Raw genomic sequence first — 57,671 nt, forward strand, 5'->3', positions numbered from 1 at the left:
TGATAGAGAGTAAGGATCAACGCCTACTAGTAGAGCTGAAGAAGACACTCACTCGTGATGTTGATAGTGTGACCATGCACTATGTATTAATGGTTGATGATAAGGGGAATGTTACGTCTAGTCTGCGGCGAAATCGCTTAGTTAGGCGTGATCGTGGGTTCAAATGGTATGGGCCAGTGCACGAATATTTGGAAGTAGGCGGACATATTATTCATAGTGATGTGTGTGTCACACATAAGAAGGATAAAGCATATACCGATCGCAATTTGCGAATTTACGAGAAGAGACTTGCCGAGGGAGAGCAATTTACGCCTCGCGATCTATACTATTTTGCGAATGAATTGCGAGATCATTCCCGGTTCGAAGAAGCAGCACACGGATATATGAAGTTCCTCGAAACAGAGCAAGGGTGGGTAGAGGATAATATTCAGGCGTGCAGAAAAATGGCGGAGTGTTATGGCAAGTTGGGTCAACGTACCGAACAGTTTATGGCGCTGTTCCGCAGTTTCGTCTATGATAAGCCGCGAGCGGAAATATGCTGTGCGATTGGGGCCATGTGGGTGGACTCGGGGCATTTTCAACAAGCGAAGTACTGGTTCGAGCAAGCTACACTGCTTCCAGCAGATGAAGCGCAAATGTCTATGGTAGAGCCATCCTCATGGACGTGGGTACCGCATTTGCAGCTATGTGTATGTCATGATCGTCTTGGTGACATCGAGAGGGCTTGCTATCATAACGAGTTTGCACTCAGCTACCTTCCCTCTCATCCAAGTATGCTTCATAATCAGAAATATTTCCGCGAGAAGCTTGGCGAGGAACGATACGAACAGTTGAGAATCAAATTGTAGAGGCATTTCATTAATTACAGTCATATTTCCCAAGTATGTGATTGCGAAGTGAGGGGATTGTGTTGAAGGTCAGTATTGTGATACTCACGTTGAATCAATTTGCTCATACGATTCGATGTCTAGAAAGCATTCGTAAGTATACGACGGAGCCTTACGAGTTAATTGTCGTTGACAATGGTTCGACGGACTTAACGCTTCCCTATCTGAGACTGCAGTCGGATGTAATCTTGATTGAAAACGCGGTGAATGCAGGATTCTCAAAAGGATGCAATCAAGGAGCAGCTCTTGCGACAGGGGATCATATTCTTTATTTGAATAATGACACCATTGTCACGCCAAATTGGTTGACCAATATGCTGCGCGTGCTTCACTCCAGTGAAGATGTAGGCATGGTCGGACCGTTTACGAATTATTCGAGTGCTCATCAACAAATCCCGGTAACGTATACCGATTTATGGGACTTGAACAATTTTGCGAGGGAACATGAACATAAATTTGCTGGAACGGTGACAGAAGTTCGCCGACTTGTTGGATTTTGCATGCTGATGAAGCGAAGTGTTGTCGAAGAGGTAGGGGGCTTCGATGAACGCTACGGATTAGGAAATTATGAGGATGATGATCTATGTTTGCGGACAGCGAATGCGGGTTATCGTATGCTTATTGCGAATGATTCCTTCATCCATCATGTGGGCCATGTGACGACGAATCAGCTCGAGCAGTCAAGCTTGATGATGCTGCTGCATACGAATCGGGAGCAAGCACGCCGGAAGTGGGGGGCTGATATATTTGACCTGTTGTACAAAGCAGAGTCAACCATTACCTTCTGCATTCGCTGGAGAGCACGAACAGAGCCATTGCAAGCTTGCATCGCTTCGATTCATGAAGTGGCAAATGAAATTATCATATGTAATTGTACCGGAGAACAGCGGGAAGACGTTGAACTGGAGACGTCTGTTCCCATTCGGTGGATCGATGCAACGGAAGATATGGATGCAGGTGAAGCATACATCATACAACAAGGATCAGAACAGGCCACACAGGATTATATTTTCCTGATCGATGCGTCAGAATATCTTCCTGCACCTGAACGCAGGCAGCTTCGGGCACTCAAACGCTCCCTAAATCCTGAAGTGAATGCGGTGTGGATGGTGGGAGAGGCTAAGCGGGATGGCCTGCATGAGACTAGGGCAGAACGATTGAGATTGATTCGCCGCAATGTCCAGGTGCCGAATCTGAATGGGATCAGTTTAACGGATTATGATGCGAAACAAGGCGATACAACGCAGCATATCAAGAGTGAGATCCGAGTTGCTAGCTTCGTCTGAAAGCTTGAATGTCAAAAGCCTGAACCTTCACTGCCAGTGATACACTGACGGAGGGTTCAGGCTTTTTTTATATAAATTATGAAATTGGTGATGGTTGTTCGTGCAAATCAGGATGAGAGACGAGCAACTGTTGAAGTGCAAGATTGGCAGGCTCATATTCAGGATAGAAGTTCAGGGCTGAACGATAAGCTGACCATGCATCTTGTGGCTGATTTAATTGCTCATAACATTGTCCCTTATAATAATAGGCGTGGAAGGTAGCGCTGCCGTGAAGGGTTAAATGGTTCAGCTGTTTGTCGCCTAATGCAATACAATGGTCGAACGTTTCGAGTGCCTGTTCGTGTTTGCCCAGTTGATGCAGGATGACACCCTTGTATAAATGAAGATCTACATAATCGGGGTAAAGCACTAATACCTTGTCAATGGCTGGCCAAGCTCCCTCTATACTTCCTGTCTCCAGTAAAATCGAATATTTCAGCTTATATACAAGCGATGGCGGCGTAAGTCCTTCGGATAGGAATCTAACAATTGACCAATTCACGTATTTAAAAGCAAAATCATACTGCTTCATACGCGAATATTCACTCGCTAAGTGATACTCCAGCCATGGATTTGGCTCTTTGGCTTCGATTGCTTTGAGCAATAACGTTATATTGCGCTCGCTTTTGTTCTTGGCATAAGTTACATCATTCAAATAACCGTAATGGTACACTTTGACTGGCAATGTATCGATCTGCGATTCATCTTGATCTGGCAGCACTTCATGAACATTCAATGTCTCGTGAATACTGAACTGGAACTTAAATCCCTTGTGATTTCGAAAGAGGCGAGCATGCGCAATATGAAATGATTCATTCGCTTGAACAGTTGTTCCAATGTAATTAACTAAATGAATCGAGTAGATATCCTTGTCTAAGGTAGGAAGCAGATTCTTCATTGTCTGACGATCATCCACATCCATTTCCTCATCAGCATCCATCCACATAATCCATTCACCTGATGCCTGCTCTAATCCATAATTGCGTGCCAATGAAAAATGATCCTGCCACTCATGTCTAAGCACGGTTGCGCCGAACTCCTGGCATATTTCGATTGTACGATCCGTTGATCCTGTATCCACAACAATAATTTCATCTGCGATAGGCTTGATGCTCTGCAGGCAGCGAGCGATGACATCCTCTTCATTCCGCGCAATCAAGCAGATGGATAAAGTAGGAGATTGCAATCCATTCACTCCTTTTCAGCTTCGTATAAGATAAGTAACTGTATGCAGTGCCTGAAATTGATATTCGGGTGAGAACAGATTAAAAAGCATTGTTCAGAATTTAGCATATGAGATAAACCCTCAGACATAGGATGAGTAACGTAAGTTGCAATGAGGTGCTTGCAAAGGAAAAAGAGAGAGGTGAACAGTTTTGTCACAGGCTAATATTCCAAATATTACTCCGACTATTACGATTACCCTTGGCCAAACCGTAACGTTGCTTTTGGCTTCTATCGCTCTGGAAGAACTGGCTCTTGCTCACATCGTGAATGCAGAGGCAGAGAAAATTCAACTCGTTGTTGGTACACTTGCACCTGGCATCACCCCAGCGGCAACGGTTGCGGAATTGCTGGCGATTGACGACAGTGTAAGAAAAACATTGCAAGATGTAATTAAGAAAGAAATGCTTCTTCAATTTAAGTTAGACAATATACTTAGCAGCTTCCCTGGATTGTAAACTACCTGCAGGTATAGTCATCTAAACTGTCAAGCACCTCGTTGCGCTTACATCTCCTGTGGAGTGGAATAATCTGCAGGAGAATGTACTTTCTTTTTACAAGTTGATCATGTTCAATGGACAAACAAAGCTCGAAACTCAGCATGATGTATTTGTCTATGGCATAAAAATATGAGGAATCGAACTGTAAATGTCTGTGAGTAGCACCTCAATAAGGAGGATATGTATCATGTCCATGCCAAATGTTCCGGATATAAAACCGGAAATTATTCTGAAACGAAAAGAAGTTGTGAACCTGCTGCTAACCTCAATCGCCCTTGAGGAAATTGGATTGTCTCATATTATCAATGCGGAAGGCGAAAAAATTCAGGCCATACTTAGAGATCGGGATGTATGCTTGTCCGAAGCGCTTCAAATTAATGAAAGTGTTGATCGCATGCTGAGAAACGTTGTGAAAAATCAGATTCTGTTGCACTTTAAGCTGGAAGATGTGATTCGACTTGAGAAGCAGCATGACTGTTTTGAGGATTGTGAAGAATAGCATTTCGCCCATATCCGGAGAGAGAGGAGGGAGAACATGAGCATTCAAAAAAATGATGATCATATTCCATCAATTGACGAGGCAGTTGCGCATCTACTGCAATCGCTCTCTCTGGAAGAAGGTGCCCTTGGACAGCTGCTCCTTACCGAGGCTGAGAAAGCAAAGGCGTTCGTTGGCAAGGATAAGAACTTCCCAACTCATCCGACACCTAAGGAAATTGTGGATTACAACTCCTCTGTTGTACAAATTCTGGATTCGATGCTAATGGCGGAGTGGCTGCTGCTGAAGAAGCTGAATATGGTCGTACATATGGAATTCCAAGCACAAACAAGAGATCCTGCTGTCAAGACCAGCGCCCCGATCACAAAGCAGAATGATATAGGCGAAGAGCTGGATTCTGATTCAAACGAATTCGATTATTAATAGATGGATCGAGGTGGATGATGATTAAGACCTTTCAACCTTTGTCTCAAATGCTGCTATCGGTGTTCCATCTCATCCACGCGTTGGATATGAGATGGGATCAGAAAAGTAAAGAATTGCATGTTATACAAATATTGTCAATGGTAGATACGCTGCGTGAGCTTCACCTGTGTACGTATCGAAGGGTGCAGGTATATAAGCAGACGGTAATCGATACACATTCTGAACAATTGGAAGATGATCAGATCAAGGAAGTGCTCGACTCCGTGCATCGCACACAATTTCTGCTCGGTAGATGGATGCTAACGAATCGCTTACTTGTCGAGCAGCTGCAAGAGCACTTACGGTATCTGGAAGACTACTATAAATCTTTCAATCAAGCTTATAAACAAGCAAAGCCGGAACAGATAACGAAGGAAGTGAAGGAAGTCGTTCAACCGATTCAAACTGTGAATCAGGTGTCGAAGGAAATCGTTCAACCGATTCAAACTGTGAATCAGGTGTCGAAAGAAATCGTTCAACCGATTCAAACTGTGAATCAGGTGTCGAAAGAAATCGTTCAACCGATTCAAACTGTGAATCAGGTGTCGAAGGAAATCGTTCAACCGATTCAAACTGTGAATCAGGTGCCGAAGGAAGTCGTTCAACCGATTCAAACTGTGAATCAGTTGTCGAAGGAAATCGTTCAACCGATTCAAACTGTGAATCAGTTGTCGAAGGAAATCGTTCAACCGATTCAAACTGTGAATCAGGTGTCGAGTGCGTTAGATGCCGTCAAGGTTGGCGGTGCTGTGAAAAAGAGACGTCCAACAAGTCCTCCGTTTATGTCCAAAGATGTGCGTAAGCCTCGGCCTCAGACGAAACCAGTAAAAGTAAAGCTGCCAGTGGCGCCGCTCATTGTTACCCATCATCAGGTGGACGGGGACATGATGTCGAATCAAAACAAGATTGTATCAAAAATAGGAAGCAGAATTTACTATAGAAAATAAACGCAACTTACCTCATCACAATGATGTGGAAAGGAGATTGCTTGATGGCAAAATTGAATCTCATTCGAATTGCGGGCTCCAGTTATTGTGCATCTGGACGCTGGGCCGTTGGCGTATACATGGATCCAAAGACCAAGTGTGCGGTACTCATTGATAGCGGTGCGAGTACAAGCGTGGCAAGAGAAGTTGATCATGCTGTCAAAGAGTATGGAGGCAAAATAACGGCGATTATTGCAACGCATGGGCATGTAGTGCAGTGTAGGGGAATCCATTATTTCAAGGATCAATATCCGAACATCAAGATATACAGCACGCATCAAACAGGGATGTACATGCAGCATATGCTCGACGAATCAGATGCTTCTCGTGGAGGCGACAGCATTAAGAGTGAAGATCATGAGCGCAATCATTTGATCACTGACTATATTCCATATGAGGAGGGATCTTTCCAAGTAGGTGCCATCCAGCTGCAAATTGTTACACTGCCAGGACATTGTGCAGGCATGATTGGAGTGATTACACCGGATGATGTTGTATACTGCAGTGATTCATTGTTCGGGTATCATACTTTATCGAAGCAGAAGCTTCTTTACTATACAAATATTGCAGATGCCAAGACATCCATTCGCAAGTTGTTATCGTTAAGTTCCGAAGCGTATGTGCTGTATCATGGCGGATGCATCCGGAAATCGAAAATAATGGATTTGGCGAACCAGCATTTGTCGCGAATAAATGAGTTATCGAATGTTATCTATCAGATCATTCAAGACAGGCCGATAACCTTGGAATCCATTATAGAAAAGGTTATGAGACGATATGGGATTGAGCAGACTATGCAGCAATATGAGATTACAAGTGAGATTACGCGTGCACATGTGACTGAGCTTCGTCGTACGGGTCAGATCTTGCCGAATTTGTTTGAAGGATACCTGTATTTCAAGGGGAGTACTCAGGAGACCATTCCAGACACCGATGATCAAGAGGAACATATAATAGAGAGTAATGCTAACTATGTTTCGAGCTAGTCTAAATGGCTCTAAAGGAGGAGCATGTCATTGGATACTCACGAGCATTTAGAGGATGACCATGCATCAGACATTTCCTCAATACTACTGAAAGATGCTGCAGCGTTCATGGAGAATGGCGAGTGGAAGCGAGCTGTTATTATTTATGAACTATTGTTGGACAAAGGGGACGTCGATGCAAAAACAGCCATTTCCGTGTGCGGGCTCCTAGCAAACGGCTACAAGGAATTGGGCATGGATGCCAAAGTGATTAGAACGATTCTGAGGACGCTGCAATATGAGTCTCCGAGCGCTGATAGTTGCTGCCGCATTGGATATCAATATTTCATACAAGAGAAATGGTCAGAAGCAGCTAGCTGGTATGGATTAGCATTACAGATGCCGTTCTCATCCGCTCAAGCGGATGCAATTGCGAATCATACATGGCTGCCTCACCTGCAATTATGTGTATGCTATGACAAGCTGGGTGATCTCAAGCGAGCCTACCACCATCATCAACAGGCTGCGTTATATGCACCTGATCACCCAAGTGTCATTACTAATGAAGTGTATTTTGGCCCCTATTTTGAGATGCTGGACAAGAGCGGATCTCAGAATTGTGGGCTATCTCTGCTTATTCCGTCAGTTCCGGAGCGCTTCACCTTTTTATCTTCATTATTAGCTGACCTTCATCAACAAGCGTTTGGTAAACCTGTGGAAATACTAGTCCTCATTGACAATAAAAAAAGAACAATTGGCGAAAAACGAAACCAATTGCTCAAACAGGCTCAAGGACGGTTTGTTGCCTTTATTGATGACGATGATCAAATCAGTCCTCATTATGTGGATGCTTTGCTGGAGGCGATCGAGAAAGAACCTCGTGCCGATTGTATTGTGTTCGACGTACAGGTGAAGCTGAACGGCATTCCCGATAAACTGTGCAAATACGGTGTTGAATATCAGCATGGGCAAGACGCGCAGTATTATTATCGAAAACCGAATCATCTCATGTGTTATGCGAAACGAATTGCACTTGTACATCAGTTCCAAGATATTAGCTACGGGGAAGATGATGAATGGGGCGGCAGATGCGCTGCTGACATTCAGCTTCAACATCGGATTCCGCAAGTACTTTACACGTATGATTGGATGCCTAAGCCTTGGGACTGGTACCACAAACAGTAGGAAACTTGGCTGTGAGTCTATTGATTAGGGTGTGCATACATTTGTTGAAGTTGATGCGAAATGAGAGGATGCATTTCTGAGTAAGCGGCATCTCCTTTAGGGAACAACACGCCCAATCCGCTGGAATGCTCAAATTGGAAAGAAGGGTGCTGAGCGATTAATTCGTCCCATAGCTGCCACACGCCAAATCCATAAAGTCGGACGGAGATATCATGGAACAATACGATTCCGTTATCAGCTAGCTTAGGCAGCCAAGTATGGTAGTCATGGTGTACAGCCTCATACTCATGGAATCCGTCAATATGAAGAAGATGAATGGAGCCATCCTCGAAGTGCTGAAGCGCATCATCGAATGTGGATTGTAATAACGTGGCAACATTCGGATATAAGGATGCTGCAATCTGTCCCACTTCTTGATACACGTCCTCATTATAGGCACCAGAATGGGAGTCACCTACCCATGTGTCCACTGCATAGCACTTCGCAGACAAGTCATTGTCCCTTACAGCTTCGCAGAAGCTGAAGAAGGAAGCTCCCCAATGCGTACCAAGCTCAACGATTAATTGCGGCTTCACAAATGATACCAGATCATATGCGAATTCACGATGACCTGTCCAAGCGGAATAGGTTAGCACATGTGGTGCAACATGATCATACTCGAAGCTTTTACGATGGAATTTCCATTCAGTCATAAGGATACCTTCTTTCTATAGTTGAATATCTTCGAAATGCATGGAGGCTATGGATGGATATGAAGCATCAAGTTACCTTCGAAACGAAATGTTACGAAAAGGATTGGAAAGCGCTGCTCATGACGGATCGATTGCAAAGAGCAGTGACACTGAACGAGTACTCCTTCTCTGATGTGATTCTCTATATAAATAATGTAAATGATGTCGAAGAAGTTTCCTTCTATGCACAGAAATTAGTGGATTCAGGAGTAATCAGCGAATATGCAGTTGTTGAGCATTGGGCCGACGAGGCACTGCAGTATTTCCAGATTGAGAAGGAATCTTTTGCGGGAGGCTACTATTATTCTATTTCGGAGCTGGTAAGTATATACCGATGCCATACGCCTTATTTGCTTCATTTCTCCGGGGACTCCATACTAGAATCCTCCTTCTCATGGATTGATGAGGCTATCAGCCGTATGGAGTCCGATCGGAGCATCAAGGTAGCTAATCCGGTCTGGAATGGTAGATATGATGAAGCTAGGTTCGAAGCCGAGAGCGAAGACGAGTTCTTCTATATCGGATATGGATTCTCAGATCAATGTTATCTAGTAAATGCACAAGATTTCAAGTTTGCGTCTTATCATGAGATACATCCTGCGTCGCAGCGTTATCCGGTATATGGTGGAGAACTATTTGAGAAACGAATTGATGCATGGATGCGCAATAAAGGATTCAAGAGATTGACTTATAAATATGGAAGTTATGTTCATCCACGATATTAAGGACGGAACTATCGTTGAAATAGGCATTTGGTTACAGATGTGACAAGAACCCCTTATCCTGTAAACACATATATGTATATGGTATCCAGAGTTTACATTATAGGATAGGGAGGGATATTTGTTGTCGCAAGCCAACATACCTAATATTACACCCATTATTACGGTAACTAGGGATGACGCAATCAATTTATTACTGTCCTCTATTGCTTTAGAAGAGCTCGGGTTAAGTCATATCCTTAATGCAGAAGGTGAAAAAATACAGTTTGCGCTTGGTACGCTGCCAGGAGTTACATCTCCTCCAGCGACTTTGAGTGATGTATTATTAGTAAATCAAAGTGTGCGTGATACAATTCGTGATGTGACGAAAAAAGAAATGCTGCTTCAAACAAAGTTGGAAACGGTTCTAGCAGCGCCAGTTGTTGCCGCAACCGGGGCAACAGGTGCAACCGGAGCAACAGGAGCAACAGGAGCAACAGGTGCGACAGGTGAAGCTGGGACAACAGGTGCAACGGGAGTAACCGGGGCAACGGGCGCAACCGGGGCAACAGGGGTGGGCACAACCGGGGCAACGGGCTCGACCGGTGTAACAGGTGCGACAGGAGAAACTGGCGCCACAGGTTCGGGAGCCACAGGAGCTACAGGAGCCACGGGTGCGACAGGTGCACAGGGTATTACTGGTCCAACTGGCCCGGGAGTAGGAGCCACAGGAGCTACGGGAGCCACGGGAGCGACAGGCGAAACGGGAGCAACAGGAGCCACGGGAGCAACGGGTGCAACAGGAGCAACCGGAGCAGGAGCCACGGGAGCAACGGGTGCAACCGGCGTAACCGGAGCGACCGGCGCCATCGGAGCGACAGGAGCGACAGGTGCAACCGGAGCAGGAGCCACGGGAGCCACAGGTGCGACGGGCGAAACGGGAGCAACCGGTGCCATCGGAGCGACAGGAGCAACCGGAGCAGGAGCCACGGGAGCCACAGGTGCGACGGGCGAAACGGGAGCAACCGGCGCCATCGGAGCGACAGGAGCGACAGGAGCAGGAGCCACGGGAGCCACAGGTGCGACGGGCGAAACGGGAGCAACCGGCGCCATCGGAGCGACAGGAGCAACAGGAGCAACCGGAGCAGGAGCCACGGGAGCCACAGGTGCGACGGGCGAAACGGGAGCAACCGGCGCCATCGGAGCGACAGGTGCAACCGGAGCAGGAGCCACGGGAGCGACGGGCGAAACGGGAGCGACGGGCGCCATCGGAGCGACAGGAGCAACAGGTGCAACCGGGGCAGGAGCCACGGGAGCCACAGGTGCGACGGGCGAAACGGGAGCAACCGGTGCCATCGGAGCGACAGGAGCAACAGGAGCAACCGGAGCAGGAGCCACGGGAGCCACAGGTGCGACGGGCGAAACGGGAGCAACCGGCGCCATCGGAGCGACAGGAGCGACAGGTGCAACTGGAGTAGGAGTAACAGGAGCAACAGGTACGACAGGTGCACAAGGTATTACCGGACCGACTGGACCGACTGGACCAACTGGGCCGACGGGAGCAATCGGAGCAACCGGAGTTGGAGTTACTGGAGTAACGGGTGCGACAGGGGCACAAGGTATAACCGGATCAACTGGGCCGACGGGAGCAACAGGTGTTACGGGAGCGACTGGAGAAACAGGAGCGACAGGAGCAACCGGAGTAGCCGGGGTAACCGGAGCCACAGGAGCAGGAGTTACCGGAGCAACTGGTCCAGCGGCACCATCTATTATTCCATTTGCGTCGTTCTTACCAATATTGCTAACGACTGGTTTCTGTGGAGTAGCGGGTATTGGTGGTCTCATTGGATTCGGCAACAGCGCACAAACTCCTTCGGTACTTGGAGCTACTATCGACCTTACGGGAGGACCTGGGATACCTTTAAATCTTGCATTTACAGTTCCATGTGGAGGAACCATTAAATGTATAGCTGCATACTTTAGTGTTACTTCAGGGCTCTGCTTAGACTGCTTGGGTGGGGTTAATCAAACGTTAACGATTCATGCTCAACTCTGGCAATCCACTGTGCCAGATAATATCTTTACACCAATAGCAGGAACGTTAGTAGATCTGCAGCCATCATTGACGGGAGTTATTACGTTAGGTGAACACGTAAATGGGTTGCTGTCGGGCTTGAATATCGTAGTTCCACCTCAAACTCGCTTGCTTTTGGTATTCTCCGTTACGACTACTGGATTGACAGAGCCAATTTCGATTGCAGGTTATGCAAGTGGAGGAGTCACTATCATTTCGAATTAACTGAGAGTCGAATATCCTTCCTGCTCTTTAGTTTGATACGAAAAAAAGGCAGCCGCTTGGGCCAACGATGCATCATCGTAAGACTCAAGGGCTGCCGCTCTATTTATAGCTGCATCTTATATTATAGGTTTGTATCGATATCTGCCCACATTTCCTCATCAACGTCAAGCTTAATCTGATGACGGAATACACGTTGTCCGTATTCCTTGCTCATGTACTGTTCAATAGCTTCCAGCAGATTGGACTCAATCAAGTATTGGGAGCGATCATGCACCCATACTTCAGCTGTGAATCCATGCTCTTCATCCCAGCACAGCTCAACATTTACATCTTCGGGTCGAACCTGCTTGCGCATCGCCATGTGAAGGCATACAGCATTAATGAGTTCGTCCATAGAGAGACGAAATTGCATTAATTCCACCGCCCAGGACCTGGTGTAGATGGGTTGCGTTTATTTCTGAACCTCTTCACAACCATCATAACAAGGCTGATGAGAAGGAATATTGCCATTACGTTGATCATAAGCCCAAGGATGTCTCCCAGGAATCCAAGATTGCCGAACATGCTGCCGAACAACATTCCAGCTAATCCACCAATCATTAAGCCTTTCATTAGGCCGCCGCCACTGAAAAATCCACGTTGCTGTGTCGGTGCTGTGCTTGATGTATTGCTCTTATTGGTGTTGTCTGTACGATTCACCTGATTCGTAGACTTGTTTGGAGCTGGCTTGTACTTCTGAACTCCAGAGCGGAATGAACCTCCGCGCTTGGCATCAGCCACGTCTATCACCGTCGGTGTTGTTACCGCGAAGATAAGGAAGAATGCCATAACGACCATGATCCATTTATTACGCATGAATTGCCTCCCTATTGATGTAATATTTGTTGACAAGTAATAATACGTGTTCGAGTAAAAAGAGGTTTCAAATAAATATTGAAATTGATACAATAAACGAAATTAAGTTCATTGCAACGAGGACTGTTTTTATAGTAGGAGGAACACGATGCGATATCCAAAAGCGTATATTGAATATTTGGCACATTTCCATGGGCCAAGAGACTGGTTCGAATGTCATGAAATTATGGAAGAGTATTGGAAGGAGGAGCCCTCTGCGGAACGGAAACGTCAGTGGCTTGCACTTGTACAAATTGCTGTAGGCCTCTATCACGAGCGCCGAGGTAATGTGGCAGGGACATTGAAAATGTTATCAAGTGCACTTGGACATGCGGAAGCGATCGACTGGGGGGCGCTTGGAATTAATGGTGAGACCCTGAAGCATGAATTGAAGGAACGGGTAGCATTACTCACAGATGAGAACAAGATGACAAACGCAGCTTCCACATACTCGGAGTGGAACTTTCCAATAGAAGATCAATATCTGCTTGAATTATGTATCCAATCTTGTGCGGATAAGGGATGGACTTGGTGTATGAATGGCAGTCAATCAATTGCAGCGGTTAGAGACAAGCACCTGCTGCGCGATCGGACAGACGTCATCGAAGCGAGGCAGCAAGCATTCAAGGCTAGAACCACCAATAGAAAGTCGACACGATCAGGAAAATAAGGATCCCGTCTGTAGATACCAAGATACGGACGGGAACCAGATGTTTATGAATCAGAATCCTCTTGTTCTAACATTTGAACAACCCAGCGGCACCATTCAATTTGGGCGGCAGCAAGAGAAATTGCACGATGAAGCAGGATATAGTCGCCGAAATGCTTGGATCGAATATGGCGATCTTCCTCAGAGATTCGATCAAGCAATTTCTCAAAATAAGCCGTTTTGGTCTCCAGTTGTTTCATTCGGGTTAGGAATAATGGAATCGTGATTTCTTTCTCGGTCATCCAAATGCACTTTGTTTTTAAGCTGAGCTCATCACGTGTCATTTGCTCCGCAGGAGGTTCGCCCAGCCAATCCAATACAACAGACTTCCCTTGTTCAGTAATGGAATAGACCTTCTTGTCGGGTTTGTCCCGCTGTTCAATTCGCACAAATTGAACCAAGCCCTCTCGTTCGAGCTTTGCCAATAACGGATAGATCTGGCTGTGCTTCGCTGGCCAAAACGGCTGGATACGGAGCATAAGATCATAACCAGAACAGGAATCGCTAGCTAGAAGGCCTAGCAATCCGTATGACAATGTATTCAGCAACCCTAACACCTCCTCTTTCTTTCAATGTACCCCTTCTGTCGTTTCTACTTCATTCAACTTGTAACCATAGCAAGAATGCAAATGATACAATCCCCATTATATGTAAGAATATACATAATATCAAGTGTGATTTGAAAGATCTCAGCAGTTATTATTTCCCTCATATCGGATGTGGATAGATCCCGTAAGTGGCATGGTTGCTTCGCATAGAGCATGAGGGTATGATGAGAGAGCAAGCATGATTAGGGAAACGGGGTTATTGTCAATGCGAACATCACAACAAAATCAAAATCGAGACCGGGCTATACCGGTTATTATATTATCTGGCTTTTTAGGAACGGGTAAGACGACATTGTTGAAGCAGTGGCTGCAGTGGAGCACAGAAGAGAATTTAACACCTGCTGTCATTATGAATGAAGTTGGTGAAGTGAATTTGGACGGTCAGCAGCTTCCGCCTGAAGTGGCGATGAAGGAAATGCTCGGTGGCTGCATATGCTGTTCGTTCCGCGGCGACTTCAGCACCAAGCTGTATGAGCTTGTACAGGAAGAACAGCCGGATGTCATCTATGTGGAATGTACGGGAATAGCAGAGCCGATGGAACTGGTCGAGTCAATTACCGAAGTTTCTCTATATTCAGATATTGTGTTGACTAACATCGTGACGGTTGTCGATGCCAAACATCTGGGAGACCTGCTAGATGATGAGACCGCCATCCAGAAAGCGAACCGCAAGATGATGCGATTGCTGGAAGAACAGGTACGAGCGGCAAACACAATCCTATTAAATAAATCTGATTTGGCGACAGCTGAACAGCTCGATAAAGTACAGCAGCATGTGAAGCAATGGAATGCACACGCTAGCCTTGTCATTACTGATCATGCCGTCGTCGAACGAGAGCTGTGGATTCAGAGCTGTGTACATGCAGGAGGATCGTTATTGCTTGTTGAAGATGATGTGCAATCCAGCGAAAATACGAATAATACACATGCGCAGCATGGTCATGATCATCTCCATGTGGAGCATGCGAAGAAGGATTCACACCATCATTCTCATTCACATGCTCATGATTTCGTCACAGCGTGGACGCATCCATTGTCTGAGCCGATGGACAGTGAACGATTTGAAAATTGGCTGTCCACGCTGCCTTCAAATGTGTATCGTGCTAAAGGGATTGTAAGCTTTACTGATACGACGAAGCGTTATATGTTCCAATTTGCATATCGTCAATCTGAATTTATTCCGATAGCGCCTCAAGGCGAGGTGAAGGATGTGCTTGTCGTTATCGGTGAGCATTTGGATACGGGATTGCTTCAGCGAACTTTTGAAGAGGCCGTGTACAAGGCTTAGGTGTTTGTTGTTGAGTAGATGATTACATCTTAACATGGAGATCGTACAAGGATGAGCCAAATCGACTTTCATCATAATTTTAATCAATTTTTTGACGGACTTGAAATAAAGCGAATGGATTCGAACCGCAACGAACAATTACTGCTCCCTTCACATATAGGTGAGGGGACGATTCGAAGATTTATTCCGCGCACCGATATTGAAGTTATTGTCTCGAATTATACGATGAACCGTGAGCGAACCATATCGCTGCAAACGGAGGCAGCGATGGTTGAACTGCAGTATTGCTTGCAGGGGACTAGGGGAGTGAGCATAGCTGGTGAGCGAAATGAAATCATCCCAGGAATATGCTCCCTGCAATTGATTAAACAAGCAGATGCGAGGTTTGAGTTTACTGGCAATACGACGTACCATATGGTCAGCATTGGTATCCCAATTCACACCTTTCATCATTTTATGGAGGAAGGTGATGGGACGAGAAGGGTGGATTTCTCGCAGCTACTTGGCAGCCAAGATTATGGGTGTGAATATGAACGAATTACGCCTGCTTCTACCTTACGTTTGCATCAACTGCTTGAAGCATCCTTGATGTCCAGTACTCGAAATATTGAATTGGAATGCCGTGCTATGGAGTTATTAGAAGAAGCCTTCCAACTGTTCTTCTCGAATCCCAGAACATCTCATACGAAGAAGATGAGTAGAACGGATATGCAGAAGGTTAAGCAGGCAAGAGAAATTATGGTGCAGCAAATGTCAGATCCGCCCTCATTGCTGGAGTTGTCTCGCATGGTGGGCTTGAATGATTTCAAGCTGAAAAAGAGCTTTAAAGAAATGTACGGAGCAACTGTATTCGGCTATTTACGAGAGAAGCGGCTGGAGAGAGCACTGTTTCTGCTGCAGCAGGGCAAGCTGAATGTGACGGAGGCCGCTTATGAAGTGGGTTACTCGAATGCCAGTTATTTCTCGGAAGCTTTCCGCCGCAAATATGGTGTGAATCCTGGAAGCTTAGTCCGTCAATCAGAACGAATATAACATCTTTACTACAAACATGTCTCTGTATACAGTAATGCAGAATGACCTCATTTCCTAATAATTTGATAATCTTGTAGACCGCTCTTGTGAGTGGTCTTTTTTTGATGGACGACACCGCAAACACGAACACGCAGTATGGTACCGTTCAGAGATCGAACAAGGCTCTGTGTCTCTTACAAGGGGAGGACGTAGAGCCTTGCTGCATTCGAAATGATATTTAGGATTTGGACGCTGCTCGATACTTGTCTAAGAATTCCTTTACCTTCTCAGGATCTGCCTTCAGTTCATTCCCGGTCTTTACGATTGGGCTGACCGTCGAGGCTGCCTTGAAGATATGGTTATTGTAGAATTTCAAGAAGTCTTCTTGGTTGATAGAGTATAGAACTGCTTTTCGCAGGTCTGCACTCTTGGCTACTTCTCGATTCGCTGTGTTGAAGAGCAGGTAAGATACTGCATTGCTCTCAATGCTTTGTAAGGACAGCTTGCTGTCATTTTTCACAAGGTCAAATTTTGTTTCAGGCACTCCATAGTTGACATAGATTTCACCGCTTCGAAGTGCGGCCAATTGGCTGTCAGCATCCTTTATGAAGCGCAGAATGACTTTATTGATTTTCGGTTCATGCTTTGTGCCTCTCAAGTAACCCGGATTTTTGTATAGAATCGCTTCATAATCATTTTTATAGGACAAGATATATGGTCCGCTCGTAACCAGTACGTTATTGTATTTGTTACCTTCCGTAACTGTATTCTGATCTCCATATGGAATGTCCTTGTTAACATCGAACTTCGCTACATCGTATGTATTGATGCGCTCTACCTGCTGCTTCGATACGATTCCTGCCGACTGATGGGCCAAATAATTTAATACTTGAGGGAAAGGTTCAGTTGTTGTCAATTTGATAACTTGATATTTGCCGGTCTTGCTGTCCGCGTCATTTTTATTCGTGACAAGTGAGGAAATCTTGTTTTCAAGTCCTTGCTCTAGCACAGTCTTAATTGTGTCACTGCCTCCTGAGAGCTTCGCCGTTTCCAGCTCCTTCAGATCTGAGACAATCTCAACGGACTTAATATGCTCATGCAGGCTGTACGTGCGATGATCGGGAACAGAGTTCTTATCCTTTGCCCGATTCAGGGAAAATACAACATCGTCAGCTCCAACGCGCTCGCCGGTATCAACAGCAAGCTTGTTCTCAATTTTGGTAAAATGGATATCATCTCTCAAAATAAAGTAATAATCCGAGTTGCCTTCAGCAATTGCGTGATTGTAGGACAAGGAACCGTCTGAAGTGATGCGGTCATCATCGGTCAGATTAATGAGACGTACATACATATTCGTATTGATCATGTTGATCGATCCATCATTGCCTTTAATCGGATCAAGGGAGGTCAGCGTTGAAGATCCTTGCGCCAAAATGAGAGGAGTTGCTTGACGCTTGGAAGTATCCTTAAAGTCTACATCCTCCCAGGCAAAGGAACGAGACTTGGACAATCTCACGGAATCTCCATTCAGCAGGTCTTTATTGTAAGCTTGGCTCTTTAACGAAATATATAAGGGCACAATATAAGCTTGATCAAACACGAGCCGCTGCTCCAATTGCTTGTAGGTCTCGATAAACTCGGCAGGGGTCTGTGAGGCCGCTTTGTCGATCAGTGCATCGATTTCCGGATCAGCGAGGATACTGTAGTCTCCGCCTGATTTGAACAGGGAACGTACGGCATAATCGGGATTTCCCGTTACGGTGGTCCAGCCTGACAGTGCGATATCATAGTTGCCAGCTTCCTTCTGAGCCTTGAAGCTGCCGTAATCCGGCTGCAAGTTCAACTTCACGTTGAAGCCATTTTTGGTTAGTTGATCACGAATGATGTTAAGATCGGATTCGCCAGTGCTCATGCCCAGCAGTTCGATGGTCACTGGTGATCCCGTTTCTGTTTGAGGCTTATTTTCATCGCTTTTGGCAGGCTCTTTGCCAACGGTAGCGGATTTCGTACTTAGCGAGCATCCGCTTGCTAACACGAGTACAGACAATAGTAAGATGAAGAACTTGCTTTTGGATAGCATGTAAGTTCCCTCCCATAATCTCTTATTTGTGATTCTGACTTCTTTGTTCGTGAGCGTATTTTGCAGCATGACTTGTGGCCATTTTTTCCTGTGTTAGGCTAAGTGATCGCATTCCCTCAGTGCATTTTCGGATCAAGTGCATCCCGTATTCCATCGCCAAGGAAGTTAAAGGACAACACAAGTGCGATGATAGCAATGCCTGGGTAGATAGCGAGATAAGAATGTGATTCAAGATAAGTGCTGCCAAGCTTCAAAATGTTGCCCCATTCTGGGATATGCGGCTCAACGCCAAGTCCTAAATAACTTAAGCTGCTTGTTGAAATAACCGCGCCACCGATTGTAAGTGTCGACTTTACAATCATCGGGGCAAGTGAATTCGGTACAATATGCTGGAATATAATTGCCAACTTCCGTTGACCAAGGGCCCTGGCTGCTTCCACGTATTCGTATGTAGCTACGACCATGACGCTAGCTCTCATCGTGCGGGCATAGCTTGGAATTGATCCGATGCTTAGTGCAGCAATGAGATTGATCGTGTTGGCGCCGAATGCCGCGATGATAGCGATAGCAAGCAATATCCCCGGAATAGCGTAGAGCACATCGAGCAGCCGCATAATGATATTGTCCGTCCGGCGTCCATAGAAGCCGGAGATGGCGCCGAGCACACCGCCCACAATGACAGGGATTGCTGTAGAAATGATTCCGACAATGAGTGAGATACGAGATCCAAATATAATTCTCGAAAATAGGCATCTGCCAAAGTTGTCGGTGCCGAGCGGGTAGGTGAGGCTCGGTGTTTGCAGAATCGCACTGTAATCATTCTCCACAGCGATGCTGTAATCGAAGGTGAAGAAGCTGCAAATCGAGATCGAGAACAAGAAGAGGATAAAGAATAACCCTGACATGGCTGCTGCATTCCGAGTTATTCGTTCCCATACTTCCCTCCACTTCGCACCAGTCTCATCATACGGATTGTTCAGTAGCAGCATGACTCCAAGCAGCAGAGCGAATATATTCCCGGTAATCGCTGTGAACAGGAGTAGAATCGCAACGATCCGTATCCATGGCTGTATTCGGTTCTGTATAATGCCGCAAGCTATTAGAATGAGGATTATGAGTTGGAAAGTGGCGATCACGAGCAGGATCAGCATCGCCGCTGGGAACGTATCGGCCACATAGGGCTTAAATAGATTTAGAGCAGAGACGCCGATAACAAAGAGCTGTGTCAGCAGCATGTATACAGCTAAGGAATAATGCAGCGAAGCTCTGCTTTTCAACAAATGAAGGGAGGCGGCTGCAATAAATACATTCCCAGTGAGAAGGCTTAGTAATAACAGATAACCCACAGATCGCGTAGAGGTTCTGATGTCGCCGCTTCTGCTGATATCATGCTTAATCTTGATCGTGACACCCAACTGAAGCAAGGTGAAGAAGATATATAGGACAGCAGCGGTGAATACATAATGCCGTACAGCTTGATTTGTTACATCATAACTGTTCACCAGCAGGAGTAGAGACAATAAGGATGATACGATGGTCGCGAAGCTGGCGTACTTGTATTCTCTATTTGTTTTCAGTCGGTTTGTGTTATCGCATCGTTTGTCTAGTAATTTTTTCATGATTCACCTGCTTTAGTATTGTTTCATCTTGGTACGAATCCGTGGGTCAATGAAGGCGTACATAATATCCACCGCTAAATTGACCAGTGATATCGTAATCGCCGTGTAGACAACACCTCCCATAATGGCAGGAATATCTGGAATGAACTGCTTATCGATGATATAACTGCCGATACCGCTAATATTGAACACCTTTTCAGTAACTGCAGCTCCTCCAAGCATTGCTCCAAATTGCAATCCCACGACCGTAAGAATCGGAATGAGGGCATTTCTTACAGCATGCCGGAGCAGTACCTGCCGATTGTGCAGCCCCTTCGCTCTAGCAGTTACTATGTAGTCCTCATGAATCACCTCAAGAGTAGAAGCGCGGGTCATGCGGGCAACGGATGCTGTCAATCCTGTTCCAAGTACAATGACCGGCATAATGACAGACAGCCAATTATTCGGATTATAGGTAGCAGGCAGCCATTTCAGATGAATGGAGAAGTTAAGAATGAAGATCAGTCCCTGCCAAAAGTTGGGTATTGATAAACCGAGCAATGCGATGAAGATGAACGTATAATCGAACAATGTATTTGGTCGTGTTGCAGAAATGATGCCGATCGGCAGTGCAATGAGGAGAGCAAGTGCAAGTGAAATAATTGTTAGCGTTAACGTAATTGGAAATTTGGCTGCGATGGCAGTTGATACTTCTTCGTTGCCTGCAAATGAACTGCCTAAATCAAATGTGGCGATGCCTCTTAACGTGTTCCAGAGTTGAACGAAAAAGGGTTGATCCAAACCGTGCATCTTATTGAACGCCTCGATCTGCTCCACTGTTGCCGTTTCTCCCAAAATATTAACTGCGGGATGGAATGGGGACAGCTTCAATATGGTGAATACGACAATAGAGACCCCGATAATTACAAGCAGGCTCATCATCAATCGTTCAAATATGTATTTGAGATATGCGTTGTAATACAAGAGCACAAGCAGATACATCGGAAATCCGGGAAGTAAGGTCAAGATGATAAACAGCGGGTGTCGAAGCAAGGCTTGAAAGGTGTCAGAGTACGTAGTGTGTCTATGGAGTCGTTGGTCAAGCTGCTTAATTGTATGTTCATGTACGGCTTGGCGGAATTGTTCTTCAGTCAACTTATGAACCTGGCGATTGAACTGGAGATTGTCTATGTTCTCACCGAAGAAGCGATGCTTGCAGCGCAGTTGATCCTCGAAGTCGGCTTGAAGCTTCTCTTTGTAACCAGAAGCGAGGAGTTCCTGCGTGACCAAATCTCGTGTCGCTTGGACGTTATCATCCCTTCGTCTAACCTGATAGATAATGTATGCCGCAAGGTGGACAGGCAAGCCGAGCAGTATGGCAAGACGTGCATTGATTGGGTTCAAGCTCAACTTTGTATAGCTGTGGCTGATTGTCTCTGTCCATTTTGGAAGCCTAGGCGCTTCAGTATATTCCATTTGCATGTAGCATAAGCACCTCCTTCACTTTTAAATTGTATAATTCCGATGGATATAGTATATTTTATTTCAAGGTTTTGTCAAGAACTGTTAGCAAACCTATTCATCACTATGATAGACGGGAGAGCGGGCATGGAGCATATCCTTCAAGTTCAGGATTTATCGGTAGCATTTCAGAATCGGGAGCAAGAGATTCATGCGGTTCGAGGCGTAAGCTTTGTGGTCAACCCAGGCGAGACACTCGGAATTGTGGGCGAATCAGGGAGTGGCAAGAGCATTACTGCACGATCCATCATGCGCCTGCTGCCTTCGTCGATAGCATCAAAGCAGAGTGGTACGATTATTTTATTAGGTGAGGACGTGGCGCTTTATTCAGAGTCCGACATGGAGAATGTTCGTGGACGGCACATCGGGATGATTTTTCAAGATCCGATGACTTCATTGAATCCAACGATGAGCATTGGAAGTCAAATTGCAGAGAGCTTAATCAAGCATCAGGATATGACAGTTGCACAGGCAAAGGCGGAAGCGATCAACATGTTGAAGATGGTTGGGATCCGCAATAGTGACGTGCGTTATTCTCACTATCCTCATGAATGCTCAGGCGGCATGCGTCAAAGAGTGATGATCGCTATCGCCCTTGCCTGCAGGCCGGCACTCCTTATTGCAGATGAACCGACAACTGCACTGGATGTTACAATTCAAGCGCAGATCTTGAGTGTCATGAAGCATATGCAGAGAGAATTTGGTACTTCAATCATTCTCATTACACATGACCTTGGTGTCGTAGCAGGGATGTGTGATCGTGTGCTCGTCATGAAGGAAGGAGAGATTGTGGAGGAAGGCTCGACCGTAGAGCTATTCGCCAATCCACAACATCCATATACGCTAAAATTATTGAATGCGCTTCCCCGATTACATGAGAAGAAGGTGAAGTCTGCCCCATTCGTTCGTCCTCGGTTGGCTGATCAACGTCCATTGCTGGAGGTTCGTTCCTTGAAGCAGCATTTTGATTTGGGCAAAGGGAATATCGTAAAGGCAGTTAACGATATTAGCTTCTACATCCAAGAGGGGGAGACGCTTGGCGTGGTGGGCGAATCCGGCTGCGGCAAATCAACGACAGGAAGAGCGATATTGCGCCTGCATGAGCCGACTGGCGGTGATGTGCTGTATCAGGGCATGTCGGTAAACCGATTGTCAGCACAGGAGATGAAAATCGTTCGCAGGCAAATGCAAATGATCTTTCAGGATCCGTACGCGTCATTGAATCCGAGATGGAAGGTTATTGATCTGATCGGTGAAGCGCTGGATGTTCACCGATTGGTCTCAAGCAAGCAAGAGCGGAAGAAGCGGGTAGAGGATCTGCTCGATATGGTTGGGCTAGAGCCATCTCATGCTATGCGTTATCCGCATGAATTCTCTGGAGGGCAGCGTCAGCGCATCGGAATCGCTAGAGCGCTTGCGGTAGAACCGAAATTCATTGTGTGTGACGAACCACTATCAGCGCTTGATGTATCGATACAAGCCCAAATTGTGCAGCTGATGCAGGAGCTTCAGCAACGTCTTGGCTTAACCTACTTGTTCATTGCACATGACCTGTCTATGGTCAAGCATATTAGTGATCGGGTAGCTGTGATGTATCGCGGCAAAATCGTAGAGTTGGCAGAAAGCGAAGCATTGTATTCGAACCCGCAGCATGCGTATACGAAGTCATTGTTAGCCGCAATTCCTGTACCGGATCCGCAGATCGAAATGCGGAAGCCTCGTGCATTCATGGAAGAACTGGAGGAATGCGATCCGTATCAGCTGGAGCGTTCCCGATTGGTCGAGGTTGCCTCGGGTCACTGGGTGTCCATTCCTTCGTAGGTCAAGCTTATATGGAACTATTGGAAATAATAACAAAAAAGCTCCTGTATCAGAACACAAGTTGGTTCTGGTACAGGAGCTTTGCCCGTGTCTATGTAACGGGATTATCGAGTAGCAGAGGGCGAATGCTGCCCATGCCCTGGTTCGGAATCCTTATCTTCCAAGAAGCGATATCCGTCTGCAACCCATTCCAATGCCCCCGTATCTGGATGGATGACCATGCCATGCACAGGTACGTCAGAAGGAAGAAGCGGGTGCTTGCGCAGCACTTGTACGCTGTTCATTACCCCTTCATGGACATCATTGAAGCCTCGCAGCCAGTGGTGCAGCTTAATGCCGGAGTTCGTCAGTGTATCCAGAACGACATCTTCAACGCCGCGCTTCTTAGCCTTGTCAATAATTTGTTGAGAGTTTAAGCCAGTCATCCCGCAGCCATAGTGTCCGATAACGATAACCTCATCGGCTTCCAGTTCATAAATAGCGACAAGCACACTGCGAACAACACTTCCGAATGGCTGTGAAATGATTGCACCTGCGTTTTTAATAATTTTTACGTCGCCATTTCGCAAATTCATTGCTTTTGGAAGGAGCTCGACAAGTCGAGTATCCATGCATGTGATAATGACCATTTTCTTGTCGGGGAATTTGTCAGTTAAGTACTGTTCATATTCGCGCTTCTCGACGAATTCACGGTTGAAATCTAAGATGTTTAACATGTTGGACATGTTTTTCCCTCCCTTGCATGTTGACGCTTCATTTGTTGTCACGGCGATCCTTGCATGCGACATGTGTCGAATAAATTTGTTGTGCACTGCTTAGCTTGTAAAAGCCGCCTGTTCCCGATACATCAAGGTTCAATTTCTCATCAAAGAACACCATATGATGCCGGTTCATGTAGATGTCAAGCGGGACACTGCTTTGCAGCTGCACGTCATCTGCGTCAGCCTGCGGGGCGATCCATATGGCGGGCACGCCGTTGACGGCGCAGCCGCAGCCTTCCGTATCGTGTACAAGCTTGATAATTCCGCCATCTGCGGAGCTGAGACGCTGCTTGAGCTGCTCTTCGGCAGCTTCAGTCACTTGAATCCAAATTGACATCGAATCTGCTCCTTTATGGCTTGACATGTTCGAGTAAGTGTACAAATAGCAATGTAACAATGATTCCAAAATACGAATCGTTATTCACAATCGCTTTCGAATGTTGATTATATCGTTTTCACCGCGTATCATCAAGAAGGAAGACTATACATAATTCGAGGTGAAATAGGCATGAATGCGCAAAATGAGGCAATCTTGCAGAAATTTCGGGATATAACAACGAAACTGAAAAGTTATGGTGAAGCATTAAGCATTTTGCATTGGGATCTGCGCACAGGTGCTCCGCGCAAGGGGGCTGAACAGCGTTCTAAAACAATCGGAGCATTGTCCGAGGATATGTTCAAGCTGTCCGTATCGGATGAGATGGGCGAATGTTTGGATGCATTGGAGCAGGCTGATGTATTCGGCGAACTGTCCGATGCAGATCGTAAAATGGTTACAGATGCGCGTAAGGAATACAACCGCAGCCGCAAAATTCCTCCCAAGCTGTATCAAGAATATGTCGTATTAACCTCGCATGCAGAGACGATGTGGGAGGAAGCGAAGGAAAAGGCTGATTTTGAAATGTTCGCTCCGTATTTGCGTGACATCGTAGCGAAGACGCAGCAATTGATCGATTATTGGGGCGTGAAGGACACGCGCTATGACACGCTGCTTGATATGTATGAGCCAGGGATGACGGTGGAGAAGCTGGATGCCATCTTTGGTAAACTGAAAGAAGGCCTTGTTCCGCTTGTACATGCTGTACAGGAGAAAGATGAACAGCCAGCGTATGAGTTCTTGCATCGTGATTACGCAATTGAGCAGCAGAAGGAAATCAGCCTGTATTTGCTGAAGGAAATGGGCTACGACTTCGAGGCTGGACGCTTGGATGAGAGCGTTCACCCATTTATGATCGGGTTGAACTCAGGCGATGTTCGTATTACGACGCATTATAAGAAGGATGATGCGGCGAGTGCGATATTCAGTTCTTTGCACGAAGGTGGCCATGCCTTGTATGAGCAGAACATTACTAAGGAATTCGATGGCACTCCATTGTCAACCGGAACATCGATGGGCATTCACGAATCGCAATCCCGATTCTGGGAGAACATGATCGGCCGCAGCCGTCCGTTCTGGAATCGTTACTACGGGGAATTGCAGCGTCTGTTCCCAGAGCAATTGAACGAAGTGGATGTTGATACCTTCTACCGTGCAATTAACCGGGTAGAACCTTCCTTAATCCGTACGGATGCAGATGAAGTGACGTACAATTTGCATATCATTATCCGTTATGAGATCGAGAAGATGCTGTTCAATGAGAATCTGCCTGTTGAGGAGCTTCCTCGCGTGTGGAATGAGAAATATGAGTCTTATTTGGGCGTGCGTCCGAGCCATGCTGGAGAAGGGGTCTTGCAGGATGTGCACTGGTCAGGCGGCGGATTCGGCTACTTCCCATCGTATTCCCTTGGCAACATGTATGCCGCTCAAATGATGCATACGATGGAAAGCGCGCTTCCTAACTTAGAGACCCTCGTTGAAAATGGCCAGTTGGAGCCAATTAAGCAATGGTTGACGGAACAAGTGTATCAATACGGGAAGCTTTTGACTCCATCCGAGATCATTATGAAGGTAACGGGAGAGGCATTGAACCCGCAATATCTGGTCGATTATTTGACGAAGAAGACGAATGAAGTTTACGGCATGTAACCGAATCAATTTTGAATGTAGAACGCAGTCCCGGGTGGGGCTGCGTTTTTTTATGATTTATACTACTCATTCGGCGGCAGGGAGCACCTCAATCGCAACGATGGAGGATAAGCTTTTTTCAAGCGTTTCCATTTGATTAGGGTCGGGCGAATAACCATTTCAGTAATGGATGCATACAATGCAATAACCGAACAACAGGGCAGGTTCAATTAGGTAAGAGTTTACGCGATTATGGGTCGAGCAGATTGACTCAGAAGAGTACGAACAGGTTCCATGGTATACCCATTCCAGATAAGGAGGACAGATATCGGATGAGACACAAGTGGCGAATAGGTACCTTGGCCATCGTAGTTTTTGCTGTGCTGATGCTTAGTGCATGTGGTTCAAGCAGTGATTTAGTGAAGATCAAGGTAGGAGAAGTGACGCGCTCTGTATTCTATGCCCCTGAGTATGTGGCGCTTGGCAAGGGATTCTTCAAGGAGGAAGGACTGGACGTTGATCTACAGACGACTTCTGGCGGAGATAAGACAATGACAGCGCTGCTCTCAGGGGGAATTGATGTAGCGCTTGTTGGCTCAGAGACGTCCATCTATGTTGCACAGCAGGGGGCTGAGGATCCGGTTATTAATTTTGCGCAGCTCACGCAAACAGATGGCACGTTCCTCGTTGCCCGTGAGAAGAAGGACGGCTTCGATTGGGATCAACTGAAGGGAAGTACATTCCTCGGACAGCGCAAGGGCGGAATGCCTCAGATGGCAGGGGAATTTACGCTGAAGAAGCATGGCATTGATCCACACAAAGACCTGCAGCTCATTCAGAATATTGATTTCGCCAATATTGCGTCAGCATTCGCTTCAGGGACTGGCGAATATGTACAGCTATTCGAGCCGCAGGCTTCTATTTTTGAGAAAGAAGGCAAGGGGGTTGTTGTCGCCTCATTCGGTGTAGAGAGCGGAAAGCTTCCTTATACGGCCTTCATGTCTAAGCAAAGCTATATCTCTAAGAACAAGGATGCTGTACAGAAGTTCACGAATGCGATCTATAAAGCGCAGCAATGGGTAGAGAAGCAGCCCGCTGAAGAGATTACCGATGTTATTCTGCCATTCTTCAAGGATGCTGACCGGGATATTGTCGTAAGTGCGGTTAAGCGGTATAAGGAACAACAATCGTATGCCGCAGATCCAGTCCTGGATGAGCAGGAATGGAACAATCTGCTGGATGTGCTAGATTCGGCAGGGGAGTTGAAATCTCGTGTACATCACGAGCAGATCGTTACGAATGAATTTGCCGAGAAAGCGATAAAGCTGGTGAAATGACGGATGCCTATAACGCTCATTCGAAGGGAGGCGCCTCAATGATACCTGCAGTAGAGCTATCCCGTGTGACTCATGTCTATGTGACAGATCGAGAAGCGAAGCTGGCAGTAAATGAACTAACCGCTTCCATCATGCCGGGCGAGTTCGTTAGTCTGGTTGGGCCGAGCGGCTGTGGCAAGACGACAATACTATCCATTATCGCTGGCCTGATGAAGCCAACCTACGGATATGTAAATGTATTTGGTCAGCGAGTGAGCGGTACCTCATCTCATGTCGGCTATATGCTTCAACAGGACTATCTCTTCCCTTGGAGATCGATTCTTGACAATGCATGCATGGGGCTGGAACTGACAAAACAGTTAACCCCTGAGATGAAGGAGAGAGTTGTTCAGCTGCTTAACGGAATGGGACTCGAAGGGACAGAGAAGCTGTATCCTCATCAACTGTCCGGCGGAATGAGGCAGCGTGTTGCACTGGTCAGGACGCTTGCGACGGAACCGGAGCTTATGCTGCTGGATGAACCCTTCTCTGCCTTGGATTACCAGACGAAGCTGCAATTGGAGGATTTGGTCGTGGAAACTTTGCGTCTACGAAATAAGACGGCCATTCTCGTTACCCACGATCTGTCAGAGGCAATAGCCGTTAGTGATCGGGTGATTGTGTTGAACCGTGATCCAGGCAGCATTCGGCGAACATTCGTCATACCAGAGTCAATCCGCAACTCCCAACCCTTCTATGCACGTGAGCAGGAAGGATTCAATGATCTGTTCCATGACTTGTGGAAGGAACTTGAGGCGTCAGATCGGAGGGAAAGCAATGAGCCGACATTCGGATCTTGATGATTCACCGCCCATACCCCATCCCTCAGATAATACGAAGGAGCTAGTAGCATCGACCTATGCGCAATATCGCGCACGCAGACGTGCACTGTCAACATCAGTTACGGTGACACAGCTAATCATTCTAATCTCCTGTATAGCGCTCTGGGAGCTAGCAGGCCGACTGAAGTGGATCGATGTTCTGTTATTCAGTTATCCGAGCAAGGTAGGCGCGCAAATTGTGCAGGATGTCATGAACGGTTCCATTTGGCCCCATTTAGGGATGACAGTAGGTGAGACGATTGTAGGCTTTGTACTCGGTACTGTTTTCGGTACTCTGCTTGCCGTGCTCATTTGGTGGTCAGAATTTCTTGCGCGAGTGCTAGATCCGTACATGGTTGTCTTCAACAGCATGCCGAAAGTTGCGCTTGGCCCCTTGTTCATCGTCGGGTTTGGAGCGGGATTTACAGCCATTGTGGCTACCACTTTATCCATCACCGTAATCATAACAACCATTGTTGTGTACAATAGCTTTCGGGAAGTCGATCCAAATTACATCAAGGTTGTCCGTGTATTTGGGGGCGGGAAGCGGACGATATTTCGCAAGGTCGTTCTGCCGGCCTCATTTCCTGCGATCGTGTCCACGCTGAAGGTGAATGTCGGGCTTGCATGGGTAGGTGTAATTGTTGGTGAATTTCTTGTATCCAAGGTAGGGCTTGGATATTTGATTATATATGGATTTCAAGTGTTTAATTTTACACTGGTTATGTCATCGCTTGTCATTATCGCAATTGTGGCTACACTAATGTATAAAGCAGTAGCGTTCGTAGAGCGGAAAATCGTGAATCGTACGTAATCCGTATATGTTCTCGTGGTTTGCCGAAGTGTATATGGAGTGACAGGGGAATGCCAATGAATGGCATTCCTCTTTTTTTTGCAACACGTCATCCGAGTCGATATAATGAACATGTATCATAAGAAGATAACATTACATAAGGGTCTCATTGAAGGAGCGTACTCGCACATGGTGTTCGGATTTGTTGGTATTCGTGTCATTAAGACAGCGATCGCGTCAATATTGGCGATAATCGTTGCTAACCTTGCAGGAGCAGTGAATCCGCTAGGAGCGGGCTTGCTAGCTATATTAGGAGTGGATGTTACCCGCAAGCGCAGCATAAAGACCGTGTCGGCGCGATTTCTGGCATCGGTTGTCGGCTTGCTGCTAGCTTCATTATTGTTCGGGCTTCTCGGTTTCGAGCTATGGGTGCTGGCTTTATACATATTAGTTGCATTCCCGATTATCGCTAAGCTTAATTTCAAGGAAGGAATCGTAACAAGCTCAGTTGTTGTGTTCCATATCTATGGCGCAGGAACCTTAACGCTGCATGGCGTGTTGAACGAAGTGCTTCTGCTGGCCATTGGACTTGGTGCAGCCAGTGCCGTCAATCTGGTGTATATGCCGAATGAAGAGGATAAGCTTGTCCGAATTAAGAAGGAAGTCGATGCTTACTTTTCCCTGATTTTCACACAAATTAGCTCCAATCTGAGGGATACAACCTATGTATGGGATGGACATGAAATTATTGATGCGGATGAAAAAGTAAATGAAGGAATCTTTATTGCCTCGAAGGCATTGGAGAATCGACTCATGCGTACGGATGATATTCATGCCGATGAGCAGTGGCTGCTTTATTTCTACATGCGCAAGGCACAGCTGGAAAATGTGCAGGGAATCCTTCAGCTGCTCTCTCAAGTGTATCAATCGTTCCCTCAGTGCTATTTAGTAGCAGATGTGTTTGATCAATTGAGCGAGGATGTGAAGGAGCCGCATTATACGGGCAAGACAGAACAGCTTCTGAATGATTTGGACGAGGTCTTCCGTCAAATGGATTTGCCTGTTACACGTGGAGAATTTGAAGTGCGCGCAGCCGTCTTGCAAGTAATTCGCGAGCTTCAACAATATTTGAAGATAGCGAAAAGAGATAAGAAACAACTTCGACTTGGCGTGTAACCCGCGCCAGGCCAGCATATGTTGACTCTCAAAAAATGCGTCCACTCTTAAAAAATTGTTGTCACCCTAGACGACTGTCCTGCATACACTTTAATTGAATGATTGTATGGAGGAGGTCCACAGGATGGCAAACACAGAAAAACACCACTGCCGGGAAATCATCACGAAAGCAGTCTGCGGCAAAGGTCGTAAGTTCTCTGTCGTCACACATACCGTCTCTCCGCCTAATCATCCGACAAGCATATTGGGGGCTTGGATCATAAACCATCAATATGAATCGGTGCGGGCAGGAGACGGCATTGAAGTAATTGGTACTTACGATATCAACATCTGGTATTCATACGACAACAATTCCCAAACTGACGTTGCGAAAGAAACGGTGTCGTATGTAGATCTCGTTCCGTTGTCGTATGTTGATCCGAAGCATCGTTCTTCCACTGTTGAGGTATCTGCGGAAGCAGTTCAAGAACCGAACTGCGTTGAAGCGAGTGTATCTTCGCATGGACGCGGTGTGACTATTCGTGTTGAGCGGGAATTCGTGGTGGAAATGGTTGCAGAGACAAAGGTATGTGTTCTCGTTTGTAAGGACGGGTGCAATGATTTCGAAGACAAGGATTTTGACTTTAGTGTTCAGGATGAGAGCTTCGACGACTTGGAACCGGACTTGACGGATGAGGAGTTGTAATCATCGCCGCAGGCCCTGACCGCTTGCGGCGGTTTCTCATTTCCTATTGAGGATACTCTCAACCAACATGCGCATGGTGGGTGAGCCGCTGCAGAACCTGTGCTTACAAACTTGATGATATACCCACAGGATATGCAGCAAAGGAAAGATTGTAGAGGGCGGGAGCCCTCCTTTTTTTTGGATTCGTAACAAAAATTCAGGTAATGTTGTTGGTTGGCCTCATAGCTGCAACGGGATTCTAATCAGGATGTAATCATATATGCTGGATGCGAAGGGGGAGGCGACGTTGAGCCGAGACCTTGCTTGTGAAGATAGCGTGGTTGTCATAACGGATGACTGGGAATCCGCCAACATGTGGAAGCAGTATAAAGTAAAGGCGGTCTCCAATTCCAAATATATGCGAGCCGGAGCTAGGTCAATTGCTGTTCAGGAGCATGGGAAATTAATCGTATGGTGGAAACGCAGTATGGCACAGCGGAATCGGGAGAATGCGGAGAGAGTAGTGCATCGTCAGGAGGACGAGGGCACAATCGTACTCAATCGCTATGCTGCGAGTTGGCGCTCAAGCACCATGCGTGAACGCTTGAAGCTATGGGGGTTGCCTGTGGCCGAATGGGCTACGTGGGCAGATGAATTGCCGCCGAATTCGGGCCAGCATTACGTTCGTTCTATATGCTTCTGGGTCAATGGCTGTCGTATCGTTGCTGCCGCACAGAGTTCAACTCCTCCGCAGGGTCTTCCCATGTATCGTGCGCTTGATGATTGGTCCAAGCCGCCATATCGCCGGCTTGCCCGGCTGGCTCTGCGAGCTGCATATGCAGTAGGCTGGGACATCGCTGCGGTTACGCTGCGCTGCACACCATCTTCTGCCGTGGAGGGAATATCAGACTTGCCAGCGGGTGTGCTGGATGAGCCCCAGTTGGGTGATGTAATCGTGCATATCGATCCTGTACCGCAGCGAATTCCATCATGGGTACGGGAGAGGTATGCTGCAGCATGGCATGAGGAGACAACCGTGCATTCACGAATTCGGAACAAGGGAACACAACTGAAGCTTGGGATGGATGTAGAATTAATTCTATTTGATGCCCATGCCGAGAAGATCGTCCCCGCTGTTCGGTATTTGCCCAAGGGTGGGGCCGCAGGTTGTGATGCCGTGCGTCTGCAAGGACGTGTCATCTATCCTCTTATGGAGCTTCGTCCGGAACCTGCTGAGCGTCCTGCCCAGCTTGTGGAGCATTTGAGCAGGGCCATGCGGCTTGCAGACCGTATCATTGCAGAGAAGCGTGCTTCGCACTTGCAGGATTCCAAGTTAGTATGGCTGGGTGGATCGCATCCAGTAGGGAAGTTCTCGCTCGGAGGGCATATCCATGTTAGTGGAATCTCGTTAACCCCAGACTTGATAAGGGCGTTGGATACTTATGTAGCACTGCCGCTGGCCCTCCTTGAGAATCCAGCGGGTTCAATAAGGAGGCGTCCAGGGTATGGGACGTATGGAGATGTACGCGAACATGATCATGGCGGTGAGGGCGGATTTGAATACCGAACACTTCCATGCTTTATCATGACGCCGGTCCTAACGTTAGAGGTGCTAACCTTATTCCGTACGGTTGCAGTGGTTTATCCGAAGCTGACTAGGCGCGACAGTGTGCGTGAAGAGGTGATTCAAGCATTCCTGTATGCTTATCCGACAAGGGGCGATAATTATCTCACAGATGCGGGGAGACAACCTATGCGCATGCTGGCGTTAGAGCTTATGGACGACTTGCTGGGCGAGGTGAGGAAGAGCAGGAATGAATGGAGAGATGACAGCCTATCGATGCAGGCCGAGCATGCTATTCAAGCGCTGTCTCATCGAATACGTGCACAATGGATATGGGATGAGAATGAGGATTTGCGAAGTACATGGTTGGGATTGAGTGAGCGGTGACCGCGTGAAATGCGCGTGAGTCCCCGCTCTTTTTTTGATATAATAGAGTTCTACTTATGTTATCGGAGGGTGTTTATGGTGAAGCTGACACCGATGATGGAACAATATTTGAGCATCAAGGAGCAGGTTAAGGATGCCTTTTTGTTTTTCCGCCTCGGGGATTTTTACGAGATGTTCTTTGACGATGCGATTCAAGCATCGAAGGAATTGGAGATTACACTGACGGGAAGAGGCAGCAGCGGTGCAGAAGATCGTATCCCAATGTGCGGTGTGCCTTATCATTCGGCAGATAATTATATTCAGCGATTAATTGAAAAGGGATATAAGGTTGCCATCTGTGAACAGGTGGAGGATCCAGCGGAAGCTAAAGGGGTTGTCCGCCGTGAAATCGTCCGGATTGTGACGCCAGGGACGGTAATGGAAGGCAAGCTGATCGACGATAAGTCGAATCATTATCTAGTCTGTCTATCCCAAGGGAGTACCAGCAATGCACTGGCTGCCTGTGATCTGTCCACAGGGGAACTGATTGTTACTTCAGCACCGATCGGGCAATCTTGGCTTATTGATGAGTTGAATGTCTATATGCCGACAGAAGTTATTGGCCATCCTGCATTGCTGCAAGAGGCTGAGCCGCTTACGAAGGCGTGGAATCGTTCTGTTCTGTTTACCGAATGGAGCCGCAAGGATGAAGAATTGGCAAGGCAGCAGTTCGGCGAAGCCGTCTGGACTCGACTTGAGGATGAGCGGCAGCAGGCGCTTGCTATGCTGATGGGGTATTTGCAAGAAACACAGAAGCGTTCATTAAGTCAGCTGACGAATATTCGAACTTACGACCCGGATCAATATCTGGTGTTAGATCCTTTTACACGTCGTAATTTGGAGCTTACGGAAACCGTGCGCGAGCGTGCGAAGAAAGGTTCCCTGCTCTGGCTGCTTGATCGCACCGAGACGTCGATGGGGGCAAGGTTGCTTCGTCGCTGGATTGACAAGCCGCTCATGAATCGGCAGGCCATTGAGGAGCGCTTAGAGGCCGTTGATACGCTGTATCATCATCTCATATGGCGAGAAGAGCTGCGTGAGCAGTTGTCCTCGGTATATGATCTGGAGCGTCTTGTAGGCCGGATTGCCTTCGGTACGGCGAACGGTCGTGATCTCGTTGCACTGAAGTCTTCACTGAGTCAGATTCCGATGTTGAAGCAGTTATGCGAGCAGACATCGTCTGCAACACTTCACAATCTTGTTAGTGAATTGGATGCATGTGGAGATATCCACGATTGGATTGAACGTGCGGTGGTGGACGAGCCTCCGGTATCGGTACGTGACGGTGGACTGATTAAGCCAGGATACGATGAATATCTTGATCAGCTCCGAGAAGCAAGTGTGAACGGCAAGCGCTGGATCGCTGAGCTGGAGCGCAGAGAGAAGGAAGCGACCGGAATCAAGTCGCTTAAGATCGGATACAACAAGGTATTCGGCTATTATATCGAGGTAACGAAATCGAATTTGTCATCCCTGCCGGAAGGACGATATGAGCGTAAGCAGACGCTGGCGAATGCAGAACGATTCGTAACGCCTGAATTGAAGGAGAAGGAAGCGCTAATTCTCGAGGCTGAGGATAAGATGCTCGGCTTGGAGTACGAGCGCTTTAGCGAGCTGCGTCAGCGCATTGGAGGCGAGATTCGCCGCCTGCAGGCATTGGCAGAAGCAGTTGCTGAAATAGACGTCTACCAATCACTCGCTGCAGTCAGTGCAGCTAGGAGATATGTTCGTCCGGCATTCACGGAGCAATTGGATATGCATATTGCTGAGGGACGTCATCCCGTTGTGGAGGCCGTCATGCAGGGCGGAGACTTCATGGCGAACGATACGGAGCTGACAGAACAGAATGAGACGATGCTGCTCATAACAGGGCCGAATATGGCAGGTAAGAGTACGTACATGCGTCAAGTAGCCCTGATATCGATCATGGCGCAGATTGGCTGCTTCGTTCCAGCTGAACGAGCGTCTATGCCGATTGTCGATCGGATCTTCACGAGAATTGGAGCTGCAGATGATCTAATTGGCGGTCAGAGTACGTTTATGGTGGAAATGATGGATATACAGGTGATGACAGAGAAGGCAACACGCCGCAGTTTGGTCATCATTGACGAGCTGGGTCGGGGCACATCAACGAGTGAAGGGATGTCCATTGCACAGGCTGTAGTTGAGTATGTCCACGATCGAATCGGCTGTAAGGCGCTCGTTTCGACCCATTTCCATGAATTGGCGCATATGGCGGATCGTCTGCCAAGATTGAAGAATGTATGCATGGCCGTGCAGGAAAGCGGCAATCAAGTTACCTTCCTGCGTAAGTTGATTTCAGGCGCAGCCAGCACAAGTTATGGTATCTATTGTGCACGCCTTGCGGGTCTCCCTGATCAAATTATTGATCGTGCATACGACCTGTTGAAGCAGTATGAGACAACGGATCGTGAAGGGACAACACATGCATGCCCTTCGACTTCGCAGCAAGAGCTTCCTGTCAATCATGTGGAACAGCTGTCTTTATTCGGTTGGGATCAGACTGCGGTATCTGAGGATAGTCCCGTTCAGGCACCTGCACAGTATGTGAAGCCTGTGCAAGACGATCAGACGGATGACGAGCCTTCTGTCAGGGGTGTGAAATTAACTGCTGAGACCCGTCAAGAGGCACAGCAAGAGGAATCGGAACGTAATGTTCAACATAGTGCTGAAGTACTAGCAATGAAGGAATTCATCGGCACTTTGACAGATGTAGATGTGATGTCAATGACTCCATTGGAAGCAATGAATCAACTGCATGATCTGATGAAGCGGGCACGTGAAATTACTCGTGAATCCTAATGAATAAAGCATGGGAAATCAAGAGTTAAGGAGGTGTGAGAGATGGCAATTATTAAAATATTGGACGAGCACATTGCCAACCAGATTGCCGCAGGCGAAGTGGTGGAGCGTCCTTCATCGGTTGTGAAGGAACTGGTTGAGAACTCGATAGATGCAGGAGCTACACGTATTGATGTATCCGTTGAAGAAGGGGGCCTGCAGCTCATCCGAGTGAAGGACAATGGCTCCGGCATAGCGGATGATGATGCAGAAAATGCCTTTCTGCGGCATGCGACGAGCAAGATCCAGACAGGGAAGGATCTATTCTCGATTCGCAGTCTAGGGTTCCGAGGAGAGGCACTTCCGAGTATTGCGGCTGTTGCCAAGGTAGAGTTGGTAACGTCGACAGAATCTAGCGGGTTAGGCAGGCGGCTTGTTATTGAAGGCGGTGCGATCAAATCGTATGAGCCCGCACAGTCCATGCAAGGGACGGAGATTACGGTACGTGAACTGTTCTATAATACGCCTGCACGGTTAAAGTATATGAAAACAATCCAGACGGAGCTGGGGCATATCTCTGACCTCATCTATCGTTTGGCGTTATCCTATCCAAGTATAGCGTTTACCTTGAAGCATAATGAGCACACCCTGCTGCAAACGATTGGCAATGGAGACTTGTTGCAGGTTATTGCCTCTGTATATGGCGTTCAGACAGCGAAAGGGATGCTGCAGGTCAAGGGAGAACACTTGGACTTCGAGGTGGAAGGCTATATCGGAAAGCCTGAATTAACGCGCTCGAATCGCAATGCAATGTCATGGATGATCAATGGCAGATATGTCAGAAGCTTTCCGCTGAATCAAGCGATACTTCGTGCGTACCATACGTTCTTGCCGATCAATCGCTACCCGATGCTCGTGCTTCATGTGACGATGCACCCTTCTCTCGTGGATGTGAATGTGCATCCTGCCAAGCTTGAAGTTCGCTTCAGCAAAGAGGCAGAGCTGTGCGCATTCATCGAAGAGACCGTAAAGCAATTGCTGCATAAGCAGCGTCTTATTCCTGAAGCGGCTCCGAAGAAGGCGAAGGTGCGAACGTATGTCGAGCAAGCAGAGCTTCAATGGGAAGCTGCAGAGACGATAGCGGCCAATCAAGAGAAGCAATTTAAGCCAATGGGGGCGCTAGTCATTGAGTCTGATCCGTCCTCTGCTGCGCAATTAGCGAAGGAAGATCGAGAGCAGTCACAAAGCAATGCTGATACATTCCATCAACCTAACGTTCAGCGACAACCTGAACTAACGGGGAAATGGAATCAGACCGCAGCAGCCGAAATGTCTCGTGTTGCTCCAGAAGCCTTGCAACCTACAAATGAATCCGTTATTGATTCTACTGTACAAAGAGGCTTACTAGAACAGAAGAAGACGGAGAAGCAACAATTGCAAGAGGAAGGTCGCAAGAACGAGGATGTGTCAGCTGGAGCTGCGAGTGAGGCTCCAGTGGCAATCAAGCCCACTGAATCTTCTTCTAGTAATGAGGACGCTGTAGATAATCCGGCGAAACTCAAGCAAACAGTGGATCACGACTTGAATCCATCAACTTCCTATGATGCAGAGACAGCATTGATTGCGAACGCTCAAGAAGAGAGGGGGAGAGTTCGAGAGACGTCTCCTTCTTATGGTAGCCGCAATGCGGGAAGTTCCAATACGAGTGCTTATTCGAATCCTTATTCGAATGCTAAGCAGCAAGCAGGGCAAGCCGCAGTGAAGGCCGGTGCGGAGAAATGGAAGGAATGGCTGACGGAGGAAGGTAGTACGGACAACGCTGCATTGCCGAAGTTCCCCGCACTTTCTTACATTGGTCAGCTGCACGGAACATACTTGATCGCTTCGAATGAAGAGGGACTCTATTTAATTGATCAGCATGCAGCGCATGAACGAATCAATTATGAATATTATTTTGAGCGATTCGGCAAGCCGGTAGAAGCCTCTCAAGAGCTGCTTCTGCCGATCACATTAGAGTTTACCCCTGCTGATGCGGAGCGGATTCGATCCCGTATGCATTTGCTGGAGCAGGTCGGGATCATCATGGAGCCATTTGGGGGCCAAACATTCCTAGTTCGTTCCCATCCATACTGGTTCCCTAAAGGGGAAGAAACGGATATTATTCAAGAAATGACGGACTGGGTGTTGAGCGAGAAGGCGCCCGATATTGCAAAATTAAGAGAGGCCTCAGCGACGATGTGCTCTTGTAAGGCATCGATTAAAGCGAATCAGCGCTTGACAGCAGCTGAGGCGGAGACGCTATTCGTCCGATTGGGAACATGCCGCCAGCCATTTACATGTCCGCATGGCAGGCCGATCGTCATTCGATTTACAACATACGATCTGGAGAAAATGTTTAAGCGGGTTATGTGAGAATAGCTGGGGATTTGTAATTCCCTTTCCACAGCGTATATAATGAGGAGGAGCAAATGATAGTCACGACAGGCGAGTATACGTCACCAGAGCTTAAGGAGCGGGCGCGGAAGATGGCCAAGCTGTTCGGATGGTTCTATGCTGAACGGCGCGATCAGACCTTGCCTCGCATGCAGCGTAGATATGGCGACGATGAATTTCTCGTCTACCTGAACGATTGTGTCCGCTATTTGAAGTTAGGGGTCACAGAGCTGACTTATCATCCGAGTATGGCCTATGTGCGGGCGAAGCGGATTTTGTCCGGAGATGCGGACGGGATGATTACAGCGAGTGGTGTTACACCTGGCGATGAGGTGTTAGACTGTACGGCAGGCCTAGCAGGCGATTCTCTGGTGTTTGCCGTCGCGGTAGGCCCTAATGGGAAGGTTACAGCGCTGGAGAGTGAGCCGTCACTGTTTGCACTTGTGCACGAAGGGCTGCAGCTGTATGAGAGTGGTGTGGACGAGGTTACGGGAGCGATGCGCCGTATTGTGATGAAGCAGGCTGAACATCTAAGCATGCTCAGTTCACTGCCAAGCCGTTCCGTCGATGTAGTATACTTTGATCCAATGTTCCGCTCTCCCGTTACAAGCTCAGCATCGATAGATCCGCTGCGTACGATGGCGAACCACAAAGCCTTGACGCATGAAGCGATTGCGGAAGCTTGCCGTGTAGCGCGCAAGAGAGTGGTCATGAAGGAAGTAAAGAACAGCGAAGAATTTGCCCGGCTAGGATTCACCCGTGTGTTACCGTCCGGAGCGAAATTGGCATATGGGGTGATTGACATTGCTGGAGGCAACGATGAGTAATAAACCGAGGCTGCTTGTGCTCATTGGTCCGACTGCGGTTGGAAAGACGAAGCTTAGTCTTGACTTGGCTAAGAAATTCCAATGTGAGATTATATCCGGTGACAGCATGCAGGTATATCGGCAAATGGATATTGGTACAGCTAAGCTGCCTGTAGAGCAGCGAGAGGGCATTCCACACCATTTAATGGATATATTAGATCCCGATGAGCCGTATTCGGTCGCTGATTTTCAACTTCAGTGCCGGACACTCATCGACGAGATCGCGAACCGCAATCATACCCCATTTATCGTCGGGGGAACTGGGCTCTATGTTGAATCAGTATGCTACGGGTATGAATTCAGTGAACACGGTGCAGATGAAGCTTTCCGTCAAGAAATGGTGGAATTTGCAGCTTCTCACGGTGCAGAAGCGCTTCTGGAGCGCTTGCGGGGAGTGGATCCGGAAACTGCTGACAAACTGCATGCCAATGATCAGCGCAGAGTAATTAGAGCCTTGGAAGTATATCATCTTACAGGCGAGCCATTTTCGAAGCAATTAGGCCGTCAGAAAAAGGAATCGCCGTTCGATCTGTGTATCATAGGTTTGACAATGGATAGGCAGATGCTATATAAACGAATAGAGGCAAGAGTTGATATGATGATGGAGGAGGGGCTGGTGGAAGAAGTGCGCCGGCTGCTCGAACAGGGCTACTCACGAAATCTCGTATCGATGCAAGGCCTTGGCTACAAGGAAATCGCAGCGTATATTGAAGGTGACATGTCACTCGATGCTGCCGTTGAACTGCTTAAGCGCGATACAAGAAGATTTGCGAAGCGCCAGCTCTCTTGGTTCCGGCACATGAAGGATATTCACTGGGTTGATGTCACAGAAACAGATTGTGCAGATCAACAATTTGAACAAATTTGTAAGCTCATAGCAGGAAAGTTTCGATAACAGGTTGAATATATTTCAACACAATCTCATGATTATTGGGGGTACGGACGATGAATAAATCTATTAACATTCAGGACACTTTTTTGAATCAATTGCGCAAGGAAAGCATTCCAGTGACCGTATATTTGACGAACGGATTCCAGATTCGTGGTGTCATTCGCGCATTCGATAACTTTACCATTGTCATCGATAGCGAGGGACGTCAACAAATGGTGTATAAACACGCCATTTCTACATTCACGCCACAACGTAACGTATCCCTGATGCAAGATCATCAGAACGAGGCGTAAATTAGATGGATTGGGGCAGATTGCCAATGAAACTTTTTGCCCCTCCATCACGTCTAATGGAATATAGTCGCTGCCGAACAACCCTGAAGGGTTGTTCTTTTCATTCGTAGTCATATTGGGTATAAGTATGAGGGATATGCTTCAATCGTATCTCAACAGGGTATGAAGAGAGAGACAATCAAAGGAATAAAGGGAGTCGGATTGCAGATGACGAGAGAAAAAGAATCAACTCAACGTACGCGCACACCGGCACATGGAAATCCTAAGCACAAAGCTAAGAAGAAAAAGAAATGGACTTGGAAAAAGACGTTTTGGCTTATGTTTTTCACGACGGCATTTGCCGTGTTCTGTGCCGTTGGCGGTTATTTGTTTGTATTATTGAACGGGGAGCGGCTGATGCGTGAATACAAGGATGCTGATATGTTCAAGCTGGCTGAGGTATCCACTGTATATGATGTGAATGGTATAGAGCTTGCTAAGCTTGGTAAAGGCATAGAACATCGAGAGATTGCTGAGCCGAGAGATATTCCGGAATTCGTTAGCAATGCCTTCATAGCGACGGAAGACAGACGCTTCAAGGAGCACTCCGGGGTCGATCTGTGGTCAATTGGGCGTGCGATGGTTAAGGACGTTGTGTCACGAAGCCTTGCAGAAGGTGGAAGTACCATTACACAGCAGCTTGCCAAAAATATGTTCCTGACGAGTGATAAGACGTTCTTCCGGAAGGCAACGGAAGTGTCGATTGCGCTTTCGTTGGAGAATCATTTTACGAAGGACGAAATAATTACGATGTACTTAAACCGGATCTTCTTCGGTAAAGGTGCGTATGGCCTTAAAGCTGCTGCTAAGGTGTATTTCAATAAGGATGACTTGAATGATCTGAAGCTATGGGAAGTTGCGACTTTGGCAGCTATCCCAAAAGCGCCATCCCGATATAATCCGCTGTCGAGTCCAGAGCGATCGAAGGAACGCCGGGCTGTTGTTCTTCAGCTGATGTATGAACAAGGCTATATTACGGCTGAAGAGGCGAAGAGTGCTGCAGCGGTGGAATATGATCCGAAAATGTCGGGGCACGCGGCTAAGTCGGAGGATAAGCAAAATGAAGCATACAACGCATTCATTGACTACATGGTAGAGGAAGCGACTGAGAAAACGGGTCTTACCGAGGATGAGCTGTATCGCGGAGGATATCACATTTATACGACGATGGATGCGAATGCTCAGCGCATTATGTACGATGCGTTCAACAATGACGATATGTTCGAGCAGAGCCCGGATGATACGAAAATGCAAGGCGCAATGGTTATTACAGATCATAGCAATGGCTCCATCATCGCGATGGTAGGTGGGCGGGATTATGCCCGCAAAGGATTGAATCGTGCTACCGTAAAGCGTCAGCCGGGATCGTCCTTCAAGCCAATCGTGTCCTATGCGCCAGCGCTGGAGACGGGCAAGTACTTCCCGTGGTCGAAATTGAGCAATGAGAAGCAGTGCTTCGGCAAATATTGTCCTACGAACCTTGGGGGCTACACGACATCAGTAGAGATGACAGAAGCGGTTAGACGTTCTATCAATATCCCTGCTGTATGGACATTGAATGAAATTGGAATGAAAAAAGGGTTTGAATTTGCGAAAAGCCTCGGCTTCCCTCTGACGAATGACGATTATAACTTGTCAATCGCATTGGGCGGGATGACGTACGGGGTTACTCCGATCAATATGTCAGAGGCTTATAATGCATTCGCTAACGGAGGGAATTATTATGATGCCTATGCGATTGCAAAGATTACAGACCGCAAAAACAATGACTATTATGTGTATCACGTGCCGAAAGGCAAAAAGGTTATGAGTGAGAAAACGGCTTACTATATGACTGAAATGATGCGCGAAGTCGTTACGAATGGTACGGGTAAAAATGCACAAATCAGTGGTCGTACTGTTGCAGGTAAAACGGGTACGACGCAGTATTCTGTGCCAGGCTACACTGGCAAGGGCGACCGTGATGCGTGGTTCGTCGGCTATACACCGGAATGGACAGCAGCTGTCTGGATGGGGTATGACAAGACTGACAAAAATCACCTTGTCCATGAGAGCAGCCGCAGAGCATCGAAAATGTTCAGCGAGGTTATGGGTAAGGCGCTGCAAAGCAAGAAGTCGGGTTCCTTCAAGAAGCCGGATAAAGTGGAACAAAAGCCGGAAGAACTGCGGGCGCCTAGCGGGTTGAGTGCATCGTACTCTGAGAATACAAAGAGTGTGGCACTGAGCTGGAACAGCGTATCTGGTGATAATATTTCTTACCATGTTTATCGGAAGTCTTCTAAGGACAACACATTCACACAGCTGCTCAAAGGCTTGAAGGGCAACAGCGCTGAAGATGTTGGTGTCTTCCCTGGAGAAACGTACACGTACTATGTTATAGCGGTAAATGCATCCGAAGAGTCAGGAAGATCGAATCAATCTTCCGTCACGATTAAGGAGGAGACACCGGAAACGCCAATCGATCCACCGGCAGTAGATCCACCGGCCGTAGATCCGCCGATAACGGAACAGCCTACGAACCCGGATGAGCCGACACCGCCAACTGTACCGGAAAATCCGGATTCGAATAATAATCAGCCGGAAACGGGCGATAACGGTACAGGCAATGGAGACAGTGGTTCTACAGGGACACCTAGTGGGGATAGTTTCTCGGGATCTACAGATACGTCTGGTTCTAATGCGACGAATGGAACTTCGGGGATGAATAGCTTCGGAACGAAAGGGTCGGATCGCATAATTAACTCTGGCGGTCAGAAGGATAAAGACAACAGCAGCAAAGATAAAGGCGCCAAAGAAGGCGAAGATGCTCCTGTAGAAATTCAATCTGTTACTGGGAAGATAATTAATCACAAGCAGAATAAGAATTCGAATAAGGCTGCTTAAAATAAAAAGGGAATATGCGCTAATAGGTGGATAATCAATCGTACAACGATTGGATACAAGCCAAAACAGCGTGAGAAATGTAGTAGGGTGCGCAATGAATTTGATTGCGCACCTTTTTTTTGCATTCCGCAATGGATTAATGGTGGAGTAAATAGAATGTCCGTTATATCAGCATAAACTTCTAATAACCTGTACAGAGATAGAATATATTGGAACAACCGGTGTGCTGTTACGTTATTGAAAGACGCGAGGTGACATCAATGAATGGTGATGGTCGTGTAATTACCGCTCAAGCACGTAAAATTAACGTTGTATTTAAAAGTTCAACTTCACCAGAATCGGCAGCGCCGATTGAAGAACTTCCTAAAACTGAATTTGCAAAACAATCTGAGGATTTCATTGAAATTTGCAAAGAGCTTGATGATATGATCGGACTTGAAAAAGTAAAGGAGTTGGTGTTTCAAATTTATGCCATGCTGCAAATAAAAAAGCATCGGGAAAAAGAAGGACTGCAAATTGATTCGCAAGTATATCACATGTTGTTCAAAGGAAACCCCGGAACGGGAAAGACGACAGTGGCACGCATTCTTGGAAAGTTGTTTCGTTCGATGGGACTATTGACCAAGGGGCACTTAGTGGAGGTAGAAAGAGCAGATTTGGTTGGGGAATACATCGGTCACACGGCACAACGTACCCGAGAGGTTATAAAAAAAGCGATGGGCGGGATATTATTCATTGATGAAGCATACAGCTTAGTTCGCGGAGGAGAAAAGGATTTTGGCAAGGAGTGCATAGATTGCCTGGTAAAAGCAATGGAAGATTACAAGAACGACTTTATTTTAATCTTAGCAGGGTATCCGAGGGAATTGGATGATTTATTGCAAGCCAACTCTGGATTGCCTTCGCGCTTTTCCATGCATATTGATTTCCCGGACTATACGATCGAGCAGTTGAACAAGATAGCGCATAAAATGGCTTTCGAAAAAGAGTACGTCATCATGCCGGAAGCCATGATAAAAATTCGCGAACTGATTGCCAATGAAAAACACATGAACTTTAACTTTAGTAATGCACGCTTCATTCGAAACTTGGTTGAGAAGGCGATTCGCAATCAAGCGGTAAGGCTTATGAAAAAACCTGGAAAACTAACGAAAGAATCGCTGCTGCATTTAACATTTGAGGATTTTATAGAGTCAAAAACCACTCCGGCTATTGAGGAGAAGTTTGCGGGGAGCTAACAGGAATGGAGTGGGATGCTGATCAATACGATACAGCATCCTGTCCTTTCGAATACAGAGCCCGTTTATTTCTTAGTAGTGATGGTTACCTCTTTGCCGGTCCAATTGACTGTCACGTCCATATATTTTGCAAGCGTGCGGACTGGAACGTACGTAGAGCCGTTAATCATGAGGGGATCAGACACTTTTTTATGATTTACATACACTTCTTTTCCTTGTATGCTGATGCTCCCTCCAAGCCGGTTGCAGTATTCTCGTAAAGGAATATAAGTAACGCCGGACAGCAGTAAGCCCTCTCCGAGTGCTTTTCCATTTACGAATACAGGTACCTTTTTATATTTTGGGGTAAGAGGTTGTTTATTTTCTTTCTGTTGAGCGTGAGTTGTACATGTAGCCAAGTAGTCTATCGGATTTATGTCTTTTCCGAATCCGAAGCTCGGGGAAGAGACGCTTCGTACTTCATAATGAAGGTGGGAGCCTGTAGAACGACCTGTGGTGCCCTGTCTGCCGACTTCTTGACCTTGGGCTACCTTATCCCCCACCTTAACCGTAACGCTGTCCAGATGGGCATAGCAGTGAAGATGACCAGATGCGTCCTTAACTGCTACGACATTGCCGAAGCCGCCAAATCCGGTTCCGGGTTGACCCATTTTGGCATGGAGAACCTCACCGGCCGTAAATGCGTAAATCGGAGCTTGATGTGACTTAACCAAATCAATGCCGGTATGCCAGGACTTCGAACCGGTAAAGGGGTCATTTCTCCAGCCATAAGGGCTTGTTACTTGAAATCCATAGTTATTCCAATCGATTTTTTCCATTTTCATTCTCCTTGCCGTTTTTCATATTTGCAGCTTCCTTGCTCTTGAGTATGGCGATGATTTGCTTAACCTGAGGGGGAAGAGGGAACCCGATTCGCCCATAATTTTCGGTGATGCTGATCAACTCATTGGAGATATAGAACCAGATGGCTCCAAACATTAGGAAATCCTTCTCCAGCACGATGTCCGCACGATGGGCGATCATGATTATCAGGAACATGAGCCCCTTTTTGGCAAGGCCCTTGAACCCCTTGCGGCTGCTTAGACCTGCTTGTACATCTACTCCTGCTTCCACAATTGATGCTATAAAACCGCTCACGAAGTCGGCGAGAACAAGCAATGACAGAAATTCAAGCGAAGCGTTCCATCCTCCGTAAAAGTAGCTCAACGAGCTTCCGACACCTCCTACGATCACGTTTACAAATTTTTCGTACACGGTTTTGGCCCCCATATCTTTTTAGTACCTAAATAAAGACGATAAAAAAGCCGTCCAAAGGGACGGCTCAAAAAAGTGCTATAGAATAAAATAATAGGCTCCACCTAATCCTGATACGGATATGCAGCAATAAAGGTCTGCCGCATCTCGCTGTCTTATGAAAGCAACAGCATCTAAATCTGTCTCGCCGCTGACGCGCGGATATAAATAACCATGTAAATCAGGGTTAGTTGTCCGTATCAATGATAGCGCGTCGCTCGTAACTTTTACCATGCAATGGCTGTTCAAATCGGATTTTTGTTTCACTAGCAGCGTCGAATCTATTTGTTCCACATGCTTCACGTACAACGTTGCATCCACTGAGTCGTGATGCTTGATGTCGATTCCAGCTGTTAAATCAGGGGTTGTTGCCTGTACTAAAGCTTCTTGATCTGCATAATAAGGAACTTCCATTCGAGAATAAAGGCTGCTCTCATCATATGCTTTAATTGTCATCGAAGCAGCTAGATCAGGAACCGTGGCAGCTAAACAGGATGGTGTATCAGAATCATGGAATCCTTGGACGATGATAGAGGCTTCCGCATCATTGCGTCCTCTGCGGTAGTCAGACACTTCTAAACCGGCCTGTATGTCAGGGACTGTTGCGGTTATTGAGGCTAATGATTCGGAACTGCTTGATTTCCTGACCGTTACATAACAATGCTTGCTTATATTCGGGTCAATCGTAATTGCTGCCTGTCTGTCAGGGGCGGTTACCGAAAGCAATGAAGCCATTTCCGAGGCTGTTTTTACTTTTATGATTAGGAACGTAGGCATATCAGAAAATTGTCTCTTTTTCACAACGACGTAAGATCCCAAATCAGGTGCCATTACCATAATGCTGCTATCCAGATCATCGAACATTGGATCTGCCGGTTGATGAACATACAATGTTGCTAGGGCATCATGATAGCCTCTGCTGCTGTGGACAGTCAGCCTTGCTGACCGATCCGCATGTCCGACACCATAAATAAATAAAGTGGAATCGATTGCGCTTCTGCCGACGCTGTAAACAAGATTAGGTATATATTTGATAAAAAGGACAGGAGGCTTCGCAGATTCTCTCGTATAGAATGACGAGGAGTGCTGATCCGTCGATCTCAAGATGAAACCGAAATTATCAAGAAGTCCGAATTGCCATTTTTCTAATAAGTGCAAAACATTGAATTCAATGTAACGCTCTTTTTTGTGAATGATATAATCACTTGAAAGTAATTCAACGGATCTAGGCTTATTGGCATACGTGATGCCCAGTTCTCTCCATGCAGAGTCTGGTTGATGCATTTCAATGGTTGTACCGTCAATCCATGAGCCCGAATAATAAATACGAAGAGTTGCAGCTTCGAATTGGAATAAATCGGGGGCAAAGTCTTTCAGCTTCCCGAAATAAATAAAGGCCTCGAATGATTCTCCCTTATCTTCGCCGACCATCATCCGCTGCGTATCGCCATAGTTAATCGTCTGTAAATCGATTCGGCTTCTGGTCGTTGCATCTTCCACTGGATGAATATATTTTTCTATCTTCGGCGTTTCCATTAATTCAAATGTGCCGTACATTTGATTATGGGGGGCTACTTCTATGCTCGCCGTCAGATATGAAATTGAAATTGCATCGATTGAAGAATGTAATTCTGAATTATTGCCATACTTTATCAAGAACGTCGAATGCAGATCGTCTTCTTTTTTTCTTCTAACTGTTATCCCCGCATGTAAATCGAGATTTGCCCTATGAACAATTCTACAAGTAGAAGCAGCATCAGATGTAGCGAAACCATAAAGGATGAAGGTTCCTTGCATTCTATTGGTATTATTTGTGTTATCATATGCTTGATGCAAGCTTATCACTTCCAAACTCATTGTATTGAGAGGTTATACCCGGTTAGCATGGGCGCGAATTTCGAAGATTCCGTTCGTGACGGGCTTTGCGCCTATTTTCGTAGAGATCCTTACATAAAATTCGATCGTGTCGTTGTTATTCAGGATTTGGCTATACAGAAGCTCTTCCGAAGCAATGAATGGGGTAGAGGCCCTTGAAAGTTCAATGCTAACTCCGTCAGGAAGCTTATCTTTTACTACATTGAGCTTCAGATTCGTGACGGGATGTCCTAGCTGATTTTTCATAATGACCTTCTTGTCCAACGTCGTTTGTCCCGCGATGATCACGTCAAAGTCTAAATACTGAAGAATTCCGCCAAATGTGTCCGAGTAGTAGAGACCAGATTCATCCATGAACATTAGTCCGGAATAGGTTCCGATAAATTTCGTTTCCCAGAATTGCGTCTGACCCCAATAGTCTTGAAACTCTACTTTAAGCAAATTCTCTTGATTGAAAATAAGGTCTTTCTCCGATATCGAAACATTAATGTCGATAGGTGAGGACGCTAATGATGTGAATTGTCCCGTAACAGGAAAATAAGGTTTGCCATTCAGTAAGATTCGATATTGAACTTTGCCTCCGTCAGGATCTTCAAGCTTGCCGATTAATTTATTTCCGGCAAATGTTAAATTGACGAAAGGCAATGTATTAAGTGCATGAAGAGATAGATCGCTCAACTTAAAATCATGGACAGAAGAAGGAATTGTTAGCTTGCTGCCTGCCAGCTTCATTTCTTCTTCACGATGAATACTATTATCTAAATAATAAGCAATTCTGATCTGATTCCCTTTGCCTGAGAAATGTTGTTCTCCCAATGAATCGATCGTGGAAAGGGACATTCCTTTTTCAGCGACCTCAGATAAGTCTGCAATGTCGATGCGCTTCCATTTTCTATTATGGTAGGCCTCCCAAGTAGTTCCTTTATTGAATGAAACAATAATGCGAACTTTACCTTCGTAGGCATCAGGTTGGAGCGAAAGTTTCTGTACGATTATAGCGGACAAGGAATTGTGAAGTTCGAAATCATCAGGGTGAACCACTAACTGCTCATCAGGCAGTGCGTTTATATGAATATTTAGGGGGAAATCCATGTAAGTTTTTTTGAAAGGCTTCATGGGTTGATTGTGGGGAACATATGTGATGATTTCACAATTGGAATGATTTGCACTGAGCTCTGCCCACGCTTCCTCGGGAATAACGGAAAGGTCGTACATCCCGTACTTCTTAAAATCATCCTCAGTAGGACTTAAGGTGGGAACATCCACCCACATTTCATCAAAATCCCCCGTAAACATTTTTAACTCATTGATATCTGTATATGCATTAAAACCGTTATTAGCAGTCCAGTTTATGCGATACATCTTGAATAATTTTGGATATTTTATTTCATATATTTTATCTTGTATGACAGATGTCCAAGTTTGGTTTTGTTGCGTATCAAGAACGAACCAGGAAATGCCATCATTTGAACCTTCGAATGTCCAATCTTTTGGCATTCTTTGCAGTGTATCTGCGGCAGTTGGACTTCTAAGAAGATACTCTCCAATTATGATAGGTTGCTCAAATTCGTATCCTAGATAACCGTTAGTAGCACTTCCGTTAGCTGAAGCATAGCCTTCTGAATCATCGTAACCATTAAATGCATTCCAAGGATCATAGCTAGCACTGTAACTATCCTTTGCAAAGGCTCTGCCTTTAGGGCTCGTGTTGGAAGTCATTACGGGAATTACGGTGGATCGAATTACTTTTCGAGGCCGATAAGTTTTATACGTTCCATTGCCTGATTTTATTAAATTTTGATTAGTTCTAAGCTGTGATTTGAATTCAAATTCCCATAAGTAACCGGCAGAAGAACTTCTTCCATCGAAGCCACGTAAGCGATAATAAGTATAGAAATCCATGTTTTTCGTAAAATAAACCACATTTGAACCATTGGGCGTACCGATTAGCTCGAATCCTTCGCTCAGGTCAATCCAATCTACACCGTTATTGCTCCCTTGAATTTTCCATTGTCCATATCGCTTTATTTCACTTGAACGAAGTCTCAATTCATCGATGTACACGTCTTTAGTAAAATGGAAAGTAATACTTTTTTCTTGTAAAGGAACTCTGTCTACAAAATAAATATTATTGCTATATTGTCCGTCAATTAATACTGATAAATCGGCAGCACTGGAACCGCTGTAATTTAAATCAGAAGTAACTGAAATTATGTTCCTGCGATCTCCTTGGCCACCGAAGTTGTCATAACTCGTTCTCATCCCATCATCTCCTATGCATTGCATTGCAAGAAATTAAACTTGACAGCTCTACTCGACATCAACGTTAATCAGCTTGCTCGATAAATCAATGGACGAGGAAAAGTACTCCCCATTATTGGTGGAGGCAACAAGATCCGGTTTTATTTCATCCTTCACGATTTCCTCCTTTTCTGTTGTCCACGTTACCAATTCAACATCTCCTTCGATTAGATCAAGTGGGGAGTAGTTGTGACTGATCGATAGCTTCGCTTCATTACTAGTAGGATCGTCGGTATAATACAGGACTTCGAAACTATCCCCAACCTCGTCATAAAGTGTGAATGCTTTAGAGGTTTCCAATGTAATCCGAGATTCTTTTTGATCCATATATTCGGTATATTCGATCACTTGCAATGTGCTATCATCGAACTCTTCAGCAAGTGTAAACGGATTAGTTTCAATACAGAATGCGGCCTCGGTTTTATGGAGATTTTCAGTGTAGTAGCAAATTTCTATATTTCCTTTTAAGGTTGTCCATGCGGCTTCGGGGATTACTAAGCTTTCATCCATACCATTCTGCAAGTAGTCTTGTTCCGTTGGCTCTGTCTGAGAAACTACTTTCCAATTATGAATGTCGCTTCGATAAGTGAGATAATTTCCCCCTGAATGAATCAGCAATTTTGAGTCATACTGTATCTCGAAAATTTGGAACAGATTGAGTCCCCATGTATTGTTTCCGTATTTGGATAGACATTTGATCCGAATTGCTTTTATGTTTCTAGGCGGGAATGTAAATGTTAGCGTGCATTTTTCATTTAACGAACTGCCGGCGTGCAGAACCTCCCATGAATCACTCAGGGTATCTAAGCCTTCGATTTCCCAGGACTGCATAATATCTAAGTCGGCACCGTAAACATGTCCCATCCATAAGCTGTACTTACCAACTATATACGGTTTAGGAAAGTGAATTGTAATATACTCAGGCAATTTGGGGGTTGTTCCGCTTCGAAAAGCTGTATTCGGATTATCGTCAAAAATACGTAGGAGGTGATTATTATTAGAAGAAGCCGTTGTAGTCATTAAAAATCCGTTTTGATCTACACTACTCATGACCGGAATTATACTTTTGTAATTCATGCCTACCTCCTTGTTTCTAGATATATGTTTATATTTATTTATAATATTATTTTTTTGATGCGATACTTTTTCAAATCAACTTCATGCTGAAATATAACCATATTACTATTCTTTGCTGAAATGAATGTGGAAGAATGAATCTCGCGAATATCCGCTTTAAAGTCGAAATCGGATATTTTTGACGTACCATATTGGCTAATCTTATCTTCTTTTAACTTATTAAGCTTTATTAGTACTGCATCATCATTAAGCATTTCCAAGTTATTGATTAGAACATAGTCACCACCGTTATTCGATTGGATGTTGATTCTATAAATTTTATATTCCTTTCGTTTGTCGAAGGGGATGGTGAAGGCTCGAATTTCATTTTTGCTCCAGTTCATTTGATCCTGTTGCCTGTCGAGAACCTCCCAAGTCATTTCGTCCATGCTTGCTTCAAACATCCAGTCTTTTGGCATTCGGTTCAAGTTGTTGTCACCGTTTATGGCTTGAATGGTGTATATCGCGACCATCGACGGATGTTGAAATTCATAGGATAGCCAGGCTGGGGACTTATTGCTCGTTTCCCAACATTCCAAATATTTATCCGATTCTGTCGTTTTGCTAAAGGCCTTCCAGGCATCATAGGATGAATTGTACACTGAGCTTGCTTTTGCTACACCTAGGGGTGTAGTGTTAGATGTCATCTCAGGAATCAGATTTTTTTGACTTTTTTTTAGCTTGATAAAGTTCTGGTTTTTAGCATGTAGAAGATATTTTTCATTAACCGTCATATTTATCCCTCCATTCACGCATTATTCTACCTTTATCGATGTAACCTTGTCTGTTAGTGTTAAGCGAAAGATTTTACCGGAACCAACACTTTGGGCATCATGAACGATCCGTTTTTTACCACTTAGCTCACTGTTGAAATCTACTACCATATTTTTAGTCAGTCCGAATTTACTATGAATATCATCTCTTTGAAATGGGATGCAGATAAGCCAATCGATATTTTCGCTCATTTTTAGCTCCGCGATCTCAAGAGTAGAATTCGAACCGCTATTTTTTGTGACGTTTAATCTATAGATTGAATAGTATTTCTCGTTGGGAATAACAAATTCTTTATATTTTTGACTTCCCCAGTCTATGTTCGATTGATCATCCAGTATGTCCCAAGTAGAGCCATCCAAGCTTGCTTCAAACGTCCATCTGATAGGAGATCTTCCTGAAGTGCCAGTAATCAATATCGAATATTTTTTTATTTTCTTAAGCTCGGTGAATCGATATTGGAGCCAACCGACAGCTTTATTGCTTGCCCAGCTTGTATTACTATTCCCATCAAATGCATGCCAAGGCTCTCTACTGCTATTGTACGCAGAACTGGCAGTCGCTTCGCCGCTTGGAGACGTTGGCGATTTCATATATGGAATTTCGGTTTCGTTTTGATATTGCAAGGAATAATATTTGCCTGGATCAGTAGAAATCAAGTAACGATAATCATGGACATATTCAAACATTTCGATTTGATCGATCGAAGTTGCTCCGGTATCCGAATTGTTGGCACGAATGTTTACGCGGTACATTTTGTAATAACGATTATTCGTAACCTCGAATGATTTTGTATCGTAAATCGTCCAAGGCTTAATATTTTCCCTAGAATCTAATACCGTAAAGTGTACTCCGTCATTTGAGCCTTCAAAAGTCCAGGAGGTTGGAGCTCGAAGTGGATAAGCATCGGATTTGATTGAATATTTTCTAATAATCTTTGCCGTGGGGAACTCGTACATGATCCAACTGTTTGTAGATGAATTAACGGTCCAACCGTTTACATCCTGGATTCGGTTAAATGCTTTCCAAGGATCGGCTCTGTTGATAAATGAGCTGGCACTTGCTTTTCCTATCGGTTGAATATCGCCCGTCATAGCAGGAATTGCATTCTCCGTCGATAAATAAGCCAATTTGTATCACCTCCATTTATGATTGTAGAATTAATTGATCAATTTTTTTAAACTTGCTTTTTTCTATTTTTTTTCGGAGAAGCGTCCCATCATGTTTCCACGCATCGTCTCTTGTAAATCGATAATTGTACAATTTCTTAAGACCGAATTCTCCATTCTCCGAGTTCACATATGCTAGTTTGAACTTATCCTTCTGAAAATCATCGACGATAAAATGTCTCGGGACAAGATCAGGCGTTACTTCTATTTTGATCATGATATATTTAGCTAGTGGACTCTTAATACTTCCATCGGCATTATTGATTTCTTCATAGTTTGACCAAGTTGTTCGATCATGTGAAGTTTTAGTCAAAATCTTATACTTGGCCTTTGTATTGAGATGTTTGACTAATGACTGGAAGCTGTGCACATTATCTTTCAATTCAATGACGGAAGACTCCCACCAGCCATAGTTTTGATAAATAATGTTATCGTTCTCATCCTTCGTTTGGATAGTTTGAAGTTTTAGTTGCCCACTGTCGAGATAGGTATGATGAAATGTTCCTTGGGCTATATCGATAGCGATTTCTACGTTATGCGTTGCCATTCAACTCCCACCTCCTTCAAATTTTCTTAACATGTAAGGCGTTAATTTCAAAAAATGTGCTGCAATCGACCTTAGTTCTATACAGCTTGCCGGTGCTTAATTGTTGAGAAGACATCGATATGTCATGCGTAGCTTCGCTTCTATTTAATACGTGCATGTTTGAAATTCCATCTTTTACAAAATTTTCTTTTGTTGGTATAGCTGTTGAAACTTGTTCCCATGAATCATCATAGTTCCCGGGTATTAGTTCAAATAATTCAAGCTCTACGATGGTCAAGGCAGACGCTCCATTATTGCTTGCAACATTTAATTTATACATGTTGAATGCTTGTCTGTTCGGACATAGGAATTCCCCTCCGTCCGTCATGCTGCTTCGTTCATCTAGAATCGACCAATTGATTCCGTCATTACTTCCTTCGAACGTCCAGTCTCGAGGATTCATTGTTGACGTTGTGGAGTAGGGGGTGATGTTGTATTTATATATGCACTTGGGTACAGCGAATTCGTACATAATCCACCCGGAAGTGGTTGGCGTTCTCCAATAATCACCTACATTAATGCCTTTGAGGCCATTGAATGCTCTAAATTCTTCAAAATTAGCTCCATCATTGGAGCTTGCGGATACCCTGCCGGTTGGTGAAGTGTTGGAAGTCATGATGGGAACTGCATTGGTTTGCTGCAAAATATCTCTGGAGCCCATAACTAATTTTTTGTATGCTCCGTCGTGGAAAATGATTGTTTTAGTGAGTACCGGTTCGTAAGAAAGTTGATTGTCCTTGTCGCTCACATATTCGAAGCCGCCTATGAAGAAGTGCTGCAATGGCTTGTAATCGTTGTGAAAGGTTTGATCATCGTAAGAAAGTTGTCTATCCAAATCGCTAACATATTCGAATCCAAATTTTTTCATCTTCTCGTCCCCTTTTTCCTTAAATATATTGGAGCCGAGCTGCGTATTCTTTAGTGGCATCGTGAATTGTTCTTATCGAATTAAATCCGAAACATCCATTCAAAGAAACCTGTACTGTTGAACCATGCGTTACAACATAGTGACCACTCGCGTTAGTAAATAAATAATCCGTAACGTATGAATTTTCATTTCCCTTTACATCCGATGCCAAGAAAGCAAAATCAAAATGTCCTTCAAGATTATGGAATTTTTTGATGTAACCAGTTACGGGGAGTTCACAGACTTTTATATATTGATCGGAAAATTTATTAGATTCGAAGTTCTTTTTAGCCACATATGCAATTCTGGAATTCATATTGATCCCATCCATATATTTCAAATAATTCCCGTAAAAATTTTCGATTCCACGATAGGACATAAAAATATCGTTACCGCCGCTTTTATTTCCGGAAACTATGCTTTTTCCTGTTGGTAAATATTTTGAATTTCCGTTAGCACCAACTGCTAATAGCCTTTGTGCATCAAATCCGCCATACTCCACTAAATACAGCATTTGAACTGCACTAGTCAGATAAAAATCTTGTTGCGAGAAGCAGTCGCCATTTTTTAAGGCTGCCTCTCTGTACTGGATTATTGTTTTTGAGTGGATAACATCCTTGTTTGGCAGGCTTCTAAGTCTCCCCGCAGCGTCAATCCAGCCTTCGAAGGCAGACATATATTGATAGTTTTCAATGACGCCGTCTTCTCGTTCGAATGCAGGGTGGAGCTTATAGCCTGATTCGGGTGTGCTCGAAATCTCGCATCGATACGTGTCATAGCCAATATGGTCTCCACGCATGACGCGATAATAAAATTTAGGGATTTGCACCATGCAGTTCCAGACATTGTTCTCATAGACTGTCCAATCTACGTCTGAACCGTCCTCCCATTTATTCGTATCATCTGGGTGATGTATGCCCATGACTTGTCCGTTCTGATCGAGAGCAACGCGTCTCATTTGCCCCCATACGCCCGCATCGAACTCATCGCGCGTAAATTTGCGATAGTGCACCTTTTCCATATGAATCACTCCTTAACATTATTTGATCGTCCAGTTCATCATGCCTGCATGCTTGGCTTTGAGCGGTGCTGCGATTTCATCTGCCACGCGACCGTTGCGTCGAATGACCAGCTTTCCATCAAGATCAATATCCGAGGTTATTTTAATTTGGAAAAAAGCTGCCTCTTCATAGGGAATCGATAGGATGCATTGATAGTCGATATTGGCGTTGTGAAGCTGCATTTTTTTCTTGTAGCCGACATTGAATTGCGTAATTGTGCTTGAGAATCGGCCGTCATGCGACCCTGCGTAAAACAGCTTGGCATCAGATACCGCATTTTTGTAGGTAATAATGTCGTTATACAAAAATGTTCGACCCGTGAGCGGATACTCTTGGTTAGAAGTAACGTAGGAGAGAGAGAGTCGATGTTCGTTAAGCGTAAAGACGCCATTGCCGACATCAAAATAAATTTGTGAGCCTTCACCGATCAATCCAAAACGTATTAGTTTATTTTTATTAATATGATAAAAACTGTTTGCTCTTTTATTATCGAAATTGTATTCGGATAAGTGAGTATTATCGTAGTATTCAGCGACCCAAATAAAGCTTTGCGCCACTGGTGAACGCTTGATTGCAGGATTATCGAATATCATGAGGAACCTCCCATTGTATTGTGAGAATAGGAAAAGACGGGGTATAAAAACCCCGCCTTAATTGGATATATGAAAATTAGATGTAGCGATAAGAGACACGCAATTTGAAATCTTGCCGCCCGCTTGTTGCATTCAGCGGAACGTCGGCTTGAACGGACACAGTGACATAGTTCCCTGCGGCATCCATCGGATCTCCATTATTGTTGACGCCGAGAATTTCTTGCTGAGCTGGGGTGAGGGGAACAGAGAGCGGGGTACCGGCGTGATCTTTTTTCGTGCTGCCCGTCGTCCCGATAGGTTTAGAAAAGTCTTTGCCGACTTTCGATGCATCATCGTCAATATCCGTTTCATTCAATGAATCAACTTGGACATGAAACCAATGCTCTTTGACAAGCTCAACGTCATAGCCACCCTTCATGTCGCGAGTGGTGAACGTGCAATCTTCCATTTTGGAGACATCTTTATCTCCGTTGCGATTGTTCCAAATATTGAATGTGCGAACCTTGCTTTTTGAATCCGCTTCAATGACGCCAAAATCGAACGGCTGTGTAATTTCTGCTGTGTGCGTAGAATCCATCCATGTAACTACAGGTACTGTCATTTGAATATTCCTCATTTCGTTTATTTTTATGAATATGTGTCTATCTGGAAAACTCTACATCGCCCCAAATATAATCCTTCGCTGTGCCCTTGAACTGCTCAATAACGTGTCGGTTAGCTTTATCTGTATGCTCAAAGACAAGCACGTTCTTCAGTTCCTCGATGCGGACGCCTCCCAGCAATGCCTTGATAGGTGCCTGTATGGCTTGCAGTCCGTAATTGATGGGATCTATCAAATCGGATGCAAAGTGTGCTTTGTCCGTTTCGTAGATTCCGTCAGGAATTGTAATCTCATATTCGACGCCGTCGACCGAGCATGAAAATGTATTATTGCTTGCATGAATGACAACTGCTTGAGCATCCAACGATTTTGATCCCCATACTTGCGAACCTCTATCCATTTTCTCATCACCTCCTTATTCCGAATTCAGATTTTCACGATCAAATTGATTGTGACATTTTGCAAATTGTTTCCTGCCTCTAGGATATCAATCCGAAATAGGTCTCCTGCTCGTACAATCTTGTTGCTAATTTTTGCGGAACGATCATCAGTATGCTGGAACGGTTTAAGGATCAGGTTATTGGAAAATACGGGGCTCCAGTTTACCCAGTCAATCGATTTCTCGATCGCAATTTCGGATATCGATTCTCCAGGAGAGCTGCAGATCGCTTCAGCGGCAATTAATTCACCATCGAATGGAAACTTTGCGGTAATGCTTTGGATGCCTTGTGAGACGAACGATGGGAGGCAGAACACAATAACGCGATCTTTCACTTCCATAGGGATTTGCTTTAGCTTTACATGCTCTGCAACAGACATGAGTCCATTAGTGTGCTCATTGACGACTTGAATGTTCTGGCCGAATATATCGATCAAAATCCAATCCTTGCCGTCAAAACGGTATCTTTTCCCGTCCTTATAGGTTTGAACTGTCCATCCGGCGTGTGGGTACGGATAAGTGTTCGTTAATTCTTTCAGATCGGCTACCGGCGGTTTGAATACTAACATCGTAGTTTTGTATGCCAGCAATGCCTTTTCGGTCGCTAACTTTGCATCGTCAGTCGCCTGC

General features: G+C 45.6%; 52 protein-coding genes (2 of these 52 only partly in view). 28 read left to right on the forward strand and 24 right to left on the reverse strand.

Going from position 1 to position 57,671, the window contains the following annotated elements; translation table 11 throughout:
* Both M3661_RS06875 and M3661_RS06880 read left to right on the forward strand, forming a co-directional pair.
* A protein-coding gene (locus M3661_RS06875; RefSeq protein ID WP_065291652.1) for a glycosyltransferase family 2 protein crosses the window boundary here: on the forward strand, positions 1-848 show its 3' portion. The gene continues 271 nt to the left of window position 1, outside the view; 848 of the gene's 1,119 nt are visible here — the last part of the coding sequence; its start codon lies off the left edge, out of view; the stop codon is at positions 846-848.
* A 62-nt stretch (positions 849-910) separates the two neighbouring features.
* Positions 911-2,173 carry a glycosyltransferase family 2 protein gene (locus M3661_RS06880; protein ID WP_065291617.1) on the forward strand — a complete coding sequence of 421 codons (1,263 nt, stop codon included), beginning with the start codon at positions 911-913 and terminating at the stop codon, positions 2,171-2,173.
* Positions 2,174-2,249: 76 nt separating this feature from the next.
* Here M3661_RS06880 and M3661_RS06885 read toward each other — a convergent pair whose 3' ends face one another.
* Positions 2,250-3,398 (reverse strand): glycosyltransferase family 2 protein, encoded by a 1,149-nt coding sequence (locus tag M3661_RS06885; RefSeq protein ID WP_065291616.1) that lies wholly within the window; start codon positions 3,396-3,398, stop codon positions 2,250-2,252.
* Between the two features lie 190 nt (positions 3,399-3,588).
* On the opposite strand from M3661_RS06885, the gene M3661_RS06890 reads away from it, so the two are divergent.
* The 6 genes from M3661_RS06890 to M3661_RS06915 all read left to right on the forward strand — a co-directional run bounded on the left by M3661_RS06890 (position 3,589) and on the right by M3661_RS06915 (position 8,036).
* Positions 3,589-3,894, forward strand: coding sequence for an alpha-helical endospore appendage domain-containing protein (locus M3661_RS06890; RefSeq protein WP_021254600.1), 306 nt, complete (start codon positions 3,589-3,591; stop codon positions 3,892-3,894).
* Between the two features lie 229 nt (positions 3,895-4,123).
* Complete coding sequence (locus M3661_RS06895) at positions 4,124-4,435, forward strand: alpha-helical endospore appendage domain-containing protein (protein WP_021254599.1); 312 nt, start codon at positions 4,124-4,126, stop codon at positions 4,433-4,435.
* Between the two features lie 36 nt (positions 4,436-4,471).
* A complete protein-coding gene (locus M3661_RS06900) occupies positions 4,472-4,858 on the forward strand; it encodes an alpha-helical endospore appendage domain-containing protein (RefSeq protein ID WP_044357194.1) in 387 nt (128 codons plus the stop codon).
* A gap of 17 nt (positions 4,859-4,875) precedes the next feature.
* On the forward strand, positions 4,876-5,847 hold the full coding sequence (locus M3661_RS06905) for a methyl-accepting chemotaxis protein (RefSeq protein ID WP_251483103.1): 972 nt from the start codon (positions 4,876-4,878) through the stop codon (positions 5,845-5,847).
* A 44-nt stretch (positions 5,848-5,891) separates the two neighbouring features.
* The gene (locus M3661_RS06910) at positions 5,892-6,872 is read left to right on the forward strand and encodes an MBL fold metallo-hydrolase (RefSeq protein WP_251483105.1); all 981 of its coding nucleotides are present in this window, start codon (positions 5,892-5,894) and stop codon (positions 6,870-6,872) included.
* A 30-nt stretch (positions 6,873-6,902) separates the two neighbouring features.
* The gene (locus M3661_RS06915; protein ID WP_251483107.1) at positions 6,903-8,036 is read left to right on the forward strand and encodes a glycosyltransferase; all 1,134 of its coding nucleotides are present in this window, start codon (positions 6,903-6,905) and stop codon (positions 8,034-8,036) included.
* A gap of 17 nt (positions 8,037-8,053) precedes the next feature.
* Here the strand turns inward: M3661_RS06915 and M3661_RS06920 are convergent, their stop codons facing one another.
* The gene (locus tag M3661_RS06920) at positions 8,054-8,728 is read right to left on the reverse strand and encodes a class I SAM-dependent methyltransferase (RefSeq protein WP_251483109.1); all 675 of its coding nucleotides are present in this window, start codon (positions 8,726-8,728) and stop codon (positions 8,054-8,056) included.
* A 53-nt stretch (positions 8,729-8,781) separates the two neighbouring features.
* On the opposite strand from M3661_RS06920, the gene M3661_RS06925 reads away from it, so the two are divergent.
* Both M3661_RS06925 and M3661_RS06930 read left to right on the forward strand, forming a co-directional pair.
* On the forward strand, positions 8,782-9,492 hold the full coding sequence (locus M3661_RS06925) for a hypothetical protein (protein WP_251483110.1): 711 nt from the start codon (positions 8,782-8,784) through the stop codon (positions 9,490-9,492).
* Between the two features lie 121 nt (positions 9,493-9,613).
* Positions 9,614-11,767, forward strand: a complete 2,154-nt coding sequence (locus tag M3661_RS06930) for an exosporium glycoprotein BclB-related protein (RefSeq protein ID WP_285852853.1) — start codon at positions 9,614-9,616, stop codon at positions 11,765-11,767.
* A gap of 121 nt (positions 11,768-11,888) precedes the next feature.
* On the opposite strand, the gene M3661_RS06935 is transcribed toward M3661_RS06930, so the two are convergent.
* Together M3661_RS06935 and M3661_RS06940 are read right to left on the reverse strand one after the other, a co-directional pair.
* Entirely contained in the window at positions 11,889-12,179 is a 291-nt protein-coding gene (locus tag M3661_RS06935) for a YxcD family protein (protein ID WP_065292994.1), read from the reverse strand.
* Positions 12,179-12,622: an import inner membrane translocase subunit Tim44 gene (locus M3661_RS06940; protein WP_021253955.1), complete on the reverse strand. Its 444-nt coding sequence runs from the start codon at positions 12,620-12,622 to the stop codon at positions 12,179-12,181. Before M3661_RS06940 ends, M3661_RS06935 begins: the two co-directional genes overlap by 1 nt.
* A 148-nt stretch (positions 12,623-12,770) precedes the next feature.
* Here M3661_RS06940 and M3661_RS06945 point away from each other — a divergent pair, with 148 nt between their 5' ends.
* Entirely contained in the window at positions 12,771-13,331 is a 561-nt protein-coding gene (locus tag M3661_RS06945; RefSeq protein ID WP_021253954.1) for a DUF309 domain-containing protein, read from the forward strand.
* A 44-nt stretch (positions 13,332-13,375) separates the two neighbouring features.
* Here the strand turns inward: M3661_RS06945 and M3661_RS06950 are convergent, their stop codons facing one another.
* The gene (locus tag M3661_RS06950) at positions 13,376-13,918 is read right to left on the reverse strand and encodes a PadR family transcriptional regulator (RefSeq protein ID WP_021253953.1); all 543 of its coding nucleotides are present in this window, start codon (positions 13,916-13,918) and stop codon (positions 13,376-13,378) included.
* Between the two features lie 265 nt (positions 13,919-14,183).
* On the opposite strand from M3661_RS06950, the gene M3661_RS06955 reads away from it, so the two are divergent.
* The gene (locus M3661_RS06955) at positions 14,184-15,266 is read left to right on the forward strand and encodes a CobW family GTP-binding protein (protein WP_251483112.1); all 1,083 of its coding nucleotides are present in this window, start codon (positions 14,184-14,186) and stop codon (positions 15,264-15,266) included.
* Between the two features lie 51 nt (positions 15,267-15,317).
* Positions 15,318-16,298, forward strand: a complete 981-nt coding sequence (locus M3661_RS06960; protein ID WP_065292996.1) for a helix-turn-helix transcriptional regulator — start codon at positions 15,318-15,320, stop codon at positions 16,296-16,298.
* A 217-nt stretch (positions 16,299-16,515) separates the two neighbouring features.
* On the opposite strand, the gene M3661_RS06965 is transcribed toward M3661_RS06960, so the two are convergent.
* The 3 genes from M3661_RS06965 to M3661_RS06975 all read right to left on the reverse strand — a co-directional run bounded on the left by M3661_RS06965 (position 16,516) and on the right by M3661_RS06975 (position 21,431).
* The gene (locus M3661_RS06965) at positions 16,516-18,357 is read right to left on the reverse strand and encodes an ABC transporter substrate-binding protein (protein WP_251483114.1); all 1,842 of its coding nucleotides are present in this window, start codon (positions 18,355-18,357) and stop codon (positions 16,516-16,518) included.
* A 116-nt stretch (positions 18,358-18,473) separates the two neighbouring features.
* Entirely contained in the window at positions 18,474-19,976 is a 1,503-nt protein-coding gene (locus M3661_RS06970) for an ABC transporter permease (RefSeq protein WP_251483116.1), read from the reverse strand.
* Between the two features lie 12 nt (positions 19,977-19,988).
* Complete coding sequence (locus tag M3661_RS06975; RefSeq protein ID WP_251483260.1) at positions 19,989-21,431, reverse strand: ABC transporter permease; 1,443 nt, start codon at positions 21,429-21,431, stop codon at positions 19,989-19,991.
* 132 nt (positions 21,432-21,563) lie between these two features.
* On the opposite strand from M3661_RS06975, the gene M3661_RS06980 reads away from it, so the two are divergent.
* Positions 21,564-23,297: an ABC transporter ATP-binding protein gene (locus M3661_RS06980; protein ID WP_251483118.1), complete on the forward strand. Its 1,734-nt coding sequence runs from the start codon at positions 21,564-21,566 to the stop codon at positions 23,295-23,297.
* 104 nt (positions 23,298-23,401) lie between these two features.
* On the opposite strand, the gene M3661_RS06985 is transcribed toward M3661_RS06980, so the two are convergent.
* The gene (locus M3661_RS06985) at positions 23,402-24,022 is read right to left on the reverse strand and encodes a beta-class carbonic anhydrase (RefSeq protein WP_021262329.1); all 621 of its coding nucleotides are present in this window, start codon (positions 24,020-24,022) and stop codon (positions 23,402-23,404) included.
* A 28-nt stretch (positions 24,023-24,050) separates the two neighbouring features.
* The gene (locus tag M3661_RS06990) at positions 24,051-24,395 is read right to left on the reverse strand and encodes an iron-sulfur cluster biosynthesis family protein (protein ID WP_251483120.1); all 345 of its coding nucleotides are present in this window, start codon (positions 24,393-24,395) and stop codon (positions 24,051-24,053) included.
* Between the two features lie 171 nt (positions 24,396-24,566).
* Between M3661_RS06990 and M3661_RS06995 the strand changes: the two genes are divergently transcribed.
* From M3661_RS06995 to M3661_RS07060, 14 genes are all read left to right on the forward strand, one after another.
* Positions 24,567-26,084 (forward strand): carboxypeptidase M32, encoded by a 1,518-nt coding sequence (locus tag M3661_RS06995; protein WP_065293000.1) that lies wholly within the window; start codon positions 24,567-24,569, stop codon positions 26,082-26,084.
* A 311-nt stretch (positions 26,085-26,395) separates the two neighbouring features.
* Positions 26,396-27,400: an ABC transporter substrate-binding protein gene (locus M3661_RS07000; protein ID WP_251483122.1), complete on the forward strand. Its 1,005-nt coding sequence runs from the start codon at positions 26,396-26,398 to the stop codon at positions 27,398-27,400.
* Positions 27,401-27,438: 38 nt separating this feature from the next.
* A complete protein-coding gene (locus tag M3661_RS07005) occupies positions 27,439-28,239 on the forward strand; it encodes an ABC transporter ATP-binding protein (RefSeq protein WP_065293002.1) in 801 nt (266 codons plus the stop codon).
* Positions 28,217-29,074 (forward strand): ABC transporter permease, encoded by an 858-nt coding sequence (locus tag M3661_RS07010; RefSeq protein ID WP_139295276.1) that lies wholly within the window; start codon positions 28,217-28,219, stop codon positions 29,072-29,074. Before M3661_RS07005 ends, M3661_RS07010 begins: the two co-directional genes overlap by 23 nt.
* A gap of 168 nt (positions 29,075-29,242) precedes the next feature.
* Positions 29,243-30,229 carry an aromatic acid exporter family protein gene (locus M3661_RS07015; protein WP_065293016.1) on the forward strand — a complete coding sequence of 329 codons (987 nt, stop codon included), beginning with the start codon at positions 29,243-29,245 and terminating at the stop codon, positions 30,227-30,229.
* Between the two features lie 124 nt (positions 30,230-30,353).
* The gene (locus M3661_RS07020) at positions 30,354-30,914 is read left to right on the forward strand and encodes an outer spore coat protein CotE (RefSeq protein ID WP_065293003.1); all 561 of its coding nucleotides are present in this window, start codon (positions 30,354-30,356) and stop codon (positions 30,912-30,914) included.
* Positions 30,915-31,173: 259 nt separating this feature from the next.
* Positions 31,174-32,844: a putative amidoligase domain-containing protein gene (locus M3661_RS07025; RefSeq protein ID WP_251483124.1), complete on the forward strand. Its 1,671-nt coding sequence runs from the start codon at positions 31,174-31,176 to the stop codon at positions 32,842-32,844.
* A gap of 75 nt (positions 32,845-32,919) precedes the next feature.
* Positions 32,920-35,706: a DNA mismatch repair protein MutS gene (mutS, locus tag M3661_RS07030; protein ID WP_251483126.1), complete on the forward strand. Its 2,787-nt coding sequence runs from the start codon at positions 32,920-32,922 to the stop codon at positions 35,704-35,706.
* A 42-nt stretch (positions 35,707-35,748) separates the two neighbouring features.
* Entirely contained in the window at positions 35,749-38,097 is a 2,349-nt protein-coding gene (gene mutL, locus M3661_RS07035; protein ID WP_251483128.1) for a DNA mismatch repair endonuclease MutL, read from the forward strand.
* Positions 38,098-38,153: 56 nt separating this feature from the next.
* Positions 38,154-38,945, forward strand: coding sequence for a class I SAM-dependent methyltransferase (locus tag M3661_RS07040; RefSeq protein WP_065293007.1), 792 nt, complete (start codon positions 38,154-38,156; stop codon positions 38,943-38,945).
* Complete coding sequence (gene miaA, locus M3661_RS07045) at positions 38,938-39,879, forward strand: tRNA (adenosine(37)-N6)-dimethylallyltransferase MiaA (RefSeq protein ID WP_251483130.1); 942 nt, start codon at positions 38,938-38,940, stop codon at positions 39,877-39,879. The genes M3661_RS07040 and miaA overlap by 8 nt, the downstream gene beginning before the upstream one ends.
* A gap of 50 nt (positions 39,880-39,929) precedes the next feature.
* Positions 39,930-40,169, forward strand: a complete 240-nt coding sequence (gene hfq, locus M3661_RS07050; RefSeq protein ID WP_005549853.1) for an RNA chaperone Hfq — start codon at positions 39,930-39,932, stop codon at positions 40,167-40,169.
* A 207-nt stretch (positions 40,170-40,376) separates the two neighbouring features.
* Complete coding sequence (locus tag M3661_RS07055; RefSeq protein ID WP_251483132.1) at positions 40,377-43,091, forward strand: PBP1A family penicillin-binding protein; 2,715 nt, start codon at positions 40,377-40,379, stop codon at positions 43,089-43,091.
* 260 nt (positions 43,092-43,351) lie between these two features.
* Complete coding sequence (locus M3661_RS07060) at positions 43,352-44,329, forward strand: AAA family ATPase (RefSeq protein WP_251483134.1); 978 nt, start codon at positions 43,352-43,354, stop codon at positions 44,327-44,329.
* Positions 44,330-44,394: 65 nt separating this feature from the next.
* Here the strand turns inward: M3661_RS07060 and M3661_RS30200 are convergent, their stop codons facing one another.
* The 14 genes from M3661_RS30200 to M3661_RS07130 all read right to left on the reverse strand — a co-directional run.
* Positions 44,395-45,147, reverse strand: a complete 753-nt coding sequence (locus tag M3661_RS30200; protein WP_285852854.1) for a peptidoglycan DD-metalloendopeptidase family protein — start codon at positions 45,145-45,147, stop codon at positions 44,395-44,397.
* Positions 45,125-45,583 carry a phage holin family protein gene (locus M3661_RS07070; RefSeq protein WP_251483136.1) on the reverse strand — a complete coding sequence of 153 codons (459 nt, stop codon included), beginning with the start codon at positions 45,581-45,583 and terminating at the stop codon, positions 45,125-45,127. Before M3661_RS07070 ends, M3661_RS30200 begins: the two co-directional genes overlap by 23 nt.
* 78 nt (positions 45,584-45,661) lie before the next feature.
* Positions 45,662-47,179 (reverse strand): DNRLRE domain-containing protein, encoded by a 1,518-nt coding sequence (locus M3661_RS07075; RefSeq protein ID WP_251483147.1) that lies wholly within the window; start codon positions 47,177-47,179, stop codon positions 45,662-45,664.
* A 312-nt stretch (positions 47,180-47,491) separates the two neighbouring features.
* Positions 47,492-49,759: a hypothetical protein gene (locus tag M3661_RS07080; protein ID WP_251483149.1), complete on the reverse strand. Its 2,268-nt coding sequence runs from the start codon at positions 49,757-49,759 to the stop codon at positions 47,492-47,494.
* A 48-nt stretch (positions 49,760-49,807) separates the two neighbouring features.
* Positions 49,808-50,875 carry a discoidin domain-containing protein gene (locus M3661_RS07085; RefSeq protein ID WP_251483151.1) on the reverse strand — a complete coding sequence of 356 codons (1,068 nt, stop codon included), beginning with the start codon at positions 50,873-50,875 and terminating at the stop codon, positions 49,808-49,810.
* A gap of 38 nt (positions 50,876-50,913) precedes the next feature.
* Entirely contained in the window at positions 50,914-51,648 is a 735-nt protein-coding gene (locus M3661_RS07090; RefSeq protein WP_251483153.1) for a discoidin domain-containing protein, read from the reverse strand.
* 21 nt (positions 51,649-51,669) lie between these two features.
* The gene (locus M3661_RS07095; protein WP_251483155.1) at positions 51,670-52,815 is read right to left on the reverse strand and encodes a discoidin domain-containing protein; all 1,146 of its coding nucleotides are present in this window, start codon (positions 52,813-52,815) and stop codon (positions 51,670-51,672) included.
* Positions 52,816-52,831: 16 nt separating this feature from the next.
* Positions 52,832-53,401 carry a hypothetical protein gene (locus M3661_RS07100; protein ID WP_251483157.1) on the reverse strand — a complete coding sequence of 190 codons (570 nt, stop codon included), beginning with the start codon at positions 53,399-53,401 and terminating at the stop codon, positions 52,832-52,834.
* Between the two features lie 16 nt (positions 53,402-53,417).
* Positions 53,418-54,308, reverse strand: a complete 891-nt coding sequence (locus M3661_RS07105; protein WP_251483159.1) for a discoidin domain-containing protein — start codon at positions 54,306-54,308, stop codon at positions 53,418-53,420.
* Between the two features lie 19 nt (positions 54,309-54,327).
* Positions 54,328-55,368, reverse strand: a complete 1,041-nt coding sequence (locus M3661_RS07110; RefSeq protein WP_251483161.1) for a hypothetical protein — start codon at positions 55,366-55,368, stop codon at positions 54,328-54,330.
* A gap of 18 nt (positions 55,369-55,386) precedes the next feature.
* On the reverse strand, positions 55,387-56,001 hold the full coding sequence (locus M3661_RS07115; RefSeq protein WP_251483163.1) for a hypothetical protein: 615 nt from the start codon (positions 55,999-56,001) through the stop codon (positions 55,387-55,389).
* Between the two features lie 76 nt (positions 56,002-56,077).
* Positions 56,078-56,602 carry a hypothetical protein gene (locus M3661_RS07120; RefSeq protein ID WP_251483165.1) on the reverse strand — a complete coding sequence of 175 codons (525 nt, stop codon included), beginning with the start codon at positions 56,600-56,602 and terminating at the stop codon, positions 56,078-56,080.
* Between the two features lie 40 nt (positions 56,603-56,642).
* Positions 56,643-57,002, reverse strand: a complete 360-nt coding sequence (locus M3661_RS07125) for a hypothetical protein (protein WP_138186370.1) — start codon at positions 57,000-57,002, stop codon at positions 56,643-56,645.
* A gap of 26 nt (positions 57,003-57,028) precedes the next feature.
* Positions 57,029-57,671: the 3' portion of a hypothetical protein gene (locus M3661_RS07130; protein WP_251483167.1), read on the reverse strand. Its footprint extends 512 nt past the window's final position; only the last 643 of its 1,155 coding nucleotides appear in the window; its start codon lies beyond the right edge, outside the window; the stop codon is at positions 57,029-57,031.

Origin of the sequence: Paenibacillus sp. MER 180 (assembly GCF_023713665.1) — a bacterium.
GTDB lineage: Bacteria > Bacillota > Bacilli > Paenibacillales > Paenibacillaceae > Paenibacillus_B > Paenibacillus_B suaedae.

Coding starts and splice junctions, on each gene's coding strand:
- M3661_RS07115 (WP_251483163.1), bottom strand. CDS start 56,001: ATGATATTCGATAATCCTGCAATCAAGCGTTCACCAGTGGCGCAAAGC.
- M3661_RS07085 (WP_251483151.1), bottom strand. CDS start 50,875: ATGAATTACAAAAGTATAATTCCGGTCATGAGTAGTGTAGATCAAAAC.
- M3661_RS07055 (WP_251483132.1), top strand. CDS start 40,377: ATGACGAGAGAAAAAGAATCAACTCAACGTACGCGCACACCGGCACAT.
- M3661_RS07025 (WP_251483124.1), top strand. CDS start 31,174: ATGCTGGATGCGAAGGGGGAGGCGACGTTGAGCCGAGACCTTGCTTGT.
- M3661_RS06895 (WP_021254599.1), top strand. CDS start 4,124: ATGTCCATGCCAAATGTTCCGGATATAAAACCGGAAATTATTCTGAAA.
- M3661_RS06900 (WP_044357194.1), top strand. CDS start 4,472: ATGAGCATTCAAAAAAATGATGATCATATTCCATCAATTGACGAGGCA.
- M3661_RS07020 (WP_065293003.1), top strand. CDS start 30,354: ATGGCAAACACAGAAAAACACCACTGCCGGGAAATCATCACGAAAGCA.
- M3661_RS07040 (WP_065293007.1), top strand. CDS start 38,154: ATGATAGTCACGACAGGCGAGTATACGTCACCAGAGCTTAAGGAGCGG.
- M3661_RS07090 (WP_251483153.1), bottom strand. CDS start 51,648: ATGACGGTTAATGAAAAATATCTTCTACATGCTAAAAACCAGAACTTT.
- M3661_RS07120 (WP_251483165.1), bottom strand. CDS start 56,602: ATGACAGTACCTGTAGTTACATGGATGGATTCTACGCACACAGCAGAA.
- M3661_RS06945 (WP_021253954.1), top strand. CDS start 12,771: ATGCGATATCCAAAAGCGTATATTGAATATTTGGCACATTTCCATGGG.
- M3661_RS07060 (WP_251483134.1), top strand. CDS start 43,352: ATGAATGGTGATGGTCGTGTAATTACCGCTCAAGCACGTAAAATTAAC.
- M3661_RS07110 (WP_251483161.1), bottom strand. CDS start 55,368: ATGGAAAAGGTGCACTATCGCAAATTTACGCGCGATGAGTTCGATGCG.
- M3661_RS06955 (WP_251483112.1), top strand. CDS start 14,184: ATGCGAACATCACAACAAAATCAAAATCGAGACCGGGCTATACCGGTT.
- M3661_RS06920 (WP_251483109.1), bottom strand. CDS start 8,728: ATGACTGAATGGAAATTCCATCGTAAAAGCTTCGAGTATGATCATGTT.
- mutS (WP_251483126.1), top strand. CDS start 32,920: ATGGTGAAGCTGACACCGATGATGGAACAATATTTGAGCATCAAGGAG.
- hfq (WP_005549853.1), top strand. CDS start 39,930: ATGAATAAATCTATTAACATTCAGGACACTTTTTTGAATCAATTGCGC.
- M3661_RS07125 (WP_138186370.1), bottom strand. CDS start 57,002: ATGGATAGAGGTTCGCAAGTATGGGGATCAAAATCGTTGGATGCTCAA.
- M3661_RS30200 (WP_285852854.1), bottom strand. CDS start 45,147: ATGGAAAAAATCGATTGGAATAACTATGGATTTCAAGTAACAAGCCCT.
- M3661_RS07105 (WP_251483159.1), bottom strand. CDS start 54,308: ATGAAAAAATTTGGATTCGAATATGTTAGCGATTTGGATAGACAACTT.
- miaA (WP_251483130.1), top strand. CDS start 38,938: ATGAGTAATAAACCGAGGCTGCTTGTGCTCATTGGTCCGACTGCGGTT.
- M3661_RS06995 (WP_065293000.1), top strand. CDS start 24,567: ATGAATGCGCAAAATGAGGCAATCTTGCAGAAATTTCGGGATATAACA.
- M3661_RS07075 (WP_251483147.1), bottom strand. CDS start 47,179: ATGTACGGCACATTTGAATTAATGGAAACGCCGAAGATAGAAAAATAT.
- M3661_RS06985 (WP_021262329.1), bottom strand. CDS start 24,022: ATGTCCAACATGTTAAACATCTTAGATTTCAACCGTGAATTCGTCGAG.
- mutL (WP_251483128.1), top strand. CDS start 35,749: ATGGCAATTATTAAAATATTGGACGAGCACATTGCCAACCAGATTGCC.
- M3661_RS06940 (WP_021253955.1), bottom strand. CDS start 12,622: ATGCGTAATAAATGGATCATGGTCGTTATGGCATTCTTCCTTATCTTC.
- M3661_RS06925 (WP_251483110.1), top strand. CDS start 8,782: ATGGATATGAAGCATCAAGTTACCTTCGAAACGAAATGTTACGAAAAG.
- M3661_RS07100 (WP_251483157.1), bottom strand. CDS start 53,401: ATGGCAACGCATAACGTAGAAATCGCTATCGATATAGCCCAAGGAACA.
- M3661_RS07005 (WP_065293002.1), top strand. CDS start 27,439: ATGATACCTGCAGTAGAGCTATCCCGTGTGACTCATGTCTATGTGACA.
- M3661_RS06990 (WP_251483120.1), bottom strand. CDS start 24,395: ATGTCAATTTGGATTCAAGTGACTGAAGCTGCCGAAGAGCAGCTCAAG.
- M3661_RS07010 (WP_139295276.1), top strand. CDS start 28,217: ATGAGCCGACATTCGGATCTTGATGATTCACCGCCCATACCCCATCCC.
- M3661_RS06970 (WP_251483116.1), bottom strand. CDS start 19,976: ATGAAAAAATTACTAGACAAACGATGCGATAACACAAACCGACTGAAA.
- M3661_RS07000 (WP_251483122.1), top strand. CDS start 26,396: ATGAGACACAAGTGGCGAATAGGTACCTTGGCCATCGTAGTTTTTGCT.
- M3661_RS06980 (WP_251483118.1), top strand. CDS start 21,564: ATGGAGCATATCCTTCAAGTTCAGGATTTATCGGTAGCATTTCAGAAT.
- M3661_RS06935 (WP_065292994.1), bottom strand. CDS start 12,179: ATGCAATTTCGTCTCTCTATGGACGAACTCATTAATGCTGTATGCCTT.
- M3661_RS06910 (WP_251483105.1), top strand. CDS start 5,892: ATGGCAAAATTGAATCTCATTCGAATTGCGGGCTCCAGTTATTGTGCA.
- M3661_RS07080 (WP_251483149.1), bottom strand. CDS start 49,759: ATGAGAACGAGTTATGACAACTTCGGTGGCCAAGGAGATCGCAGGAAC.
- M3661_RS06905 (WP_251483103.1), top strand. CDS start 4,876: ATGATGATTAAGACCTTTCAACCTTTGTCTCAAATGCTGCTATCGGTG.
- M3661_RS06975 (WP_251483260.1), bottom strand. CDS start 21,431: ATGGAATATACTGAAGCGCCTAGGCTTCCAAAATGGACAGAGACAATC.
- M3661_RS06965 (WP_251483114.1), bottom strand. CDS start 18,357: ATGCTATCCAAAAGCAAGTTCTTCATCTTACTATTGTCTGTACTCGTG.
- M3661_RS06960 (WP_065292996.1), top strand. CDS start 15,318: ATGAGCCAAATCGACTTTCATCATAATTTTAATCAATTTTTTGACGGA.
- M3661_RS07015 (WP_065293016.1), top strand. CDS start 29,243: ATGGTGTTCGGATTTGTTGGTATTCGTGTCATTAAGACAGCGATCGCG.